The sequence below is a fragment of the Streptomyces sp. NPDC002588 genome (assembly GCF_040295925.1).
Taxonomy (GTDB): Bacteria; Actinomycetota; Actinomycetes; order Streptomycetales; family Streptomycetaceae; genus Streptomyces.
Genome location: NZ_JBEOWF010000029.1, coordinates 57,672 through 112,818 on the forward strand (window position 1 = coordinate 57,672; position 55,147 = coordinate 112,818).

Genomic DNA, 55,147 nt, shown 5'->3' on the forward strand with positions numbered 1-55,147 from the left:
CGTCGCCCACGTACGTGAACGCCCCGAGGTCGGGGTAGCGGTCGTGGTCGAAGTCTGCGACGGCGATGTTCTGCGTGGCGCCGAGGTCGAGACGGCGAATCCGCCGGGAGCGGCCGGAGTCGGAGAAGGGGCCCAGCCGCAGCTCGGCGACCTTGGGCGGGATCGGGTCGTCGCCGCCCTGCCTCCGGCCGGCCACGACGACGAGGTCGCTCCATCCGTCGCGGTCGAAGTCCGCCACGGCGGCTCGCACTTGGCTCTGGTGCTCCCCGGCGTGGTCGGCCAGGTCGCGTGGCCGGGACGTCGTCTCGTGGGCCGTGCCGACGCCGAAGGTGATGGCGAGGCCGGCTCCGTAACCCGAGGGGTCCGCGACTCGGTCGGGAAGCCCGTCGTCGTTCACGTCGGCGATCAGCTCGTCGTCGGCCGTCACACAGGCCGTGAGGGCGGACGGCCCGTCCGGCGGCGGGGGCGGCGCGCCCAGGGAGTCCTCGCACCCCGTGAACAACAGGAGTCCGGCCACGACGAGGACAGCGGCGTTCCTGCGCCTTCTTCCGCTCTCGGTCAGGTTCGGCAAGCCGTGGGCCACGGAAATCATGGCGCCCCACTATCGCACAGCGGTTCGGCGTCGCCCGGACGTCGGTCGGGAACGTCCCTGCAACCGCACTGGCCGAAAATGTGTCTCAGGAGCCGTGGCCCGCGTTCCGTGGCCATCGAGGCGCGGGGGCGTCGAGGCAGGGGGTTGGCGATGAGCACATGGGCCGTACCGGGGTACTCCGAGTCGCTCGAGCTCGGTTCGGGGGCCAGCGGTCGGGTGGTGCTGGCCGTGCACGAGCCGACCGGGCTGCCGGTGGCCGTGAAGTACCTCAGTGAGTCGCTGCGCACGCGGCCGGGGTTCGTGCGCGGTTTCCGGGCCGAGGCGGAGCTCCTGGGCGGACTGGAGAGTCCGCACGTGGCCGGTTTCTACGAGTACGTGGAGGCACCGGAGGGCGCCGCGATCGTCATGGAGCTGGTGGACGGCGTCTCCCTGCGGACCGTGCTGGTCCGGCAGAGCCCCCTGTCGCCGGAGTCCGCGCTGACCGTGCTGAAGGGCTCGCTGCTGGGGCTGTCCGACGCGCACCGGGCCGGGGTCGTGCACCGGGACTACAAGCCGGCCAACGTCCTGGTCACCCCGGACGGGGTGTCCAAGCTCGTCGACTTCGGCATCGCGGTGGACGCCGGGGTCAGGGCCGGGGTCGCGGGCACGCCCGCCTACATGGCCCCCGAGCAGTGGGCCGGCGCGCCGGCCTCGCCCGCGGGGGACGTGTACGCGGCGACCGCCACGTTCTTCGAGTGCCTCACCGGCCGCAAGCCCTACGCCGGGGAGAACCTGGCCCAGTTGGCACTGCAGCACACCACGGATCCGGTCCCCGTGGAGGAGGTCCCCGAAGCGGTGCGCGGGCTGGTCCGGCGGGGGCTGGCCAAGTCCGCGGCGGAGCGGCCCGCGGACGCGGCGGCCTTCGTGGCGGAACTGGAGCGGGTGGCCGTGGCGCACTACGGGGAGGACTGGGAGGAGCGCGGCCGGGGCCGGCTGGCCGCGCTGGTGGCGCTGCTGCTGTTCCTGCTCCCCTCCGGCCGTACCACGGACCCCGGTACGACGACCGACACGGCGCGCACCGTTCTCGGCGGCCGGGACGCGGCCGGGGGACGGCTGCACACGTGGCGGCCCACCTGGCCGGGGGTGGCCGTGGCGGCGGCCGCCGTGCTCGTCGCTCTCCTGCTGGGCCAGGGCATCGGGCAGGGCGCGGGGAGGAGCTCGGGGCAGGAGACGCAGGCCCTGGCCACCACCACTCCCACGCAGCCGACCGCTTCGAGCCCGCCCCCGTCGTCCGCGGCACCGCCCAGCCCGTCCGCCACCGGGAGTTCCCCGGCCCCCGGCGGCTCGCCCTCCGGCCACGGCCCGGACGACGCGGGGTCGCCGCCGGCCTCCGTCACCGATCCGCCTCCGTCGCCGGACGCCTCGGCGAGTCCCTCCCCGTCCGCGTCCCCCAGCACGTCCCCCAGCACGTCGACCAGCACCTCCCCCTCCCCGTCCGCCTCCACGGCCGTCAAGGAGGTCACGGTGTCCGACTTCCGGCAGACGGGCACCGACACGGCCACCACGACGGTCACGGTCACCACGGACGGCACCGGCCCCGTCTCCGTCACGCTCGCCTGGTTCTCGGGCGACGCGGCGGGGCAGGCGGGGAGCGCGGACGGCGCGGCCGTGTCGTACCGGCGCAGCGGCGCCACGCAGTACACGCTGACCGTCGACCACACCTTCCAGGGGACCGGCTGCTACTGGACCGTGCAGGCCACGACCAGTCCCGCGTCGGCGGACGGCGGGGCGTCCCAGCAGCTCCTGACGAGGCGGTGCGTGCTGCGATGAGCATCCCTCAGGACCGCCGGCCCGCACCGCCGGAACAGGACGACTACAGCGCCACCGTGCTCGACAGCCACTGGGTCGTGCGTCCCGGCGACGACACCACGGTGCCGGCCCCCGCGGGCGGCGGCACGCTCCATGGCGACGTCGCCGGGACCGTCCTGCGCTTCGGCCCCGGTGTCACCGCCACCCGGTCGTACGCCGTACCCACGACGCCCGTGCCCGCGGCGCCGCCCAGGCGTCCGCGCCGTCGGCTGCGGCGGCACACGCTGCCCGTGCTGGTGCTGCTGGCGGCCGTCCTGTTCCTGCTGTGGCGGCAGCCGCCCACGTCGGGCCTCTCGGTGCGCGCGGTCGCGGTGACGGCCCCTCAGCGGGCCACCGGCTGCGACCGGACGGCGGACGTCGTCGGTGTCGTACGGACCGACGGCCGGCCCGGTGAGCTGGCCTACCGCTGGGTCCGCAGCGACGGCACGTCCTCCGGCGTCCTGCACGCGACCGTCGCCGAGGGGCGGCGTGAGGTGCTGCTGCATCTGCTGTGGACCTTCCGGGGGCGGGGGCGCTACGCCGCCTCGGCGGAACTGCGGGTGCTGTCCCCGGACGGAGGGGCGGCGCGGGCCGGGCTGCGCTACGACTGCCGCTGAGCCGCGGGCCGCGCCGCACACCTCCTCCGCCGTGCCGGGGCGCGGCGGACGGCGCAGTCGGCCGATGGTCGGTGGCGGGGCGCCGAAGGTGTGCGGCGCCGTCACCGAAGTCGGTGTGCGCCCGGGTGGCCGCCGTACGGCGGCGCCGGTGGTCCTGGACTACGCCCGCGCCGCACGCGCCCACCGCGCCACGGCGGGAACGCAGTCGGCGGCGAAGTGCTCGTAGTCCTCGGGGGTGTTGTAGACGTGGGCGGACAGCCGGAGGTAGCCGAGTCCGTCGAAGCTGGTGAACGCGGCTTCCACGCCGAGTTCGGCGGGCGCCCGGTCCCGCAGGGCGTCGGCGGCGAGGCGGCTCGTGCCCAGACCGTCGGGCAGGCGGACCAGGCGCATCCCCGGGACGGGCATCCCGACGTCGACGGGTTCCGGCGGGGCCCCGGCCGCCCGGGCGAAGGCCTCCGCGATGACGCGGGCACCGTACTCCGCCAGTTCGTCCATGTACCGGCGGGCCGTGTCCCAGCCCCAGGTGTCGTCGACGAACCGGAGGGCGGTGGACGCGGCCAGGCAGCCGGTGACGTCCAGGGTGCCCTGGTGGTCGAAGCGGTCCGGGAAGGGCTCGGCCGCGCCCCACGAGTCGATCAGCGGGTACAGCTCGTCCCGCAGGGGGCCGCGGGCGACGAGCACCGCCGAACCGCGGGGGGCGCAGCCCCACTTGTGCAGGTTGCCGACCCAGGCGTCGCAGTCCAGGCCCGCCAGGGGCGCGGCGAGGAGGCCGGGAGCGTGCGCGCCGTCGACGAGGAGCGTGATGCCGCGCCGTGCGGCCTCGGCGCCGACGCGGTCGACGGGGAGGCGTCGGGCCGTGGCCGAGGTGATCTGGTCCAGGACGATCAGCGCGACCTCGTCGTCCACCTCCGCGAGTACGGCCCGGCAGGCCTCGTCGGCATCGGCCGCCAGGGGCACCCGGGCCGTGCGCACCCGGCTCCCCCAGCGGCGGGCGAGCCGCTCGGCGCCCATCGTGACGGCACCGTAGCCGTGGTCGGTGACCACGATGTCCCCGCCGGGCCGGGCGGCCAGCGCGGCGAACACGACGCTGGCGCCGGCGCTGGCGTTCGGGACGAGGGCCAGGTCCTTCGCGTCGGTCCGCAGCCGGCCCGCGATCTCGGTCCGGGCCTCGGCGAGCCGCTCGGGCAGCGTCGAGAACCAGACCACCGGGGCGCGCTCCATCTCCGCTCGCAGCGCGTTCTGCCGCTCCTGGGCGACCGCCGGCACTCCGCCGAACGAACCGTGGTTGAGGTGGCGCAGGCCTGGGTCGAGGGTCCAGGCGTGCAGCGCGGGCCGCCCGTCGGGCAGCGCGGGCGGCCTGGGCGCGGTGACGAGGTCGCCCTCGCTCATGGGGGTCTCTCCTGGGCCGGGACGTCGTCGGTCGTCAGGTCGTCAGATCTTCAGGTCGTCAGGAGAAGAACCCTCGGGGGGCGGGCAGGCCGGGGGTGAGCGAGGGGCCGCCCGCCATGACCCGGTCCAGGTCGCGCTTGATGCGCTCGGCCTCGCCGCGCACCTGAGCGGGCACGTCACCGCGTTCGGTGACCAGGCGTTGGTAGATCGGTGTGTCGTCGAAGACGGAGAACACGGAGCTCTGCTTTCGTGGACGGTGGGGCGGGCCGAGGGACGTGGAACGGCTCCGCTGTCGACGACATCATCGCACTGCCCCCGGACGGGCTAGGGGCCGATGTCCGACTGTGACCGCCTGGGGTCCGGTCCTGGTCCATCGGTGCCGTGACCATGCGCTAGCCTTGAGCCAGAGCTGAAGGACGGAACTCCCGTCTCTCGGTGACGCGTCGGTGGTCCAAGGAAAGACGTCCCGCTTCCCGCGGGGAAATGCAGGTGCAAGGCCTGCCCGGCGCTCGGACACGGACCCCGCACCACCTCCTCGGTGGGGCGGGGTCCGTCCGTTGTCTCAGACCTCCAGTTCCGCTTCCAGCGCCTTCAGCCGGTGGCGGGCGAGGGCGAGGTTGCTGCGGCTGCGGTCGAGGGCGACGTACAGGAACAGCGCGCCGCGCGACCGGGCCAAGGGCCGGATCAGGTGGTACTGCTGACCGAGTGTGATCAGGATGTCCTCGATCTCCTCCTGCAGCCCGAGCGACTTCAGCGTGCGCTGCTTCGCCCGCACGACCTCCGTGTTGCCGGCGGCGGCCAGCTCCAGGTCCAGGTGGGGGCCTCCGCCCAACACACCCAGGGACATTCCGCTTTCGTAGTCGACGAGGGCCACACCCAGTGCACCCTCGATGCTCATCGCTTCCTTGAGCGTGCTCTCAATGTTCAACCTGGTGCCCTCATTTCCTTACCGGACGACCGCGTCTGATCGTCCGTTACGGCAATCAGCCTCATTGTGAGGCTGTTGAGTTCGAACGAGCTCATCTTTATTCAGTCTTGCGATAGTTAGCAAATAAAGTACTGTGCTCGACAGAGCAACCGAAGGGGCAAACCAATGGCTCTACTCGACTCCGCCCTCACCCGCGTTCTGCAGACGCCCGGCATCGCCGGAGCAGCACTCGTGGACTCCGTGACGGGTCTCTCCTACGCATCGCTGGGAGAAGTGGACGGGAGCCGGGACGCCCACGACATCGTCGGCATCGCCGACACCGGGCTGCGCCAGGCGGGCTGCACGGACGGGCTGGAGAGCATCGTCGTCAGCACCCCCAGCACCCACCACGTGACCCTGAGCGTGGGCAACGACGGCGATCCCGTCCTGCTGTGCGCCACCGTGGACCGGGAGCGGACGAACCTCGCCTGGGTGCTCCAGGACCTCACCCGGCACGCGGACGCACTGCTGGCATGAGCCTGAACGACATCGCCCAGCCGTCCACCGCCCGCAACCTCCCCTCCCTCCTGGCCGACCTGCACGCCCGGAACAGTTCCTGCACGATCGCCGTCTCCGGTACACCCGGCGGCACCATCCATGTCCGCGACGGTCTCGTGGTCGCCATGGAGACGCCGGGCGCTCCCGGTGTCGAGGCGATCCTGCTCAAGTCCCGGCGGCTCACCGAGGAGGCGTGGACCTCCGTCCGCGCCACCGACACGACGCACGAGCACCTGGCGAGGGAACTCGTCGCCCAGGGCCTGCTCGGCGCCGGGGAGTTGGAGGTGGTCAGCCTCGGCGCGCTCTTCGACGCGGCGTTCGCGCTGTCCCTCAACCGGCAGACCGGCTGGGAGGTCACCGACCCCGTGCCCGTGCTGTACGCCGGAACCGGGGTGCCGCCGGAGCGGCTGGTCACCGAGACCACACGCCGCTTCGGCATGCTGACCAAGGAGCCCGGCTCGATCGCGCGCGACGCCCGGGACCGGGTGCACCCGACGTATCCCGCCGACCCGCCGGAGTCCGCCGCCAGACTGTCCCCGCGCCACCGGGACCTGCTGGCCGCGACCGACGGACGACGCACGCCCCGGGACCTCGCTTTCACCCTGGGCCGCGGTCTCTTCGCCGTGCTGCTCGACCTCCGCCACCTGCTCGAACTGCGGCTGGTCCGGTATGCGGCTCCCGCGGGGACCGCACGCCCGAGCACCGCGCCGCGCACACCGGGCACCGACGCACCGGCCCCCCGGTCCGCCCCCGCGACCGCCGAACTCCCCCGGCGGCTGCCGCGCCGCACCGGTCAGCAGGCCGCCTCGGACTCCCCCGAGCACACCTCCTGACCACGTCGGTGTCCCACCGTCGCTCCCCCGCCGTCCCCGCCCGCAGACCGCTCACCAGGAAGAAGACATCATGAGCGACCCCGTGAACGACATCCTCCTCTCCTTGCGGGACAAGGTGATGGGTGTCACCGAAAGCACGCTCGCGACCGTGGACGGGCTGGTGGTCTCCAGCGACGCCAGCAAGACGCATCCGGAGTCCATGGCCGCCGTCGCCGCGGCCACGCTGTCCCTCGGGAACCGCCTGGCCGACCAGGCGGCCACCGGGAGCCTGCGGGAGATGAGCGCCCAGTGCAGTGGCGGGCATGTGATCGTCACGGCGGTCGGTGACCGTGCCCTGCTCGCCGTCGTCACCGACGAGGGGCTGGACCTGGCCGCCTTCCGCCGGGAGATGCCGGCCCTCGTGGCCGAGCTCGGCAACATCCTCGACACGGACACCCCGGCCTGAACCCGCGGCCTCCTCACCAGCGGTGACCAGGTCGTCGTGCCCCCGGAACGCCGGCCCGGGCAGAGGACCGGCTCAGGGCCGGTCGCCGTCGTCCGCCGCCTCGGGCTCGTCGGGGAGCGCCTCCAGGAGCGCGGCGGGCCGCCGCACCACCAGGCTCTGGACCTGGAACGACATCTCGGTGACGCGCGGAGCCGGCGGCGGGTGGTAACGGCCCGCGCACACCGACAGGTTGACGATGAGGTACGCGTGCCAGCGACGCCCCACGCCCTGCCGGTCGGCGAACACCCGGCTGCCGTTCACCCACCAGACCACGGACCGCGGGCCGAACTCGACGCGCAGGTCGATCCACGCGCCGGGGCGGATCGCGGGGTCGCGGTAGTAGAGGTTGCCGCCTCGGACGTGGTTGGTCAGCTCCAGGAGGTCGGGGTTGTCGGGGTGGTACTCGAAGACGTCGATCTCCTGGTCGCCGTCCCGCCAGGTCCAGATGGCCGGCCAGGCCCCCGCCTCGTACGGCAGTCTGACCCGCGCTTCGAGCACGTCGCCCGCGCGGACGGTGAAGCCCTCCTCGCTCCCCTCCGTGGTGAGCAGACCCGTGTCCCACCGCCCGTCCTTGCGGCGGGTGGCACGGAAGGTGCCGGAGCGACTGTAGGCGGGGTCCGCCGTCAGGTAATCGAGTTTGTTGTCTCCGGGATTGACAGGACCGCCGTTCGGATACGCCCACGAACGACCTGCCACCCATTGGTACGTGGATGCGAAGTCCGCGGTGAAAACGATCTCAGGTCCGGACCAATTTCCCTCGCTCGACGGTGGACCGTCGAATGCAGGATTCTCCATGCGCGGATGCTGCTCCGCATATGACTTCGGCATGCAATTGACAGCGAATCCACGGAAAGGACAACCCGGACGAGTGAGCCGACGTTGACAAATCTCGAAATTCCGTCCGCTCAGGCGATTCCCCCGTTCGCATAGAGGATCTGCCCGTTGACCCACCGCCCCGGGCCGGCGAGGAAGGCGACGGCCTCGGCGATGTCCTCGGGGGTGCCGAGCCGCTCCAGCGGGGGCTGCGCGGCGAGGCGGGCGATCGCCTCCTCGTCCTTGCCCTCGAGGAAGAGCCGGGTGGCGGTGGGGCCGGGGGCCACCGCGTTCACCGTGATGTCGCGGCCGCGCAGTTCGCGGGCCAGCACCATCGTCATCGCCTCGACGGCGCCCTTGCTCGCCGCGTAGGCGGCGTAGCCGGGGAAGGACAGCCGGGTCACCGACGTGGAGAAGGTGACGACGGCGCCGCCGGCCCGGACACGGCGGGCCGCCTGCTGGGCCACCACGAAGGTGCCGCGCAGATTGGTGCGGGTCAGCCGGTCGAAGGCGTCCAGGTCGAAGTCGGCGACCGGCCCCAGAACCATGACCCCCGCCGTGTGGACCACAACGTCGATCCCGCCGAAGGCCTGCTCCACCGCGTCGAAGACCTCCGCCGTCGCATGCTCGTCGGCGACGTCGCCGGTCACCGTGATCCCCCGGCCGCCACTCGCCTCGATCGCGGCGAGCGTCTCCTCCGCCGCCGTCCTGTTGCCCGCGTAGTGCACGGCGACGGCCGTTCCGTCGGCCGCGAGCCGCCGGGCCACCGCCCGGCCGATGCCCCCGGAAGCGCCGGTGACGAGTGCGACGCGCGGGGTCTCGGTGGTCTGTGCCGTCTCAGTCATGATGCCGCCCTCCAGTCGTTTATGAACGCAGCGTCCATATAAGCATGTTGTGGACGCTGCGTCCATATGTGAGGGTGGGGTCGGCGGGAAAACACACGGGAGGCGGGGCATGCCGCGACAGGCGGAACCGGGGGCGACCCCGCGGGCCCGGCGGGGCCGCGGGCGGCGTCCGGCGGACGAGGTACGGGCCGACGCACTCGACGCCGCCGGCGCTCTGCTGCTCGACGAGGGCATGGGCGCGTTCACCATCGAGGCCGTCGCCGAGCGGGCGGGCGTCAGCAAGACCACGATCTACAAGTGGTGGCCGTCGAAGGGGGCGCTCGCACTGGACGGCTACTTCCACGCCGTCGAGTCCGCACTGGCCTTCCCCGACAGCGGCGACCTTGAGGCGGACCTGACGGCACAGCTACGCTCCTTCGTCCACGTGCTCACCGCCACCCCGGCCGGCCGGGTGATCGCCGAGCTCATCGGACAGGCGCAGACCGACCCCGATCTGGCCGCCGCCCTGCTCCAGCGCTACTCCGGCCCACGGCGGGAGCTGGCGGTGCGGCGGATGCGGCACGCGCAGGAGCAGGGGGAACTGCGCGCCGACGTCGATCCCGAGATCCTTGTGGACCAGCTCTGGGGCTCCCAGCCCTGAGGGCTGTCCCGTAATCCCCGGTGGATCAGCGCGCGGCGTCAGATGCGGTGCATCGCAAGGCGGAGGGGTGTCCGCATACTGGATGTATGCGGACGTTCCGACAACGCGGCGAGGTGCCGTGGCTGTCGTCGCGCGCCCGCCGGGGATTACGGGACAGCCCTTAGCGTCCCAGGCGCAGCGTCCGGCGCTCGGCGGCCGTCATCGCGCCCCACACCCCGTCGCTCTCGCCGTGCCGTACGGCCCAGGCGCCGCAGGCCCTCATCACCGGGCACCGGTGGCAGACCGCCCGCGCCTGCTCGATCTGTCTCAGGGACAGACCGTCCTCCCCCAGGGGGAAGAAGAGCTCGGGGTCCTCGAAGCGGCAGGCAGCCGCCTCCCGCCAGTTCGTCGAGGCCAGGGACATCATGGGCACCTCCGGGCGACTCAGCAGAGGTACAAAGAAATATAGGCACTGTCCACCGTTTCGGCCATGGCCGGGAACGAGCGGAGAGGACGGCACTCATGGGACGCACCGGAGAAGGCGGCGGCCCCAGGGCACGCCTGGCCGAGGGCCTCTTCGCCCGGGTCGCGGGGCCGGACGGCCCCCGTCACCGCGCCCGTATCCACGACACGCCCGGACCGCGCTGGTTCGGACCGGAGCGCCCGGTGCGCCGGGTGCACGGGGACGCGTCGATGTTCGCCGGCGGGCTGTCCGCCCTGCTCCTCCAGTCGCTGCACCCGCTCGCCATGGCGGCCGTGGCCGCGCACTCCGGTTTCCGGGGCGATCCCTGGGGCCGGCTGCAGCGCACGAGCACCTTCCTGGCCACGACGACGTACGGCACCGCGGAACACGCGCGAGAGGCGTGCGCCCGGGTACGGGCGGTGCATGGGCAGGTGCGGGGTCTGACCGAGCGCGGTGAACCGTACGACGCCTCGGATCCCCATCTGCTGTGCTGGGTGCACATCGCCGAGACCGACAGCTTCCTGCGCGCCCATCAGCGCTTCGGGGCGCGCCCGCTCTCGGCGGCGGAGTGCGACGGCTATGTCGAGGACATGGCGCGTGTCGCCGTCGAGCTGGGCATTCCCGATCCGCCCCGCAGCCGGGGCGGGCTCGCCGAGCGGCTGACCGCCTACCGGCCGGAGCTGAGAGCCACCGCGCAGGCTCGGGAGACCGCGCGCTTCCTGCTGCTGCACCCGCCCGTGCCGCTGGTCGCCCGCCTCCCCTACGAACTGCTCGCGGCGGGCGCCGTGGCGCTCCTGCCCCGGTGGGCCGCCGTTGAACTCGGGCTGTCCAGATGGCCGTCGGCCGAGGAGGCCTGCCTGCTGCCGCTCGGCCGCGCGGCCACGGCGACCATCCGGTGGGCGATGGCGCCCGCCCGGGAGACACAGCGCTGACGACGGCCCCCGCGGCGTCCGTCAGGCGGTCCAGCGCGGTACGGCGAAGGCCAGCCGTGCCGCCGGCGGCAGCGGCGCGTGCTCCTCCGAGACCCGGAAGGCCTGGATGGCGAGTGCCGCGAAGCGCCGGGAGGCCGCGACCCGGGCGGCCGCCGACGCGGTGTGGATGCCCCGGTGGGCCAGGACCATGAGGATCAGGTCCTCCAGAACGAAGTCCGGACGCAGCCGGCCCGCCTCCTTGGCGCGACGGGCCAGTTCCGCGACCGCGCTCAGCGTGTGGGCACGGCCGGCGGCGAAGTCCATCGCGTCGGGGAAGGCCGACATGAGGGCTTCCGTGAAGCCTCGGTCGTGCGCGTACAGCTCGCAGGTCCGCTCGATCACGCGGCAGAAGCCGCGCCACGGGTCCGGATCGGCGAGTCCCTCCTCGACGATGGTGTGGCAGGCGCGCAGCTGCTCGGCGAACGCCTCGGAGACCAGCGCCTGCTTGGTCGGGAACCGGCGGTACAGGGTGGCGGGGCCGACCCCGGCGCGCCGGGCGATCTCCCGCATCGGCACGTTCATCCCCTCGGCGGCGAACAGCGTGCGGGCGGAGTCGAGGATGCGTTCGCGGTTGTCCAGGGCGTCGGAACGCAGGGTGTGAGGCAAACGGTCGGTCACGCTCTCACTTTAGCCAAGTGGACGGGGGCGTCCGCTAACGTCCGAAGGCATGGGGCTTTCGCCCCTCCCGATCATTCCCAGTCTCAAGGAGACGGCATTGAAGGCAGTTGCGATCCAGGCGTTCGGCGATCCCGAGGGGCTGACGGTCGTCGACCTCCCCGCCCCGGCTCCCGCAGCCGGACAGGTGCTGATCGCCAACGAGGCGATCGGTGTCGGCGGTGTCGATGTCGTGATCCGGAACGGGCTCCTCGGTGAACACGGCTTCAGGGAAGGCCACGTTCTCGGCAGCGAGGTGGCGGGGACCGTGACCGCGGTCGGCGAGGGCGTCGACGCGTCCTGGGTCGGCCGGCGGGTATGGGCGTTCACCGGCCTCGGCGGCGGCTACGCCGAGCGGGCGGTCGCCCCGGTCGAGGAGATCCTTCCGCTGCCCGAGAAGTTGTCCGCCGACGACGCCGTGACGCTCGGGAGCTCGGGCGTGGTGGCCCACTTCGCCCTGGCCCACGCCCACTTCGCGCCCGGCGAGTCCGTGCTGGTGCGCGGCGCCGCCGGCAGCATCGGGATCACGGCCGTGCAACTGGCGGCCCAGGGCGGCGCCGGCGCGGTCGCGGTGACGACCTCGTCGGCCGAACGCGGCGACCGGCTGCGTGAACTGGGCGCGACCCATGTGCTGGACCGATCGGGCGAGGGCGGTGGGGACGCGCCCGCGGGCTACGACGTCCTCATCGACATCGTCGCCGGGGCGGACCTGCCGTCCTTCTTCGACAGGCTCAACCCCAACGGGCGCATGGTGACCGTCGGCGCGGTCGGCGGGTGGCCGCCGGCGGACTTCGGCATGAAGATGATCGCCGCGTTCCAGAAGTCGTTGTCGTTCGCCGTCTTCAGCGCCGACAGCGTGACCGGGCCCGATCGACGTGCCGTGCGGGCCGAGCAGTTCGCCGCCGCGAACCGCGGCGAGCTGCGGACGGTGGTGCACGAGGTGCTGCCGCTGGCGCAGGCCGGGTCGGCGCACCGGAAGATGGACGCGGGCGAGGTCTTCGGCAGGATCGTGCTGACGCCGTAGTCCGCGGGCTCGGGCCGCGACCGCCGACTCCCGCCGCGAAACCGCCTCTTCACGACTCTGGCGCCCCTGGCCTACCCGGCGGTATACAAACTCCGGCGCACAGTACGGCGGCCGTACCGGCCGCCGGTGTCGGCCGGGTGCAGGGGGAGGAGCGCGATGGGGCGCGACGTACGCAGGACAGCAGCACTGGCCGGAGGGCGCCGAAAGGGCGTCACCTTCCTTGCGGCGCTGGGAGGTTGTGCGCTCGTCGCCGCCTCCTCGGTACCGGCCGCGGCCCACGGCGGGGGCGGCGGACGGACGAGGGAGTACGTGGCGCTGGGTGACTCCTACACGTCCGGCCCTCTGATTCCCCGTCAGGTGGACGCCAACTGCGCCCGCTCCGACAACAATTACCCCTCGATCGTGGCCGCGCGGCTCGGGGCGAGCCCGTTCAAGGACGTCAGCTGCGCCGGGGCGACGACCGAGGAGATGTGGAAGTCGCAGGGAACCAACGGCCCCCAGCTGGACGCCCTGCGCCGGGACACCGACCTGGTGACCGTGCAGATCGGCGGCAACGACATGGGCTTCGGGACCATCATCGCCACCTGTGCGCAGCTGGCCGCGCAGGACCCGGCCGGCAACCCCTGTCAGCGGTACTACGGCACTTCCGGCGTCGACCGGTTGACCGTCGCCATCGCGCAGACCGCGCCCAAGGTCGCCCGGGTGCTGCGGGCCGTGCACGCCAGAGCACCGCACGCGCGTGTCCTCGTCGTCGGCTACCCCGACCTGCTGCCCGACGACGGCAGCGGCTGCGCCCCGTCGGTGCCGTTCGCGACGCGGGACTTCCCCTATCTCCGGGACACCGAGAAACTCCTCAACCTGATGCTCCGGGCGGTGGCGCGCCACAGCGGCGCGGACTATGCCGACACCTACGGTCCGACCGTCGGGCACGACATGTGCAAGCCGCCGGCGGACCGCTGGATCGAGCCCTTGCAGCCCGCCTCCCCCGCGGCTCCCGCGCACCCCAACGCCAAGGGCGAGGCGGCCATGGCCGAGGCGGTGCTGCGGCGGCTGCCCCGGGGCGGACACGGAGGGCACGGACGCTGATCCCGGGTCCGGCCGCCGCCTGCGGGTGGGTGCGATCGTCGCCCGCGGTCATTCCCCCGCCGGGCGGGCGTCCGGCCCCGCGCGCCCCTCGCGCAGGTCCGCCACCAACCGTGCGCCGGTCACCGTCTCGTCGTCCTTGTGGTGCTCCCAGCGGGCGAACGTCTCGGCGGCGGCCTCGGCGAAGGCGGCCGGCGCACCCACCTCGCGGCTCGCCCGGGCGATCTCCCGCATCTCCGGCTCCCACCGCCATGCCCTCGGTCCGGCGGAGGCGAGGCGCCCGGTTCCGGCGAGCGGGGTGCCGGGGAGCGCCTGGGCCGCGAGGTCCAGCAGGTCGTCCAGCACGCCGTGCCCGTCGGCCAGGGCGCAGGCGTGGGCGGCGAGAGCGTACGAGATCTTGTTGTACGCGGCGAAGGACAGTTTGAGGGCGGACGCCCGGCCGACCGGGCCCGGCAGCGGGAACGGGGTGAGCAGGGTGCCGTCGAAGAGGGCCGAGACGCGGGCGACGGCCGTCTCCTCGCCCGAGAGGTACAGCCGGGTGGAGCCGGCCTCGCGGGGTGGCGGGCCGGTGATACCGCCGTCCACCAGGGTCGTTCCGGTGCCCTCGAACACCTCGCCGATGTCGGCCATCCGCTCGGGGCTGACCGCGTTGGCGTCGACGTAGACGCCCCGGAAGCCCGCCGCCGCGACCTGTTCGGCGACGGAGAGGGCGGCGGCGGGCGGGCAGACGCTGAGGACGAGGTCGCAGGTCGCGGCGAGTTCCCCGACACTCGCGGCGGGTTTCAGCCCGAGCCGCTCGGCCCGCTGCCGGGTCGCGGCCCCGCGCCCCTGCGGCAGCCACCGCACCGAGGCCCCGGCCGCCACCGCCTGCGCCGCCACACCCGCGCCCATGGCGCCCGGGTGCAGGACTCCCACCTCACCGAACTCTCCGTGAACCATGAACGGACCCTAACCCGGCTCCTGTTCGCCCTGCGCACCGTCGCCGCGGCGACCCCGCGGTTCCTCCGGTGTCATACTCCCGGCGGTCCCGCACCGCCCTTGAGCCGTTCCAGGTCCGAGGCGCGGACCTGGATGACCACGACGGCGATCAGGGCGGCGATGACGGTGAAGATGGCCGCCATGACGAACGCGGCGGACACGCCGGAGGTGAGGACCTCGTTCGACCAGGGCGCGGGAAGCTCGCCGGTGCGCTGGAAGCGCAGGCGTTCGGCGGGGGTGGCCTGGGCGAGGAAGGCGGGGATCTGGTCCTCGGCCTCGTTGCGGCTGGCCGTGCCGTACATCGTGACCAGGATGGACAGGCCGAGCGAACCGCCCACCTGCTGGGTGGCGTTGAGGAGTCCGGAGGCCGCGCCGGTCTCCTCGGTGGACACGTTGGACAGCGCCATCAGGGTGAGCGACACGAACTCCATGCCCATGCCCAGGCTGAAGACGAGCATCGGCCCGAGGATGCTGCCGGCATAGGTGGAGTCGACGTCCGTCAGCGTCAGCCAGCCCAGGCCCGCCGCCGCGAGGATCGCGCCCACCACCATGAAGGGCTTCGGTCCGTACGTCGGCAGGAAGCGGGAGGCGAGGCCGGCGCCGACCGCGATCACGGCGCTCACCGGGAGGAAGGCGAACCCGGCGGCCAGCGGGCTGAATCCGAGCACGTTCTGGACGAAGAGGGTGAGGAAGAAGAACATGCCGAAGATCGCGGCGGCGAGGCACAGCATGATGCCGTAGGTGCCGGCGCGATTGCGGTCGGCGAACATGTGCAGGGGGGTGATCGGCTGCCGGGAGCGCCGCTCGATCAGGACGAACATCGTGAGCACCACCACGGCCGCGGCGAACGAGGCCAGGGTGAGGCCGTCCCGCCAGCCCTCCTGGGCGGCGCGGATGAAGCCGTACACGAGCAGCACCATGCCGATGGTCGACGTCAGTGCGCCGGCGAGGTCGAAGCGGCCGGGGTGGCGCTCGGACTCCTTGATGAAGCGGGGGGTGGCGAGCGCGATGAGCAGACCGATCGGGACGTTGACGAAGAGCACCCATCGCCAGTTCAGATACTCGACGAGGATGCCGCCGGCGAGCAGACCGATCGCGCCGCCGCCCGCCGAGACCGCGGCGAACACGCCGAAGGCGCGGTTGCGTTCGGGCCCCTCACGGAAGGTGGTGCTGATCAGGGCGAGAGCGGTCGGGGAGGCGATGGCGCCGCCGACGCCCTGCAGGGCGCGTGCGGACAGGAGTTGGGCCTCGTTCTGGGCCAGTCCGCCGAGCAGCGAGGCGAGCACGAACAGCAGGACGCCCACGATGAACACCCGCCGTCTGCCGAGGATGTCGCCCGTTCTGCCGCCGAGCAGCAGCAGTCCGCCGAAGGTCAGCGTGTAGGCGTTGACGACCCACGACAGGCTGGTGGTGGAGAAGTCCAGGGAGCGCTGGATGTCGGGCAGCGCGATGTTCACGATGGTGATGTCCAGCACCACCATCAACTGGCAGGACGCGATGACCAGCAGTGCGATCGCGTTTCCGCCGCCGCCCCGTTGCCGGGCGGCGGTCTCGGTGGAGGAGGTGGGCTGCGAGGCTCTGCTCATGACGTGTCGCCCGCTCGGGGGGCGGGCCCCTCGGATGTGACGGCGCACGGTGGCGTGCGGCGCCCTGTCCACCGTTCGACCGTACGCCGCCGGCCGGACCGTCACCACTCGATCAACGGACGGTGCTGACGGCGCGCCGGACCAGGACACCCCCGTGGTCCTGGCCCGGCGCGCGGCCGGTGCGTTCCGTGCCGCGGTGATCACCAGGATGCGGCAGAGGCGGGCGGTGTGTCGTTGGCGGACGGTCCACAACCGGTTGGCGCTGCGTCCACATGTCCTGCCCTCCCGTCCGGGATCAGTGCCCGCTCGCGCAGTTCGCTGGGCGGGGCGCCGTAGGCGGTGCGGAACGCGCGGGTGAACTCGGCGGGCCGGGGGAAGCCCCAGCGGGCGGCGACGGCGTGGATGGGCAGGTCGCGCAGGGCCGGGTCGGTGAGGTCGCGGCGGGCCCTGGCCAGCCGCTGATCGCGGATGTGGGCGGCGATACCGATGCCCTCCTGCTGGAAGAGGCGGTACAGGTAGCTGCGGGAGATGTGGTGGATGGCGGCGATCCTGGCGGGTGTGAGGTCCGGGTCGCCGAGGTGGCGGCGGACGTATGCCTTGATGTGCAGGACGAGGGTGCGGCTGCGGGTCTCCGGCGGCACGCTCCGGTCGGCGTCCACGGCGTGCGCGAAGGCGGCCGTGACCAGGTCGGCGACGACGGTGCCGAGCCGGGGGGCGTCGGCGGGACGGTAGGGGGCGGTGTCCGCGATCAGTTGGCGGAGGAACTGTGCCAGCAGCGCGCCGGTGCCCTCCCGGCCCGAGAGGAGGCCCCCCAGGACCCGGTCGACACGGTCCCCGGGGACGCACACGAGGGCGCGCGGGATCTCGACGCCGACGATCGTGACGGGGTCGGGGCCGGTGGCCACCTCCCACGACCTGGACGAGGAGTTGGTGTGGAAGTCGTTGATCCGGTAGATCGCCTGCTGTCTGCCCCAGACGGCCGCTCCCTCGCCCTTCAGCAGGAGGGACAGGTGGTACGTCTCGGGATCGGACTGCCGGACGAGTTTCGCCGTGCGGTGGAATGTCAGGGGGTCCATGGTCGCCGGCCACACGGTCACGTCGCCCAGCCCGATCACCCGTTGGTGGCCGCGGTAGTCCGCGGTGTGGTCGGTGCTGAGCCGCATGGGGGCATGGGTGCTCCCCATGCGTTGGACCCATGCGTCGAAGCGGTCGCGGGGCGGTATGTCCATCGTCCGGAAGACCGACTCTTGCAACATTCAAGCAGTCAACCACACCGCTCTTCCCGCCTGTCGGGACGGCGGAGCGCGGGCTCAGCCCAGGTGCGCGGTGTCGACGACCGCGGAATCCCCCTCCCAGGCGGTCAGGGTGATGTAGCCGGGGTCGCCGTTGCCGTCCAGGTAGCACACGACGGACTGGGTGCCGATGGTGATCTCGCGCCGCGGTGACTCCTTGACGGCGTTCCGGCAGCCGGCGGCCGTGGGCGGTTCGGACGGGCTCCAGTCCGCGAGCTTGCCGGCGGTCGACACCAGCGAGCTCTGATGGACGTAGATGGCGTCGGTGCCGCTGTCGGCGAGCACCGGCGGGGTGTGGGTGAAGTCGTAGCCGACGGGCGCCTCGCCGTACTTCGCCTTCATCACGAAGCCGCGCACCAGGGTGGTCGAGGGGGACGGATCGCCGTCCGGCAGGGCCGCGTTGACCGCGGCGCCGCCCGCGCCGAGCACGGCGACGGCGGTGATTCCGGCGATGGCGGGGTGGGCCCAGGCCAGGCTGAGGAGGGGGCCGACAAGCGGGACGTCGAACTTCAGATGGGTGTTCTTCTGGGTGATCCTGGCGTTGTCGCCCGCCGTCACCGACTGCGAGGTGGAGTGATGGCGCGCGTCCGGCTGGGGCGGCAGGTACGTGTTGTTCTGGACGTTGTGGTCGCCGGCTTGTGCGCCGCGCGTGCGATCGAAGGTCATCGCCGACTGCCTTCTGTGGCCGTGAGAGTGGGGTGCGGGGGTGTCAACGGAACATGTTGTGCTGGGTGTTGTGATCTCCGGTCTGCACCCCCTGCGCTCCCCGCAGGTCGACCTCACGGACCAGGCGGACGGCCTGGGGCGCGGTCTCCGGTGCGGCCTCGGGTAGGGCCTCGGTGATGTCGTCGGCCTGTGCGGGTGGTGTGTGCGTCTCCGGCCGGGTGGGATCCACCGGGTGCCTCCTGACTGTGCGTGACAGGAGGAGCACGCTAGCGACGCGGGAGGCGGCGATCCGCCGTTGTCGGAAACCGACTCCAAGAGATCGCTTGCCGATCGGTCGGGACAGATACAGGTGGCCCACAGGAACCCGCAGTCATATTACCGAACCGTAACCTGCCAGATGCTACCCGGGGTAACTCACCGGTAGGTACGGTCCTGACAGTTCGTCTAAGAACGGTACGGGGCAACGGTCGGGACGGCCGACGCGCCGTGCCGAGCGGTCCGCACCCCACCGGACCGCAGATCCACCCGAGCCGCAGACGAAGGCTCGGGCCTCCCCTTCTCCCCCGGAGGTCCGTCATGCCCACCCCCACCCGCCTGCTCGCCGCGACCATGACCGCGGCCGCCTGTCTGGCCGCGACCGCCGTCCCGGCCGTCGCGGCACCCGACACGGACGCCGTGGTCTCGCGCGGCGTCACCATCCCGACGTTCTACAACCCGCCCGCCGCCCTCCCGGCGGCAGACGGCGCCCTGGTGCGCAGCGAACCCCTCCCGCTGGCACTGAGCCTGCCGGGCCTCGACGGCCCGCTCCCCGGTACCGCGACCCGGCTGATGTACAAGTCCACGGACTCGGCGGGGCAGCCCGCCGCGGTGACCGGCGCCTACATCGAACCGACCGCGGCCTGGACCGGCGGCGGGGCGCGTCCGCTGATCGCGGTGGCGCCGGGCACCATGGGCCAGGGCGACCAGTGCGCCGCCTCCCTCGGTCTCGAGCGCCCGCTGCTGGTCAACGGGCAGACCCTGTCGGTCGGTTACGAGGACCTGGCGATCTACCGCATGCTGGCCCGGGGTATCGCGGTCGTGGTAACGGACTACGCCGGGCTGGGCGCCACGGACCGGCTGCACACCTACGTCAACCGGGTCGACGAGGCCCATGCCGTCCTGGACGCCGTCCGCGCCGCCCGCTCCCTGGGCGGTACGTCGCTCACGGCCGCCTCCCGGGTCGGACTGTTCGGCTACAGCCAGGGCGGCGGGGCCACGGCGGCCGCCGCCGAACTCCAGCCCTCCTACGCGCCCGACGTCACCCTGGCCGGGACCTACAGCGGGGCCCCGCCCGCGGACCTGGCCGCCGTCACCGAGGCCATCGACGGCAGCGACCTGGCGGGGGCGCTCGGCTGGTCGGTCAACGGCTTCATGCAGTCCGACCCCGAGCTGAAGCCGATCGCGGAGGCGCACCTGAACGCGGCCGGCAAGGCGGCCCTGCAAGACCTGTCGACCATGTGCGTGGGCGACGCCCTGCTGGCCTACAACTCGGCCCGCAGCACCGCCTGGACCACCGACGGACGGTCCATCAGCGACATCGTCCAGGCCGAACCGGCGCTCAAGGCGTTCCTGGCGGACCAGCGCATCGGCACGCTGGAGCCGGCCTCCCCGGTGCGCCTCGCCACGGGCACCGCCGACGACCTGGTACCGCACGCCCAGGCCCGGGCCCTCGCCGTCGCCTGGTGCGCGAAGGGAGCCGACGTCAGTTACAGGCCCGTGGTGCTGCCGAGCGTCGGCCGGGCGCTGCTCAACCACTTCGCTCCGCTCCTCACCGACCAGGGCGACGCGATCGCCTGGCTGGCCGACCGCCTCACCGGCCGCCCGGCGACGTCCAACTGCCCGGCGCTGCCTCTGCTGCCCTGAGCCGCCCGGCCGCCCGGCTCGCCCCGCGCACCCGGGATTCCGGTCGTCATTCCGGTCGTCCCAGGTCCGACAGGCCGAGCCGGGCGACGACCCGTTTGCCGACCGGCTCCGGGACGACGTCGAACGCGGACGCCACCGCACGCACGATCTCCAGACCGTGCTGGCCCACCCGGGTCGGATCGGGGGCGCGGGGCACCGGCAGCACCGGATGCGTGTCCCACACCGCGATCTCGACCGCGTCACCGGTGATGCGCAGCTGCAGGAGCACCGGGCCGGGCGCGTACCGGAGTGCGTTGGTGACCAGCTCGCTCACCACGAGCTGGGAGAGGTCCATGGTCCTGGCCGACACCGGCAGTCCCGGCCGGTGCCGGACACGCGTGAGGAAGTCGCCCGTCAGATGCCGCGCGCGGGCGATGCAACCGTCCTTGCCGTCCAGGGCCACTGTCGTCTCGAGCGGGATCCCACCACCGCCGGTGGGATCCTCGCCGGGCGGAACAGGTTCCATCCGGACCGCCTTCGCTGCCCCGTTCATATGGGCGCGGCTACCCCCGAACCCGACCTCTACGCCCCCGATGTGCTCAGGCGTACCGGAGCCACCGGGGGCGGGGGCGGCGGCTCAGCCGATGTGGTAGCTGTCGCCGTAGACCTTCCAGTCCAGCGGCGGGTCGAGGTCGAGGTTTCCCTTGCGCAGGAAGACCCGCTGGGCGGTGTCGACCCGGCTGGTGTCGCTGTGCGCCTCCTCCTGCTTCATGGCCCAGACGCGCGCGTCGAGGAAGGCGTTGAGGTACGTCGTCTCGTTGCCGCCCTGGGCCGGCGGCTGGGCCGTGCGCAGCGCCCGCTTGCGGATGTTGCGGAAGCTGGTGGGGTCGGTGCCGTCGCCGTGCATGACGATCGCGTCGTAGTAGATGAACTGGCCCAGGGTGCGCAGTCCGTCGGTCTTGCCCTGCTTGACCGCCGGATCGAAGTAGACACGGTCGCGCTCGTCGTTCTGCGCCTGCTGGAACGCCGTGTCCTGGGCGGCCTTGCGCCAGTCCTTGGGGTAGTCCGGGTCGAGTCCGGTGTGCGAGTCGCTGCCGTCGACCGAGCGCAGCGCCGGGAGGTACTTGGCGAGGACGTTGCCGGGCTTGCGGTCGGTGTAGAGCTCCACGAGATCGAGCATGTCGCCGGTGCCGGAGCAGAAGCCGATGATGCCGGCGGTGTAGCCGCGGCCGTCTCCGATGTCCTCGATGTACTTGTACTGGGCCTTCCAGTCGAGCGAGGAGTTCTCCGCGCTCGACACCAGTTTCATGGCGATCTCCTTCTTCGCCGGGTCGTCGAGGCCGGCCGCCGCGAGGGGCGTGCAGGCCGCGGCGGCCTGCTGGGAGGCCAGCAGGGGGGCGGCCGCGAGCGCGCCGGTGACGGCGAGGAAGGTACGGCGGGACGTGTGCACCACAGTGGCTCCAGAGGGGAGTGGGGGGTGGAATGTGACCGTGTGCAACTGACAGGAAAGTTTCCTATCAGGATGTTCCCGACGGCGTAACCCCTTCACGGCGATGTTCGTACGATCGAACAAAGGTGAATTCCAAACCCGCTTTCTATCCGAGAGTGCACGGCCTTTTGCCCGCCCGTGCACGGCGTCATTCACACCTCTCCCGGGAATTCTGGCGCGATCGCACCGCGTGTTCTCTCTCACCGTTGACCGACTGCGCGCACGGGGCTGTACTCGTTTCCGTTTCCGCACCGTTTTCCGCACCAGTTCCGTCGCAATGGAGGTATTCCATGAAGATGTTCGGGTCCCTGAAGAAGAAGCTCGTCGGGGAGAAGAGCCTCAAGGCCTACGCCTGGTACCTCTGGTACTGAGCCGCCGGTGAGTGATTGACGCAGGGCGGGCGCCGGGTGCGTCCCGGCGCCCGCCCTTTTCCTTTCCGTCGGTCCGATCGGGAGATTCCATGCCACCGACCCCCTCTCTCACACAGCCCCGTCGCCTGGATTTCGCCCCGCGGATCGGCGCATTGCTGGACGGCCATCTCGGCGATGCCGTTTTCCGGCTCGATTCCGAAACCGTGGGGGTCGCATCGGCCGAACTCATCGAAATGATCATGGCGAGTCGGCCGGCGAACGACTCGGAACGGCCGACCTTCAAGCCGCTGCTGGGGCGCGCGATTCCCCGGACCGAGGCGTCGGCCGTGATGCGGGCCGTCGGTCAGGACGTCCGCGCCGCCCTCGCGGAACCCGTGGACCTCACCACCGACCTCTCCGGCAGCTGGCCGCACGTGGCCCACAACCATCTGCGGGACACCGTCTTCGGCCGCGACCCGTACCGGCTGAAGGCACTGGTCGACCGGCGCCTCGAGTGGACGCCCAAGCTGACCTGGACGGTGATCGCGGCGGGCGCCGCCCTCCCGGTGCGCGGCGGGACACCGGCGCGGATGTCCGGGCTCGGTGCCCGCGTCGGCGAGGCCCCCACCTACGGTGAACGGCGGCACGCGATGGGGATGTACCGGCGAGCCGCCGCGCCGGTCTGCTTCACGGTGGCCGCGCTGGTCGCGAACGCGCTCTGGCTCGGGGCGCCCTTCGACCCCGGCATCCCGAACCGCCACATCCTCCACGAGTCACTGCGACTGCTGCCGGTCTCCTGGAACCTGCTGCGCGTGGCCTCCCCCGAGTTCGGCCGGCTCGACGCACGCATCGGCGCCGCGGACGACGTCCTGATGCTGCCGCTGCTGTCCCACCGCGACCCCGCCCTGTGGGACGACCCGGAGGTGTTCCGCCCCGAGCGGTGGGAGGACCTCGACCCCGACACGGCCCCCGGCTACCTCCCCTTCGGCCACTCGGGCGAGCGCTGCTGGGGCAGGCACATGGTCGTCCCACTGGCGGAACGCCTGCTGGACATCGCCCGCCACAACCGCCTCGCGCCCGACCCGCGGCAGACGACGGCGAGGGTTCCGCTGGCCGGGCTGATGAGCGTGGTGGACGTGCGGATGATCCGCACCTGATGCCTCAGGGCGTGGCGTGCCCTCCCGCCTGACGCCTCGGGGGCAGGTCCCCGCACGTGAGGCGTCAGGGCGCGCCGGGGGTGTCGCCCTGCCAGTCGAAGCGGCGGGGGTCGGCTGCGCGCCGGACGTAGAGGGCCCGGCCGCCGGGGCCGTAGCGGCCTATCTCCGTCGTCAGCGCCACCTCGCGCGGCGCGTCGTCGGACCGGTCGGTCACGTCGAGCAGCAGCCCGTCCAGCGGGCCGCCCACCAGCTGGGCGTACCTACGGTCCGGGCGGGGGGCCGCGTCCTCGTGGTCGGCGCCGTAGACCCTGCCTCGCAAGAACTCCGTCTCGTCCATGACCAGCAGGTTCGCATCCACCACTGACAACGGGCCCCGACGGCCGGAACCGGCCCTGCCGCAGACGGTCTTCGGCCAAGTCGACGGCGCGTGGGGGCGCACGGAGGCATGTGCCGAATCTGCCCGCTGTCGACGGGTATCCCTTAGCGCACATCGAGGTAGACGGGCTGGGGGGCCGAACCTGATGGCAGTCGGACGGGAGCACACATCGCAGGACGGGTCGGCGCGGGCCCGCCGCCGTCGAACCGTGCGCGAGCTGCGCGCGGCGGGCCGCGACGGCCCCCGGCTGCGGGAGGTGCTGCCCGCTCTCGCGCTGCTGGTCCTGGTGGGGTGCTCGGCCGCCGTGGGACTCGTGTACTTCTCCCGAGTCTTCGGCGGCTGGGCCGCTGTCGCCGTTCTCGGAGCGCTCGCCGCCGTCGTCGCGGTGGCGCTGCGCAGGTCCCGTCCGTTCGCCCGTCGGCGCGGCGGCTACTACACGGCCGAGGAGCTGGCGGAGCTGGACATGCCGGCGCTGGTGGTGGCGGTGGCCCGTATCCTGCGCCGGGACGGCTGGCGGGTGCTGCCGCCGCCCCGGCACGACACCCTGCATCTCGCCGCCCGGGACTCCCGGGGCCGGCTGCTCGACGTGGCGTTCCGCCCGGTGGCCGAGCCGCTGCCCGACGAGGAGACGGCCTGCTCCTGCCGGGCCCGGACCCGCAGGCGGGGCGGACCGGCCCTGCGTCTGGTCGTGCACCGGGGCACCTTCACGCACCGCGACGAGGCCTGGGCGGCCCGCCAGGGCCACACCTACCTGATCGACGGTCCCCGGCTGCGATTATGGGCGCGCGGGACACCCCTGACCCAGCTCGCGGGATCCGACGCCGCACTCCCGCCCGCCCCGCCCCGCACCTGACGCGCACCGCCGCCCGGACCCCTGCGGGCCCGGGCGGCGGTGTACCGCGGTGCAATCACTCGGATCAGGGCGTCAGCTGCCAGCCGGCGATGTAGCCCACGTCGATCGACGCGTGGTCCTGGACGCGCAGTTTCCAGGTTCCGTTGACGGGCTGGGCGGAGGCGTTGACCGTGAAGGTCTGGTCGACGTTGTCGGCGGAGGAGCCGCTGCGGTTGAGCAGGGAGTAGACGGTGCCGTCGGGGCCGACGAGGTCGACGGTCAGGTCACCGCGGTAGGTGTGGACGATGTTGACGTAGACCGCGGTGGTGGCGGAGGCGTTGCCGTCGCGGCCGGTGATGGTGACCGGTGACTCCACCGCGGCGCCGTTGTCGGGGATGTCCACACGGGTGGCGCTGGCGTAGATGTACGCGATCCGCCAGGTGAAGGTGTCCGTGACGGACGCGCCCGTGCTGTCGGTGACCTTGACGGTGACGTCGCTGCTGCCGAGGGTGGTCGGCGTCCCGGAGATCAGACCGCTCGGGCTGATGCTGAGGCCGTCGGGCAGTCCGGTCGCCTCGTAGGTCAGGCCGGCCCCGGTGTTGGTGGTGTACGCGTCCACCTGGAGGCCGACCGCCTGGCCGATGCCGCTGGTCTGGTCGGCGAGCGGGGCGACGTTGACGCCGAGGGCTATCCGGCTGCCGACGTTGATGCCGGCCCAGGCGTCGGCCACGGCGAGGTAGGTCGGGCTGTAGGCGCCGAAGAGGTCGGCCGCGGCCGACAGGGTGGCGGTGCGGGCGCCGGCGTAGTTCGTCGACGAGGTCATGTACGTCGTCAGCGCGCGGTACCAGATCGCGGCCGCGTTCTCGATGCCGATGCCGGTGACGGCCTGGCCGTCGGCGGTCGGGCTGTCGTAGGAGACACCGTTGACCGTCTTGGCGCCGCTGCCCTCGGAGAGCAGGTAGAAGAAGTGGTTCGCGGGGCCCGAGGAGTAGTGGACGTCGATGTTGCCCAGGGTGGAGCTCCAGCTGTCGCGGGAGGCGCCGTCCTTGGAGGGCTTGTCCATGTAGCGAAGCGGGGTGCCGTTGCCGTTGATGTCGATCTTCTCGCCGACGAGGTAGTCGCCGGGGTCGGCCGGGAGGTTCTCGTAGAACTCGACGGCGGCGGCGAAGATGTCGGAGGTCGCCTCGTTGAGGCCGCCGGACTCGCCGGAGTAGGTGAGGCCGGCGGTGGCGGCGGTGACGCCGTGGCTCATCTCGTGGGCGGCCACGTCGAGGGCGGTCAGCGGGTGGGTGTTGCCGGAGCCGTCGCCGTAGGTCATGCAGAAGCAGCTGTCCTGCCAGAAGGCGTTGACGTAGCTGCTGCCGTAGTGGGCGCGGCTGTACGCGGCGACCCCGTCGTTGCGGATGCCGTTGCGGCCGTACACGTTCTTGTAGTAGTCCCAGGTGGCCGCGGCGCCGAAGGCCACGTCGACACCGGCGGTCTGGCGGTTGGACGAGGTGCCGTCGCCCCAGACATCGTTGTCGTCCGTGAAGAGGGTGCCGGTGCCCGACGTGCCCTGGTTCAGGTCGTACGTCTTGTGCCCGGCGCGCTCGCCGTCGGTGAGCTGGTACGTCGATCCCGACTGGGTCGTGCCGAGCGGGACCGTGCCGCTGTACTGGCCGGTGCCGGTGCCGGTCTCCACCTTCTGGGCGGCGAGGATCTGCTTGCCGGTGGTCGCGTCGGTGACGACCTGGAGCTCGCTGGGCGTGCCGTCCTGCTGGACACCCTTGACGACGGTCTCCCAGGCCAGGACGGGCCTGCCCGTGCCGGCCCACACGACGAGCCGGGGCGCGCCCGCCGTCTCGGAGCCCTTGACCTCGGCCTTCTTCGCGGCCGTGAGGGCCTTGCCGGAAGCGTTCGAAGCGGAGAGCTTCGGGGTGAGGGAGGGCACCTTCAGCGTGGCCTGGCTGGCCTTCGTGACCGTGCTGCCGCCGCTCTTGTCGTGCACGACCAGGTCGCCGCCGAGGACGGGCAGTCCGGCGTAGGTGCGCTCGTAGCGGGTGTGCGTGGTGCCGTCGGCGTCCTGGATGACGTCCTTGACCAGGAGTTTCTCCTGGCTGCCGAGGCCGAGCCGCTGGGCCGTCGTACCGGCCGCGGTCTGCGCGCTCTTGATCAGCGCGGTGCGGCGGGCCGGGGACAGGGCGGCCGGCTCGGCGCCCGCGCGGGGGGTGGCGGAGATCCTGGCGGGGCCGGGGTCGGCGGGGGCCGCGGTGCCGGTACCGCTCTGGATCCCGAAGGTCAGCAGGGTGGCGGTGGCGGTGAGGGCAACGGCTGCGGCACGTCTGCGCCGGGGGGTGGGGAGGTGTCGCCGGGGCAAGGGGTTCTCCTTCGGTGCGACGGTCGGCCCGTGATGCGGGCCGAGGTGGGGGGCGGACCGACGCGGGGTGGGCCGGTCCGGAGCGCTGCACGGCATACGGGTGGGAAGGAGGTGGGGGGTGGGACGGGGTACGCCTCGCGTGGCGTATGTAAAGGAAAGGTGAACGTCCGGAGCAGCGTGGCACCGCGTCCACAGGTTTGTCATGGGAGCGTCAAAACAACGGCCAAAAATGACCAGCCCCGACTGGGGATTCGGCACCTCGGCGCAGGTTTTCGGCCGCTGGTCGGCGGGGCACGGAGGGCCGCCACCCGGCGCTCATCTGTTCGAGTGGTCCTGGCCCGCACATCGTCGTAGCGTCTAAGGCGCACCTCCCCGGGGCTCCCTGGGGCGAAGCACACGAACGGCCCCGGCACGGACGGGCGGGAGCGGACATGCGACACATCACGAAGACAGCGGTGATGATCTGCGCGGCGCTGGGACTCACCGCGGCGGTCGGTACCGCCTCCGCGGCGCCCGGCGCCCCGCCCTCCACCGCACGGAAGGCTCCTGCGCCCGTTCTGGTGGACTGCTTCTGGCACCCGAAGGTGCGACCGAACAACTTCGTGCTGGCCTGCGGCGACGGCAACAGCCGTCTCGTCTCCCTGCACTGGGCCCGCTGGGGTGCGAAGTCGGCCCGGGCCACCGGGGTCAACGTCGTCAACGACTGCGTACCGTACTGCGCGGCCGGCCGCTTCCACCGGTACGCCGTGGTCGTCAAGCTGGACCGGCCCGAAGCGTGGAAGAAGCACCCGCGGGTCCAGCACTACAGCCGGATGACCCTCACCTACCCCGGGGCCCGGCCGGCCCACTTCCCGCGCGTGGTGACCTACCCGCTCTGGAACTGAGACCCCGGGTCACTCCATGAGGCCCGCGGCCAGCGTGGCGCCCAGTTCCCAGCAGGCCTCGGTGTCCGCCCCGCCCGGTTCGCCGATGACCGTGACCGGGTCGGCCGCGCGCCGCCAGCCCAGCCCGGTGGTGATCGTCTCCATGCCGCGTACGGCACCGGTGACGTCGTTGCCGCCGTGCACGTAGTAGCCGAAGGGGCGGCCGCGGGTGGTGTCGAGGCAGGGGTAGTACACCTGGTCGAAGAAGTGCTTGAGGGCTCCGGACAGATAGCCGAGGTTGGCCGGGGTGCCGAGCAGGTAGGCGTCGGCGGCGAGCACGTCGGAGGCGGTGGCGGCGAGGGCCGCCCGCCGTACGACACGCACGCCCTCGATCTCCGGGGCGCAGGCGCCGGAGACGACCGCCTCGAAGAGCGTCTGGCAGTTGGGCGACGGGGTGTGATGGACGATCAGCAAGGTGGCCACACCACCGAACCCTGCCGGGTCGCCCGGGCCGGCCGCAAGCGACGGCGCCGCCCGCGAGGGGGCAGGCGCGGATTGCGGTGTGCTGCACGTTCAACTCTCGTACCGGCACGCTCAAAAAGCCGCATACGTCTTCGCGTTCCGAACGCACTTGGGCCAGTCCCGGACCATGCCGCGTCCTCGGCGTGCCCGCTCCGTACGTTCGGGGCATCAGCGGGGCCGGAGGAGCCCGGGCCCGTGCAACCGGCAGGAGGAGCCCGATGGCGAACGTGGAGATCTCGCTCAAGGAGATGATGACCGCGGTGGAGGGCGCGATGGGTGCCGCCGTGGTGGACTACACGAGCGGGATGGCCCTGGGCACGATGGGCGGCGGCAAGGACCTCGACCTGGCGGTCGCCGCCGCGGGCAACACCGATGTGATCCGGGCCAAGGTCCGCACCATGGAGCACCTGGGCCTCAAGGGCGAGATCGAGGACATCCTGATCACGCTGGGCAGCCAGTACCACCTGATCCGGCTCGTCCAGGGCCGGACGGGCAGCGGGCTGTTCATCTACCTCGTCCTGGACCGCGGCCGTTCCAACCTGGCGATGGCACGCCACCAGTTGAAGCGGATCGAGAACGAACTCGAGGTGTAGCCACCCGGACCGTCCCGGGATTCGTACGCCCTCGAGTTGCAGATTTCTTCATCTCGAGACATCGAGACATCCAGATCAACGCATCACACGGGTGTACGGAGTCCGCAGCCAGGAGGATCGGGACGCAGGACCTCGCGCGCGGCGGCTGACGCCAGGCGGGCCGCCGCGCCACCGGGAACCATCCAGCGAACGCGGCAGGAGCGAGCGATCACCATGCAGGTCCCCCTCTACCAGGCCAAGGCCGAGTTCTTCCGCATGCTCGGGCACCCGGTGCGCATCCGAGTCCTCGAACTGCTACAGGGCGGCCCCGTCCCCGTGCGGGACCTGCTCACCGAGATCGAGATCGAGCCCTCCAGCCTGTCCCAGCAGCTCGCCGTGCTGCGCCGGTCCGGGATCGTGGTGTCGATCCGGGAAGGCTCGACCGTCAGCTACGCCCTGGCCGGCGGCGACGTCGCCGAGCTGCTGCGGGCGGCCCGTCGCATCCTCACCGAACTCCTCGCGGGACAGAACGAGTTGCTGGCCGAGCTGCGTCAGGCCGACCCTCCGCTGCCGGTACCGCAGGGCAGCACCCGGCGGGCCTGACGGGCAGCGGGCGGCCGTCCTCGGGTTCGCTTCAGACAGGCCCTGAAGCCTCGGGCGTCTGCACGGACACCGGCCTCGTACCCCCGAAGCCGAGCGCAGCCGCCCGCCGTCAACGGTCGGGCGGACATCGCGGTGGGACACGAAGACCTCCGCGTGGTGCGGTCCCAGTGCCCCGGCAGGCAACGTTCGTGATCAATACACCTGGACGCAAACGACGACCGGACGAGCGTCCGTCCCGAACGGCAGCGCGACAGTCGAACGAAACCGACCGAAACGCCAGGGTTCGCCACCCCTTCCGTCATGTAGAAATATCTACCAGCATGCCTCTGCCGAGGTCGGCAGAGGCGACCTGCGGCTCTTTCCCGGCGTCGCGTCGACTCGCGCCGCCGGGCCCTGGGGACAGCAATCGGAGCCGGACGATGAGCGATGCGATGTGGGAACGCGGCGTGGAGTGGCTTTCCGCCGCCGCGACCGACCCGCGGGTCTGCAAGCGGGAGTGGGACCAGGGACAGGGCATCTCCCTGCTGGAGGCCGGCCGCTACTGGGACGTGCTCAGCGTCCCGGACCGGCTGGGCCTGCTCACGCTCGACCTGCTGTGGCAGCCCGCACTGCCCGTGCCGGGACCGACGCTGGTGGACACCGCCGCCCACCGGGTGGGCTTCTTCCTGCCCCCCGATCCCGGCAGCCGGTGGATCGGGGCCGGGCTGCGGCACGCCCGCCGGGGATCCTGGGTCGCGGTGCCACCGCCGTACCGGCCCGCCCGGTTCCTGGAGTGGCTGGTGCCCCCGGACGGTACGGGCTCGCTGCACGCGCCCGTGACGCTGGAGCTGGCACTGCGTCAGGCCAACGGCACGCTGACGGTACTGGCACCGCAGGGCGCCGGATAACGCGCTCAACTCCGCGGCCGCGCATGGCATTTCCGACAGTCCACGCAGAAGCGAACAGATACCGGGCACTTTCGAAGCGAAGTCTCGCTCAACCGTGCGGGATCGATCGATGACGGTGTGTACTGTGCTGCACGTACCCCACGCGACGACGCCCGACCCCCCTGGAACCCGAACCGATGATCGAATTACCGGACCTGTTGGCCGGTGGCCTGACCGCCGGCACACTGTCCGCGCTCGCCCTGGGCGGTGGGCTGCTGCGCTCCCGTCGGCGGCAGCGGCGGCAACTGGCCGAACTCGCCACGCTGCGGACCCAGCTCGACGGGACCGTGCGGGCGTTCACCGCGGAGATCGACCATCTGGCCGCGCAGCGCGTGCCCGCGGCCGCACGGCAGGTCGCCCATCCCCATCTCGACGTTCCAGGGCCGCTCCAGCCGTTGACGGTCGGCACACCCCTCGGGATCTCCCTGGAGAACGTGCTGCTCGCGCTCCAGTCCGAGGTGGTCGCCCAGCGCACCCGGGTCGACTCCGCCGCGCAGGCCGGAATGCGCGGCGCCACCCGGGAGATCCAGGCGGCCCTGTACCGCCTCCAGGACGCCCTGCGCGGTCTGCAACAGCAGTACGACGACCCGGAGCTGGCTCAGACCCTGTTCCGGCTCGACCACGAGAACGAGCAGTCGCTGCGCCGCGCGCAGGTCGCCGCGGTGGTGTGCGGGGCGTGGGTGGGGCTCGCGCGCGAGGAGTCGCACGTGGTCGACGCGGTCACCGGCGGTCAGGCCCGGCTCGCGGGCTACCAGCGGGTCCAGGTCCACAACCATCTGGAGCCCGGCACCGCGCTGGTCTCGCACGCCGTCGAGCCCGTCGCCATCATCGTCGCCGAACTGCTCGACAACGCGCTGCGGCACTCCTCCCCGGACACCGACGTCGTGGTCGGTCTTGAGCACGTCCACCACGGTGTGTGCGTCACCATCGACGACGCCGGCCTCGGCATGACCCGCGACGAACGCGACCGCGCCCAGGGGCTGGTGGCCGGCGACGCGCCGATCCTGCTCACCGAGCTGGGCGATCCGCCCCGCATGGGGCTGGCCGCGATCGGCCGCCTCACCCGCCAGTTCGACCTGGGCGTCGACGTGTCCTCGACCTCCCCGTACGGCGGGGTGCGCGCGGTACTGCGGGTCGACAGCCATCTGCTCAGCCGGCTCGACCCCGAGCAGCGGCCCCCGGCGCCCAGCGCGCCCCGCACGACCCGCAAGGCGGCCCCCGAGCGGTCCGGGTCCACGCACGCGTACGGCACCGAGACCCCGCTTCCCCGGGCCGCCGGGCACGAGTCCCCGACGGACACCGACGGCCTCCCGCAGCGGCGCCGCCGTAGTCGGGCGGCCGCGGCCGGAGGGCCCGCCCCGGCCCGTCCGGCCCCCCGCCCGGAGCAGGCCGCGGCCGCGCTCGGCGCGCTGCAGAGCGGCACCGAGGCCGCCCGGTCCGGGCCGGCCGGTCCCGCCGGCTCCGCACCGCACACCCAGGCGACCACCGCACGGAACGACACGGCAGCCGCGCCGAACGACGACGCGGCGGACCGCACATCCGCCCGAGCGGCTGCCGCGGCGGCCGAGGACACCGACCAGACCGACCACGTAGAAGGGGGAGCGGCCAGATGACCAGCCGCGACACGGGCATCGCCGCATGGGTGCTGGAGCCGATCCTGCAGGTGCCGCACGTGGTGGCCGCCGTCATGCTGACCCGCGACGGACTCGTGACGGGGTACACCGACGCGCTGTCGCAGCCGTCGGCCGAGCGGGTGGCCGCCATCACCAGCACCGTGCAGGGCGCGTGCCGTACGGCCGCCGCCGCGTTCGCGGACCGGGACGGCGCCGAGGTGCGGCAGATCGTCATCGAGTCGGACCTCGGGTACGTGCTGATCGTGCCGACGGACCACGGCACCTGCGTCGCCGCCTACGGCGACGGCGAGGTGCGGCTCGACATGCTGGCGCACCGGGTGCACTCGCAGGTGGCGCGGCTGGGCGAGAAGGCCATGGCGGCGGCGCCCCGAGCGGCCGACGACAACGCGTCGGCATGACCGCCAGGCCGGCCGGACGTCCCCTGGTCCCCGCGTATCTGTCGACGGGAGGGGTGGCCCGGCCCAGCCGCCCCCACCTGGAACGGCTGACGGTGCTCGCGCTGAGCGGCGAGCCGCTGCCCGAGGGACCGCTCGAGGACCTGCCCGCCGCCGGACTCTGCCTGCTGGAAGCCCTGGAGAGCGGATCGCTCGCGCTGGTGGAGGCGGCGGCGCTGCTTCGGCTGCCGGTGTCCGCGGTACGGGTGCTGGCGGCCGACCTCGCCGACCGGAAGCTGGTCCACGCCCGTCCGCCGATCCCGCCCGCCGGGCGGTTCGACCCCGATCTGCTGAAGAGAGTGGCCGATGGCCTCCGCGCCCTCAAGCTCGACTAGCGCCGCCCGTACCCCGCATCGCGTCCATCGTCCCGACACCGCCCGCGAGCTGGTGAAGATCCTCGTCACCGGCCCGTTCGGGGTGGGCAAGACGACCCTGATCGACTCGGTGTCGGAGATCCGGCCGCTGCACACCGAGGAGCACCTGAGCGAGGCGTCCGTGGACGTGGACGATCTGGCGGGGGTGCGGGAGAAGACGACGACCACCGTCGCCGTCGACTTCGGCCGGATCAGCCTGCCCGGCGACGTGGTGCTGTACCTGTTCGGCACGCCCGGGCAGGAGCGGTTCCGGAGCCTGTGGGACGACATCGCCCACGGGGCACTCGGCGCGCTCGTCCTGGTGGACAGCCGCCGGATCGACGCGTCGTTCGACGTGCTGGGGCTGGTGGAGGAGAGCGGGCTGCCGTACGCGGTCGCCCTGAACGTCTTTCCGGACGCGCCCCGGCGGCACGGCGAGGAGCCGCTGCGCCGGGCCCTGGACCTGGAGCCGGCCACCCCGATGGTGACCTGCGACGCGCGGGATCCGCGCTCCTCGGTCGACGCGCTGCTGGCGCTGGTCGACCATCTGATCGCCCGCGACACCGTGGAGGCCCGGTGACCACCCATCCCCCGGACCGGCTCGACTTCTCGCACTCGGCGCCGGTGCGGCTGTGGGAGGACGGCTTCGCGGCGGACCCGCACCGCTACTACGGTGCCCTGCGCGCCCAGGGCCCCGTCGGCTGGGCGGAGCTGGCGCCGGGGGTGCCGGCGTACCTCGTCACCGACCGGCGGGCCGCGCTGGACGTGCTGCACGACGACGAGACCTTCTCGCACGACCCGCGGGCCTGGGAGGAGACCGTTCCCGCCGACTCGCCGGTGCTCGGCATGATGCGCTGGCGGCCCAACGCGCTGTTCGCCGACGGCGCCGCGCACGTCCGCTACCGCTCCACCCTGATCGACGTGTTCGGTCTGGTGGAGCCGCACGATCTGCGTGCCCGGGTGCACCGGGCGGTGCGGCTGCTGGTCGGCCGGATCGGGCCGCGGGGCGAGGCCGACCTGGTCGGGGACTTCGCCGAGCCGCTGATGGCGCTGGTGTTCAACGACCTGTTCGGGCTGCCGGACAGCCAGAGCGACCGGCTGCACTCGAGCATCGGCAAGATGCTGGACGGCGGCGCCCAGGCGTCCGAGGGCGAGGCGGAGTACGCCCGGTACGTGCTCGACCTGATCGCCGCCAGGACCGAACGGCGCGGCGACGACCTGCCGAGCCGGCTCCTCGACCATCCGGCCGGGCTGACCCCCGAGGAAGTCACCTGGCAGGTGTTCCTCACCCTCGGCGCCGGCTACGGTCCGACCGCGAACCTGCTGTCCAACACGTTGTCGAGGATCCTGGGCAACCCGCTCTACTACTCCACGCTCACCAGCGGCGCCCGCCCCGTCATGGACGCGGTGGTGGAGGTGCTGCACCACGAGACGCCGCTCGCGAACTACGGCATCTACTACGTGCGCAGGCCGGTCGCCTTCCACGGGGTGTGGCTGCGGGAGGCGGTCCCGGTGGTGGTGTCGTACGGGGCTCTCGGGCTGTTCGCCGAGCGGGAGGTGACCGACGGCCGGCATCCGAACGACGCCTCGCATCTGTCCTGGGGCGCCGGCCCGCACGCCTGTCCGGTGAAGCAGCACACGCTGCTGATCGTCACCGAGGCGATCGAGCGGCTCACCCAGTGGCTGCCCGACCTCGACCCGGTCCTGCCCCGTGAGCGGCTCGCCTGGCGGCCGGGTCCGTTCAACCGCTCGTTGACCGCACTGCCCGTCCGTTTCAGCCCCCGCGGCGCCGACCGTCCAGGAGAACCGCAATGACCGTGACCGACCGCATCGTCCTCGACCCGTTCGGGTCCGACGTGCACGCCGAGAGTGCCCGGCTGCGCGCGCTCGGCCCGATCGTGCCCGTCGAGCTGCCCGGCGGTATCCCGGCCTGGGCGCCCACCGGACACGACACCCTCAAGGAGCTGATCCTCGACCCGCGGGTCAGCAAGGACCCGCGCAAGCACTGGCGGCTGTGGCCGGAGCTCGGCGAACACCCGTCCTGGGGCTGGGTGCTGGGCTGGATCGGTGTGGTCAACATGCTCTCCGCGTACGGCGCCGACCACGCCCGGCTGCGCAGGCTGGTGGCGCCGAGCTTCACGAACCGGCGCACCGAGGCGCTGCGCACCCGGGTGGAGGCGATCACCGCCGAACTGCTGGACGCGCTGGAGAAGAGCGAGGGCCCGGTCGACCTGAGGGAGTCCTTCGCCCTGCCGCTGCCGATGCAGATCGTCTGCGAGCTGTTCGGGGTGCCGGACGAGATGCGGGAGGCCAACGTGCGCCTCGTCGCGGCGATCATGGACACCACCGATCCGACGCCGGAGCACGCGGCGCGGGTGCAGGAGCAGATCGGCACGGTGCTGGGCGGTCTCATCGCGTACAAGCGCGAGCACCCCGGCGACGACATGACGACCGAGCTGATCCGGGTGCGCGCCGAGGAGGGCGACCGGCTCAGCGACGAGGAGCTGCTGTACACGCTGCTGCTGGTCATCGGGGCGGGTTTCGAGACGACGGTCAACCTCATCGGGAACGCGGCGGTGGCGCTGCTGCGCGACCCGGGCCAGCTCGCTGCGGTGCGCGGCGGGGAGATCGGCTGGGAGGCGGTCGTGGAGGAGACGCTGCGGCTGTATCCCTCGATCGCCACGCTGCCGCTGCGGTTCGCCGTCGAGGACCTGACGGTCGGTGACGTGACGATCCCGGCCGGGGACGCCATCGTCACGACGTACGCGGCGGCGGGGGTGGACCCGGAGCGCTACGGGGCGGACGCGGAGGTCTTCGACGCGGCGCGGCAGGCGGACGACCATCTGGCCTTCGGGATCGGTGTGCACCGGTGCATCGGCGCTCCGCTGGCCCGGATGGAGGCGCTGACCGCGCTGCCCGCGCTGTTCGACAGGTTCCCCGGTCTGCGGCTGGACCCGGACGCCGGGGAGCTGCGGCAGATGCCGTCGTTCATCGCGGTGGGCTGGCGGGAGATACCGGTCCTGCTGCGGGGATGACGGCGTACGCGGGGGTGCGACCAGTCCCCCGTTCCGGTCGCGCCCCCGCGGCTCCTCGAACCTACGTGCCTGGTGACCGCGTTGTGAATCGTGCCGGTGCCCGTTCCCGGGCGCCGGGGACTCACCTGTGCACAGGTGAGTCCGGATGGCCCGATTCCGGCCCCGGCCGGTGGTCTTGGTGCAGGTCGGGCTGGTCGAGCTCGCGGGTCGCGAGGTGTGCGAGGACGACTTCGTAGAGGTCGCTGCCGGCGGCGAGGAGCTGGCGTTCCAGGACGGGTTCGGCGCTGCGGACGTGCTCGCGGACGGTCTGCGCGTGCACGCCCAGCAGTTGGGCGGCGCGTTCGGCGTTGCCGCCGGCGGCGATCCAGGCGCGCAGCGTGCGCCGCAGGTCTCGGGCGTCGCTGTCCAGGCGGGCCAGCATGTCCCGCGCCCAGGTGTGCAGGGCGGGGCCGGTGAGCAGGTCGCCGAGCCTGGCGGGGGCCACCGGGTCGTGGCGGTGGTCCTCGGCGATGCCGACCTGGGTGTTGAGGGCCAGGTGGACGGTGGCGCGGACGGTGAGGTCGGAGAAGTCGGTGCCGAGCAGGTTCTCCACGCGTTCCATGCGGGCGCGGACGGTGTTGCGGCTGACGCCGAGGACCTTGGCGGCGTTGACGGCGGTGAACTCCAGGCCGAGGCGGGTGGTGGCGAGGAGTTCGGCGCGGGTGTGGTGCGGGAGGGTGTCGAGTGGGCCCAGCAGCCGGGTCGTCCAGGAGCGCAGGACCTCGGGGTCCATCAGGCGTTCGGGGTGGGTGCGTTCGGCGTAGACGGCCGTCTTGTCGGGGCGGAAGTGGGCGACGGCGAGGGCGCTGACGGCCTGTCCGTAGGCGGTGGCGGTACGGGCGAGGCTCTGCCGGGAGCTGCCGCCGAGGAAGGCGTGCGGGTGGCGGTCGCACAGGGCGCGCAGGCCGTCGGCGGCCGTGTCGCCGGGGATGACGACGATGACGTGGCCGTCCATGGCGGGGCAGCGGACGACGAGGGCCTCGTCGTGGGTGGCCGCCACGCAGTCCGCGGCGAGCCGGTCGCGGTCCTCGGGACTGCTCTCGACGACGTAGACGCAGGCGGTCTCGGTGTCGAGCAGGCCGGGCCAGAGGCCGGCGGCGACGCGCCGGGCGGACACGATGTCCTCGACCATGAGCAGTTGCAGGATGGCCAGGCGCAGGTCGGAGGTGGCGCGGGCGAGGCGGTCCGAGGTGGCCACGGTCCGCTGGGCGCGCAGCAGCAGTTCCAGCACGGTCGCGGTGTGCGTGAGGATGTCGGCGGCGCGCCGGTCGAAGGGGGCGGTGCGGCTCACGGCGAGCACGCCTGCCGAGCTCGGCCCCGGCAGTTCGACCCGGACGAGGCGCAGGTGGCGGCCGTCGCCCTCCCAGGCGGCGGAGGCGAGGCGCCCGCAGACGAGGTCGGCTGCCAGGTCCTCGTCCAGCGGCATCGGCTCTCCGGCGAGCGTGGTGCCGCGGGCGTCGCGCAGGCACACGGTCGCGTCGACTCTGGCGGCCAGCCAGCCGACGACCCTGCGGAGGCCGGACGCGGTGGGGCGCAGGTGTTCGAGGAGCTCCTGCGCCCAGATCGTCTCGGTGCCGTCCGTGGCTCCGGTGTGACGGTTGCCGTCGTCCTGGCCGGCCATCTCGGCGCACTCCTCGTCCCTCGCGGCCCGCACGGGCCGAACCAGTCATATCGGTCAGGGACGTTACCTCACACGGGCCGCCGGTCCCGAATAGGTATCCCGGCGCCCGTATGCCGAAACGGGCCGCTTGCGGGACCGGCGGCCCGAACAGCCCGGACGTACGATGTGACCGTGGCCCGTCTGCGCGCCTCCCAGAAGGAGATGACCCGTCGGCTGCTGCTGTCGACGGCGCTGGAGCTGTTCGAGACGCACGGCTACGCGGGGACGACGGTCGACGACATCGCCAGGGCCGCGGGCACCACCCGGGTCACGTTCTACGCGTACTTCCCCTCGCGTACGGCTCTGGTGAAGGCGCTCTTCGGTGAGCTCGAGGAGCTGGCGGCAGGGCACACCGACGCCCTGGTCGGCGTGGTACGCGACGGCGGGCGGAACGGGATCGGCGCCTGGCTGCGTGCCGCGGCGGACCGCTGGCCCCGGATCCGGCCGTACGTCCTGGCCGCGCACGACGCGGCGGCCGTGGACCCGGAGGTGCGCGAGCTCGTGGAGGGCCGGTTCGACGGGCTGGTCGCGGACGTCCAGGCGGCGCTCGACCGGGCCGGCCGGTTCGATCCGGCCTCCCGGCGCATGCGCGCCTTCCTGGCGCTCACCCAGCTCGACCAGCTGGCCCGGCACTGGATGCGGCACGGCTGGCAGAGCGCGCCGGAGACGGCGCTGGGACTGCTCACGGACAGCTGGGTGCAGCTGCTGGGCCGCCCCACGGCATAAGCTCGGCCAATGGCCAAGTACTACGACGTGCACCCCGAGAACCCCCAGCCGCGCACCATCGCTCAGGTCGCGCAGGCCATCCGGGCCGACGCGCTCATCGCCTACCCGACGGACTCCTGCTACGCGCTCGGCTGCCGGCTGGGCAGCAAGGACGGCATCGACCGGATCAGGGCCATCCGCAAGCTGGACGACCGGCACCATTTCACCCTGGTGTGCCAGGACTTCGCGCAGCTCGGCCAGTTCGTGCGGGTGGACAACGACGTGTTCCGCGCGATCAAGGCGTCGACGCCCGGCAGTTACACCTTCATCCTCCCGGCGACGAGGGAGGTGCCGCGCATGCTCCAGCACCCGAAGAAGAAGACGGTGGGCGTGCGCATCCCCGACCATGTCGTCACCCAGGCCCTGCTCGCCGAGCTCGGCGAACCCCTGCTGTCCAGCACGCTGTTGCTGCCCGGCGAGGAGGAACCGATGACCCAGGGCTGGGAGATCAAGGACCAGCTCGACCACGTGGTGGACGGGGTGCTCGACTCCGGGGACTGCGGCACCGAGCCGACGACGGTGATCGACTTCTCCGGGGGCGAGGCGGAGATCGTGCGGTACGGGGCGGGAGACACCTCCCGGTTCGAGTAGGTCCCCCGGTGCGGGGGCCTCGCGGGCGGTTCGGTGGCGCATGCAACGATGAGCCATGACCTCCGTACATGGAACCACCGTGGACATCCCCACCGAGGACGGCGTCGCCGACGCCTATCTGGCCCACTCCGCGGACGGGTCGCCCCGGCCGGGCGTACTGCTGTACCAGGACGCCTTCGGACTGCGCCCGCATCTGAAGGCGATGGCGGACCGTCTCGCCGGGGCGGGGTACACCGTGCTGGTGCCGAACGTGTTCTACCGGCACGGGCGCGCGCCGGTCGTGGAGATGCCCGAGTTCATCGACCCGGCCGCGCGCCCGGAGCTCTTCGGCAGTCTGATGCCGCTCCTGCAGTCGCTGACGAACGACCTGACCGAGCGGGACGCCGGTGCGTATCTGCGCTGGCTGGAGGAGAGCCCGCTGGTCGCGGACGGCCCGGTCGCGCTCACCGGGTACTGCATGGGCGCCCGGCTCTCCCTGCTGACCGCCGGCACCCACCCGGAGCGGGTCGCGGCGGCGGCCGGCTTCCATGGCGCACGGCTGGCCACCGACACGCCGGACAGCCCGCACCTGGTGGCCGGGCGGGTGACCGCCGAGCTGTACTTCGGGCACGCCGACAACGACGCCTCCCTGCCGCCCGAGCAGATCGAGCTGCTGGAGGACACGCTCACCGCGGCCGGAGTGCGCCACACCTGCGAGGTCTACGAGGGCGCCCCGCACGGCTTCACCCAGGCCGACACGGCCGCGTACGACGAGGCGGCCGCGGAGCGGCACTGGGCGGCGCTGCTCGACCTGCTGAAGCGGGCCTTCTGATCTAGGGGGGCGCCGCCACAGGCGCCCCCCTTCCCTCCAGCCCGTTGACATGGGCACACCCCGGTGCGAAGTTGAGAGCGCTCTCAGGAAAGGTATGGACCAACCCCCACAGGTCTGCCCGCACGGAGGTGGAGAGTGCTCGCAAGGATCACCACGACACTGCTCTCGGCGATCGCCCTCACCGGCGCGCTGCTCACCCTCGGCCCACCGGCCGAAGCCGCCGTCCCCGACACGATCCCGCTGACGATCACCAACAACTCGGGCCGTGGCGACGCCCTCTACGTCTACGACCTCGGCACCCTCCTGACGACGGGGCAGCAGGGGTGGGCGGACGCGAACGGATCCTTCCACGCGTGGCCCGCCGGAGGCACCCCGCCCACCCCGGCACCGGACGCCTCGATCCCCGGCCCGGCCGCCGGCCGGTCGACGACCATCCGGATCCCCAGGTTCTCCGGCCGGATCTACTTCTCCTACGGCCAGAAGCTGGTGTTCAAGCTGACGACCGGCGGTCTGGTGCAGCCCGCCGTGCAGAACCCGAGCGACCCCAACCACGACATCCTCTTCAACTGGTCGGAGTACACCCTGAACGACTCCGGGCTGTGGCTGAACAGCACCCAGGTCGACATGTTCTCCGCGCCGTACGCGGTCGGCGTGCAGCGCGCCGACGGCACCACGGTCAGCACCGGCCATCTCAAGGAGGGCGGCTACAACGGGGTCTTCACCGCCCTGCGCGGCCAGTCCGGCGGCTGGGCGAACCTGATCCAGACCCGCTCCGACGGCACCGTGCTGCGGGCGCTCTCCCCGCTGTACGGGGTGGAGACCGGGGCCCTTCCGGCGAACGTGATGGACGACTACGTCAACCACGTCTGGCAGAAGTACGCGACGGCCACGCTGACCGTGGCGCCGTTCGCCGACCAGCCGGGAACCAGGTACTACGGCCGGGTCTCGGGCGACGTCCTGAACTTCACGGACGCCTCCGGCGCGGTGGTCACCGGTTTCCAGAAGCCCGACGCGTCCAGTGTCTTCGGCTGCCACAAGCTCCTCGACGCGCCGAACGACGCCGTGCGCGGGCCGATCTCCCGCACTCTGTGCGCGGGCTTCAACCGCTCGACACTGCTGGTCGACCCAGACCAGCCGGACACCACGACGGCGGACTTCTACCAGGACGCGGTCACCAACCACTACGCCCGCGCGATCCACGCGCAGACGGCCGACGGGAAGGCGTACGCGTTCGCCTTCGACGACGTCGGTCAGCAGGAGTCGCTCGTCCAGGACGGCTCCCCGCGCGAGGCGTATCTGACGCTGGATCCGCTCGGCTGAACGCGCCGACGTCCCGCACGCGGGGAGGAACCCGCGCGCGGGACGTCGGTCAGGCGGAGCGGATCAGCCGGTCGTGACGGCGGTGTCGTCGATGACGAAGCTGGTCTGGAGCGAGGAGTCCTCGACGCCGCTGAACTTCAGGGCCACCGTGGAGCCCGCGTAGGACCCGAGGCTGAAGGACTTCTGGACGTACCCGGAGGCCGCGTTGAGGTTGGAGTACGTGGCCAGGGTGGTCGAACCGGCGGTGACCGTCAGCTTGTCGTACTGGGTGCTGGTGGAGGTCTCGGCCGTGTCGACGTGGAGGTAGAAGGTGAACGTGGTGTTGGTGCAGCCGCTCGGGATCGTCACCGACTGGGACAGCGTGTCGGTGTGGGTCGACCCGTAGCCGTCGAGCCAGGCCTTGTAGGAGCCGGTGCGGGCCGCCTCGTCGGTGTCGTTGGTGATGACACCGCTCGACGCCGTCCAGGTGGTGTTGCCGGACTCGAAGCCCGCGTTGCCCAGGAGCTGGGTCGACGTGCAGCTGCCGCCGCCTCCGGAGGAGCTGACCGTCCAGGTGAAGGACGCGGTGCCGGTGGCGCCGGTCGAGTCGGTCACCGTGACGGTGGTGCTGTAGGAGCCGGCCGTGGTCGGGGTACCGGAGATCACACCGGTGGAGCTGCTGATCGACAGGCCGGTGGGCAGCCCGGTCGCGGCGTAGGTCAGGGAGCCGCTGTTGGTGCTGCTCGCCGCGATCTGCAGGCTGACCGCGGTGCCGACGGTGGCGGACTGGCTGCCCGGGTTGGTGACCGTGACGCCGGTCGACGGGACCGTGATGTGGCTGCCGACGTTGATGCCGGCGAACGCGTTGCCCACCCCGGCGTACTGGGCGGAGCTGGAGCCGTACAGCGCGGCGGCCGCGCTGAGGGCGGCGGTGCGTGCGCCCGAGTAGCTGGTGCTGGACGTCATGTACGTCGTCAGCGCCTTGTACCAGATCTGCAGCGCGGCGGCCCGGCCGATACCGGCGACGGCGACACCGTCGGAGGTCGTGCTGGTGTAGGTGACGCCGTTGATCGTCTTGGTGCCGCTGCCCTCGGAGAGCAGGTAGAACATGTGGTTCGCCGGGCCCGAGGAGTAGTGCACGTCGAGGTTGCCGACGCCGGAGTACCAGCTGTCCGCGGACGAGCCGTCCTTGCTGGGCTTGTCCATGTAGCGCAGCGGGGTGCCGTCGCCGTTGATGTCGATCTTCTCGCCGATGAGGTAGTCACCGACGTCGGAGGAGTTGGCCGCGTAGAACTCCACACCGGTGCCGAAGATGTCGGAGGTGGCCTCGTTCAGACCGCCCGACTCACCGGTGTAGTTCAGGCCCGCGGTGTTGGAGGTGACGCCGTGGCTCATCTCGTGGCCCGCGACATCCAGCGAGGTGAGGGCGTGGGTGCTGCTCTCGCCGTCGCCGTAGGTCATGCAGAAGCAGTCGTCGTCCCAGAACGCGTTGACGTACGCGGTGCTGTAGTGCACGCGGGAGTAGGCGGCGACGCCGTCGTTCTTGATGCCGCTGCGGCCGAAGGTGTTCTTGTAGAAGTCCCAGGTCGTCTGGGCGCCGTAGGCGGCGTCCACGCCGGCGGTCTGGGTGTTGGAGCCGGAGCCGGTGCCCCACACGTCGTCCGTGTCGGTCATCAGGGTGCCGGTGCCGGAGGTGCCGTTGCTGAGGGTGTACGTCTTGTGGCCGCCGCGCGTGGTGTCGTACAGCTGGTACGTCGACCCCGACAGCGTGGTGGAGAGGTTGACGGTGCCGCTGTACTGGCTGTTGCCGGTGCTGGTCTCGACGCCCTGGTACCGGGAGAGCTCGGCACCGGTGTTGGCGTCGGTGATGACGTGCAGCTTGCTCGGCGTGCCGTCGTCCTGCAGACCGGTGACGACGGTCTCCCAGGCGAGCTTCGGAGTGCCCTCGCCGGCCCAGATCACCTTGCGGGGGCTCTTGGCGGCGGGGTCCTTCGCGTCGAGCGCCTTCGCGGCCTTCAGGGCCTTGGTCTCGGCAGCCGCCTTGCCGTACGTGGCGGTCGTGGACTTCACCGAGACGGTACGGCGGTTGTTGTTGAAGGTCGTGCTCACCGTGCCGGCGGCCAGCGAGGCCGGGGGCGTGTGCACGACGAGGTCGCCGCCCAGGACGGGCAGGCCCGCGTAGGTGCGCTCGTAGCGGGTGTGCACGGTGCCGTCGTTGTCCTTCACGACGTCCTTGACGACCAGTTTCTCCTGGGCGCCCAGGCCCAGGGACTCGGCCGTCTGCGTCGTCCTGGCCTCGGCGCCCTTGATCAGCGTCGTGCGCTGAGCGGGCGTCAGGTCGGCGGGCAGGCTGCCCGTGCGCAGGGGGCTGGGGTGGGGGGACGCGGGCAACGCGGTCGCCGGAACCGACTGGACGCCGAGGGCCAGAAGGGCGGCGGTGGAGAGCAGGGCCGCTCCGACCGCGGTCCGCTTGCGGGGGTTGGGTCTCACTCGTTCTCCTACTGCGGCGGCCGCGGGGTACGGCCGGTGACAGACCGGGCAGACGGGTGTGCTGTCCGGGACGAGCTGAGTCGTGCGGGGCCGTTTACAGGTGAAGGCAACGTGCCGCTGGCGTGCGGCAGTTGGGTGGGAGAATGACAGGCTTGACAATGACATGTCAGCCATAGGAGGGCACTTCAAGGGTTATCCCTCGGTGCCGGGGCCGGCACGAGCCGCCCCTTCCCCGGAAATGTGGACGACCTGTGCACGTGTGAAGGCACACGCCATCTCGGACGACGGTCCGGGAAGCTCTTGGATCATTGCTACGGTGCAGCCGTGTCTGACTCCTCACGTGATACCGCGCAGGGCGCCGGCTGGGGCGACAACGAACCGGGCGCCTACCGGAAGTTGATGCCGAGCCGGGTCGAGAAGATCTCCTGGCTCGATCCCCGGATGCTGTGGGCCGCCCGCAACGGCGTGCTGGCCTCCTGGTTCGGGGACCCCACGGGCCGTACCCGCAGCCGGTGGGTGGCCCAGCGGGAGGCGGCCGGCGCACCCGCCGACAAGGTGATCCGGCGAACCGACCCGGACACCTTCTCCTTCATGCTCATCGGCGACACCGGTGAGGGCGACGACCCCCAGTACGCCGTCCTGCCGGGCTTTCTGAAGGTCGGTCAGGGAACGTCCTTCGCCGTCCTGGCCAGCGACGTCATCTACCCGGTCGGCAGCACCGACGACTACGGCACCAAGTTCTTCCGGCCGTACCAGGACTACCCGGCCCCCATCTACGCGATACCCGGCAACCACGACTGGTACGAGGACCTCGGCGGCTTCATGCGGGTGTTCTGCGGCGACGCCCCGCCGCTGCCCGCCGAGCCCGCGCCCCGCCCGCTCACCCGCGCCTGGCTGCGCTCCCTGCTGTGGCACCGGCCGGGCCCGCGGGACGGCGGACGCCTCGCCGAGGCGAGGAAGTCCCGGGACGCGCCGGACCGGCAGGCCGTGCAGCCCGGGCCGTACTGGGCGGTCGACGCCGGACCGCTGCGGATCATCGGCATAGACACCGGCCTGCTGGGCACCCTCGACGCCGAACAGGGCGCCTGGCTGCGCGAGGTCTCCCGGGGCCCGCGGCCGAAGATCCTCGTCACCGGATCACCCCTCTACGTCGACGGCGAGCACCACCCGTGCCCCATCGACGGGGGCGGCACCGTCGACGACATAGTGACCGCGCCCGAGCACCACTACGTGGCGGCGATCGGCGGCGACATCCACAACTACCAGCGATATCCGGTGCGGTTGGCGGACGGCCGCACCCTGCAGTACGTCGTCTCGGGCGGCGGCGGCGCCTTCATGCACGCCACGCACACCATCCCGCGGGTCTCCGTCGCCGGCGTCACCGAGCGGGACTTCCGCTGCTACCCGCTGCGCGGCGACTCCCTCGCCTTCTACAGCAGGCTCTACGGCCGCCGGCTGCGGCTGCGCCGCTTCTTCGCCCTCAGCGAGGCGGAGGGCCAGGCGGTCGTCGCCGAGCGGCTCGGCATCCCGCCCACCCGTGTCCCGGGACCGGACGTCAAGGTCACCCGGCGGATCCGGCTGGTGGCCGGCCTGCTGGGCACGGGGCGCCGGCCCGAGCAGCGGAAACGTTTCCGGCTTCCGGTGCGCAAGATCTACACGCAGTTGTTCTCGCCCGGCTCCGCGACGTACAGCCCGCCGTTCTTCAAGTCCTTCCTGCGGCTGGACGTCACCCCGCAGGCCGTGCGCCTGCGCTGCTTCGCGGCCACCGGCAACCTCGCCCAGGAGCTGAACCCGCCGGTCGAGGACGAGGTCACGATCCCGCTGACCTGAGGCGGCCTGCCAAAATGGGCGAAGGACCGTCATCACGTGGAGGCATCGTGTCACCGACCGCACGCCCCTTGCGCAAACTGGGCTTCCTCACCATCGGGCTGTTCGACGGGGACGACCCGGCCCGGGGACACGAGACCACGCTGGAGATCATCGAGCTGGGCGAGCGGCTCGGCTTCGACAGCGCGTGGGTGCGCCACCGCCATCTGCAGTACGGCATCTCCTCCCCCGTGGCGGTCCTCGCGGCCGCCTCGCAGCGCACCCGCCGGATCGAGCTGGGCACCGCGGTGATCCCGCTGGGCTGGGAGAACCCGCTGCGGCTGGCGGAGGACCTGGCCACCGTCGACGTCCTGTCCGGCGGACGGCTCAACCCGGGGGTGAGTGTGGGCCCGCCGATGCACTACGACCAGGTCAGGGAGGCGCTGTACCCGGACACGGCCGACACCGAGGACTTCAGCTACGAGCGGGTACGACGCCTGCTGGACCTGGTGCGCGGCAAACCGGCCTCCGACTTCAGCGGGGCCGTGGGCTTCGAGGTGTTCTCCGACCGGGTGCAGCCGCACTCCCCCGGTCTGGGCCGCCGGCTCTGGTACGGCGGGGGCAGCCTGGGCTCGGCCCGGTGGGCGGGCGAGCACGGCATGAACTTCCTCAGCAGCAGTGTCGTCAAGGCCGAAGGCCCGGACGACACAAGGGACTTCGCCGAGATCCAGCTGTCCCACATCCGCGCCTTCCGCGCCGCCCACCCCGACGGCGAGGCCGCCCGCGTCTCGCAGGGGCTCGTCGTCATCCCCACCGACTCCGCCTCGCCCGAACAGCGCGCGAAGTACGAGGAGTTCGTCGCGAGGCGGCTCACCCGCACGACGTCCCCGCAGGGTCCGGCGCGGTTGCTGTTCGCGCCGGACCTGGTCGGCACGTCCGAGGAGATCGCCGGGCAGCTGTCCCGGCACGCCGCGTTCCGGGAGATCGACGAGGTCGCCTTCGCGCTGCCGTTCACCTTCGAGCACGGGGACTATGTGCAGATCCTCACCGACATGGCGGCGAAGCTGGGCCCCGCCCTGGGCTGGCGACCGGCCGTCGCCTGACGTCACCAGCGGCCGGGCTCGGTCCCCGTCACCGGCTCCGACGGCCTGCCGTCCACCCCGACGGGCACCTCGCCGGTGAGCATCACGCGGTGCATGGTGCGCGGGAAACCGAGGTGGGCGTTGTCGCTCGGGGCGAGGTGGATCGTGGCCCGGTTGTCCCAGAAGGCCACGCTGCCGGGCTCCCAGCGGAAGCGGACCGTGTACTCGGGGCGGGTCGCCTCCGCGAGGAGCATCTCCAGGATCGCCGCGCTCTCCGCGCGCGACAGATCGGTGATCTGCTCGACGTAGTAGCCGTTGACGTACAGCACCCGCTCACCCGTCTCGGGATGGACCCGCACGACAGGGTGCACGGAGGCGACCTGGTGGTCGAGGAGGTGGCGGACGTAGGCGTCGTCGCCGGGGCGGGGCTGGTAGCCGACCCCGAGCCGGTGCTCGGCGCGCAGTCCGTCGACGAAGCGCCGCAGGGGCGCGGACAGTCCGGCGTACGCGGCCGCCAGGTTGGACCAGGTCGTGTCGCCGCCGTACGGCGGGACGGTCTCGGCGCGCAGGACGGTCGCGGCCGGCGGGTCGACACGGGCGCCGTGGTCGCAGTGCCAGCCGCGCAGCAGGGTGTGCCGGCGACGCCGGAGCCACTCCTCGTGCTCCATGCCGAACTTCCCGCCCAGTTCCAGCCGGTCGGCAGTGGTCTCGATCTCCGGGAAGTCCGGCGGCGAGGCGCTCCCCCGCTTGCGGAGCACGACCGGCTCGCCGAACCGGCGGGCGAACGCCACATGTCCGGCGTGGTCGAGGCGCTGACCGCGGAAGAACACCACCTTCCAGCGGAGCACGGCGGCCCTGACCGCCGCGACCTGGGCGTCGTCGAGGCCCCCGGCCAGGTCGACGCCCCCGATCTCGGCGCCGATGTGCCCGGCGACCGGCCTCACCTCCACCCCCGCCTCCTCGGCCACCCGGCTCGCCTGGCTGTCGAAGTCCGTCGTCATGCCCGCTCCGCTCCGCTGCTCGTGGGTACGGCTGCACGAAGATCGTGTCATCGTGTCGGCGCCCTGGCGACAGCGCCTCGGAAGGCGGCGGGCCGACGGGGCTCGGCTTGATCGGTCCGCCTCCTGTCCCTGAGGCTGGAGGGACGAGACAGTCGAGGGAAGGTCGGACAGTGAGCAGCATCCCGGTCCACACGCTCAACGACGGCACACGGCTCCCGGGCCTCGGCCTGGGCACCTGGCCGATGGACGACGCACAGGCGGAGGAGGCGGTGGCCGGGGCGCTGGGCCTCGGCTACCGGCTGATCGACACGGCCACGAACTACCGCAACGAGAGCGGGGTCGGCCGCGGGGTGGCGCGCGGCGGGGTGCCCCGTGAGGAGATCGTGGTCACCACCAAGCTGCCCGGCCGCCACCACGGCTACGAGGAGACCCTCGCCTCCTTCGAGGAGTCCCGTGCGCGCCTCGGGCTCGACCACGTCGACCTGTACCTGATCCACTGGCCGCTCCCCCGGGTCGGCAGGTACGTGGACTCCTGGCGGGCGATGATCAAGCTCCGGGAGGAGGGACTGGTGCGCTCGATCGGCGTCTCGAACTTCACACCCGGGCACATCGAGCGGCTGGAGAAGGAGACCGGGGTCCTGCCGTCGGTCAACCAGATCGAGCTTCACCCGCTGTTCCCGCAGGACGAGCTGCGCGCCTTCCACGAGGCGAAGGGCATCGTCACGGAGAGCTGGAGCCCCCTGGGCCGCGGCTCCGCCCTGCTCCACGACCCGACGGTGGTCTCCGTCGCCGAGGCCCTCGGCGTCACCCCCGGCCAGGTCGTACTGCGCTGGCATCTGCAGCTCGGCGCGGTCCCCATCCCGAAGTCGTCCGACCCCGGCCGGCAGCGCGCCAACCTGGACGTCTTCGGTTTCGAGCTCGGCCCGGCGCAGATGGCGGCGATCGCCGACCGGGCGCACCAGCGGCTGGGCGGGGACCCGGAGGTCCACGAGGAGTTCTGAGCCACCCCGCGGTGAGCGGCGGCCGTGCGCCGCGGCGGCGACCCCGGAGTCCGGAAGGCGACCCCAACTGCCCTTGCGCGCCTCTATGTTCACAGGCGATACGTCGTCGTCTGCAGGAGGTTCCCGTATGCGTACGTCACTGCGGGCAGGTGTGGCCGGCGTGGTCGCGGTCGTGTGCGTCGGGCCGGCCGCCGCGCACGCCACCCCGGGCGGGCCCGGGGTCACCGCCCGGCTGATCGCCCAGAAGACCGTCGGGGACACCGACTACACCCTCCGGGAGATCACCGTCCCGCCCGGTCAGGCCACCGGCTGGCACTACCACGACGGGCCGGTGTACGCCGTCGTGAAGGAGGGCACGCTCACCCATTTCGACTCGACCTGCGCCTCCGACGGCGTCTATCGGAAGGGCGGCGTGATCCAGGAGCCGTACGGGCCGTCGTACGTGCACATCGGCCGCAACCTGGGCAGTACGCCGCTCGTCCTGGAGGCGCTGTACGTGCTGCCGCACGGCTCGCCCTTCGCGGAGGACGCCCCGAACCCGGGCTGCCCGTTCGAGTAGTTCACCACTGTGGCTCGAGGCTCTGCTCCGCCCAGATCGTCTTGCCCCGGTCCGTCTGCCGACTGCCCCAGCGCTGGGTGAGCTGCGCGACGAGCAGCAGGCCGCGCCCGCCCTCGTCGAAGGCATGGGCGCGGCGCAGGTGCGGAGAGGTGGAACTGCCGTCGGAGACCTCGCAGATCAGGGTGCGGTCGCGGATCAGCCGGAGCCGGATGGGGGGTTCGCCGTAGCGGATGGCGTTGGTGACCAGTTCGCTGACGACGAGTTCGGTGACGAAGGCCGCCTCCTCGAGCCCCCACACGGTGAGTTGCTCGGAGGCGGCCTGGCGGGTGGCGGCCACCCGGGCGGGGTCCGGATCGACGTCCCAGGCGGCGACGCGGTCCGCGCCGAGCGCGCGGGTGCGGGCGAGCAGGAGGGCGACGTCGTCGCCGGGCTCCTCCGGCAGCACGGCTTTGAGCACGCTGTCGCACAGGGCGTCCAGGCTGGTGGCCGGGGCGGTCAGGGCGCTGCACAGTTCGCTGGTCGAACGGTCGACGTCCCGGTCGCGGTCCTCGATCAGACCGTCGGTGTAGAGCGCGACGACCGCGCCCTCGGGCAGTTCCAGCTCGACCGCCTCGAAGGGCAGTCCGCCGACGCCGAGCGGCGGTCCGGGGGCCATGCTGACCAGTTCCGCGCGGCCGTCGGGCAGGACGACGGCGGGCGCGGGATGGCCGGCCGCGGCGAGGGTGAGATGCCGGCTGACCGGGTCGTAGACCGCGTACAGACAGGTCGCGCCGAGCTCCGCGACCTCGTCGGCGCCGTCGTCGTAGGCCGCCAGATGGGTGACGAGGTCGTCGAGGTGGGTGAGGAGTTCGTCGGGCGGCAGGTCCACGTCGGCGAGGGTGCGCACGGCCATGCACAGGCGCCCCATGGTCGCCGAGGACGGGATGCCGTGCCCGACGACGTCTCCCACGACGAGGGCGACACGGCTGCCGGAGAGCGGGATCACGTCGAACCAGTCGCCGCCGATACCGGCCGTGGAGCCGCTGGGCAGATAGCGGTGGGCGATCTCGACGGCGGCCTGTCCGGGCAGGCCGCGCGGCAGGAGGCTGTGCTGCAGGGCGAGCGCGGTGGTGCGTTCGCGGGCGAAGCGGCGGGCGTTGTCGATGCAGACGGCGGCCCGGCTGGCGAGTTCCTCGGCGAAGACGGCGTCGTCGCCCTCGTAGTCGTCGGGGTGGGCGATGCGGACGCCGACCAGGACGCCGAGGGTGGTGCCCCGGGCGCGCAGCGGCACCGAGATCATCGAGTGGACGCCGCGCCGGTAGCGGCGGCCTTCGGGAGCGCGGGCGTTGCGCTCGGCGAGCCAGCGCATGAAGTCGGGCTCGCCGGCCTGGCTGAGGACGGCCCTGCTCTGGTGCAGGGCGCGCGCGGGCGCGCTGTACGGCGGATGGGTGTCGGTGTCGCCCAGGCGGACGGCCGCCTCGGGGGTGCCCTCGTGGGCCGAGCCGTGGGCGACGCGGCGCAGCACGATCTCGCCGTCGGGCACCGGGGGCGGCTCGTCCGGGCCGAGAACCCATTCGAGGAGGTCCACGCTGACGAAGTCGGCGAAGTGCGGCACCAGCAGTTCGACGACCTCCTCGGCGGTGCGCACCACGTCGAGGGTGGTACCGATGGAGGCCGCCGCCTCGTTGAGCAGGGCCAGGCGCTGGCGGGCCAGGTACTGCGCGGTGCTGTCGAAGGCCGCCAGGGCGACTCCGCCCACTTCGCCGGAGTCCTCCCGCACGGGCCACATCTCGATGCTCCAGGCGTGCTCCCGGTTGAGGGAGGGGGCGCCGGTCCAGCTCTCGTAGCGGACCGGGCGGCCGGTCTCGGCGACCTGGCGCAGGTGCCGGTTGAAGCCCCGGCTGTGCTCGGCGTCCTCGACGGTCTGGGGGAAGTGGCGGCCGAGCAGGACGTCCTCGGAGACACCCATGACCTTGCAGGCGACGTCGTTCAGCCGCAGATAGCGCTGGCGGGGGTCGAAGACGGACATCGACATGGACGCCTGCTGGAAGGCGCGCCCGGCGAGGGTCGGTTCCGGGGTGGGGGGCCGCTGCGCGGTGAGGGTCCAGCCCGTGGTTTCCCCGTCGGCGCCGAGCACCGGGCAGGCGGTGACGGCGAGGGTGACGGGGTGGCCGTCGCGATGGCGTACGACGACGGGGCGGGCCCACGCTCCGGCGGGCAGCGGCGAGAGGTCCTCGACGAGCAGTTCGGCCGCCTCCCGCCCCACGGCCTCGTCCGCCGGATGGCCCGTCAGCAGACGGGCACCCTCGCTCCAGCCCGTCACGATGCCCCGGGCATCGATGACCGCCGCAGCGACGACATGCTCCATGTCGTCCAGAATGGTCCCTTTGGCCCGGTGCATCAACCGCGGTGGGCCGGTCGTGGAGCGAGGGGCGCCGCGGTGCTCAGGCGCGGTGGGCGCGCAGTGCCTCCAGGGCGCGGTCGGCGTGAGTGTTCATGCGCAGCTCGCTGCGGACGACCTCCAGGACCGTGCGGTCCTGGGCGATGACGAAGGTGGCGCGTTTGGTGGGCATCAGGGAGACGCCCCGCTTGACGCCGAATCGTTCCCGCACGGTGCCGTCGGTGTCGGAGAGCAGGGTCATGCCGAGGGTGTGGCGTCCGGCGAACTCCTGCTGGCGGTCGACGGAGTCCCCGCTGATGCCGACGGGCCGGGCCCCGGCCGCGGCGAACTCGGCGGCGAGGTCGCGGAAGTGGCAGGCCTCGGCGGTGCAGCCGGGGCTGAGCGCTGCGGGGTAGAAGAAGAGGACGACGGGGCCGTCGGCGAGCAGTTCCGTCAGGCTGCGCTGCGTGCCGGTCTCGTCCGGGAGCGAGAAGTCCTCGACCTTGTCGCCGGTCTCCAGCGTCTTCGTCATGACCGTCCTTCCGTGCCGTTCGCGACACTGCGGGCCCACAGCACGAGGGGTACCTGCAGGGGCAGCCGGCCGAACGCGGCGGCCTTGAGGGGGGTGGGACGGTCACGCCGGTCCAGCGCCATCTTGACGTTGGCGGGGAAGACGCCGGCGAAGAACACGGCGGTGGCCAGCGCCGCCGCCTTCCGGGTCCGGGGATGCGCGACGCCGGCCGCGAGCACCAGCTCGGCGACGCCGCTGCCGTACGTCCAGGCCCTGGGGGAGCCGGGCAGGGCGCGCGGGATGGTCGCGTCGTAGGGGCGCGGGACGGCGAAGTGGGTCACTCCCGCGGCGGCCAGCAGGCCGGCCAGCAGCAGGGGTGAGCGCTCGGACCGGGACAAGGTTCCTCCTCTGATGTCCTGGCACCCGAGATTACTGGACGGTAGCCGGACGTCCGGAGGCGGGGTCGGCGTCCCGGCACCCGCCCGACTCCCCCGCCCGCGGGGGTGACTCAGGCGGTGACGCTCGGCTGCTCGGTCTCCTCGTCGACGGCGTGGGAGAGGAAGTCGTCGACCATGCGGTGGAACAGCGTGGCGAGCTGGCCCAGCTCCTCGGGGGCCCAGCCGGACAGGGCGAGCTGCATACCGCGGGCGCCCGCGTCCCTGACCCGGTCGATGGCCGCGCGGCCGGCGTCGGTGAGCTGGATGCGCTGGGCGCGGCCGTCCTCGGGGTCGGGAACCCGGGTGACGTAGCCGGACTTCTGCAGCTGCTGCACGGTCCGGGTCACATGGGAGGCCTCCACGCCCAGCCGCTGGGCCAACTCCCCCGGCCGGAGCGGTTCGGAGTCGGCGACCTGGCGCAGCAGCGCCACGGCGGCGCGGTCGAGGGGTACGCCGGCCATCGCCATCAGCCGGTCGTGCTGACGGGCGCGGGTGCTCAGATAGGTGATGCGGGTGAGCGCGCGCTCGATCTCGATCACTTCCGGGGAGGCGGTGGCGGGCAGAGGGAGCGGTTCGGTGGACATGCGACCCACTTTACCATCTTGTTGCGTAACTCAAGTAATTTACTGCGTGTGTTTACCGCAACTCCTGCCCGGAGACGATGCCCGGCAGCCGCTCCTGCGGTACGGGGCTGCTACGCCGCCGCCCATACCCGCTCATGTGCCCGACACGGCGAGAGGGGCCCCGGCAGGCTCGCACCGCCCGCCGGGACCCCTCCCCCCCTTCACCCCCCTTCGCCCCGCCCTATGCCGGGACGCCGACGCTCTCGCCCCAGGCCGCGCCGGCCGCGATCGCCTGCCGCCACAGCCGGATCGCCTTCGGCGGCATCCCGACCGCGAGGGCACCGCTCACCCGGTCTCCGGCGCGGTACGCGGCCACGAACCGGCGTTCGGCGAGCGCACCCTCGACGACGGCCACCTCGTCATGGCCGCGCAGGAACCCGTACGCCTGGATCTTCATGTCGTACTGGTCCGACCAGAAATACGGCACCGGCGCGAACGGCTTGCGCGCCTCGGGGGCCGCAAGCAGGTTGCGCGCGGCGGCCATACCCTGCTCGGCCGCGTTGGTACGGTGCTCGATCCGCATCGCCGTGCCGAACAGCGGGTTGTACCAGCGGGCCACGTCCCCGGCGGCGTACACGCCCCGCGCGGCCTCCAGGTACTCGTCGCAGACCACGCCGTCGCCGGTCATCAGTCCGCTGCCGGCCAGCCAGTCGGTGTTGGGCACCGAACCGACCGCGACGAGCACCTCGTCCGCCTCGACGACCTCACCGTCCGCGAGCCGTACGCCGTCCTCGGTCACCTCGGTGACGGAGACCCCGCAGCGCAGGTTCACCCCCCGGTCCCGGTGGGCCTCGGACAGCACCCGTCCGACGTCCTCGCCGACGGCGTGGGCCAGCGGTACGGCCGCCGGCTCCAGAAGGGTGACCCTGGCGCCCAGCCGCCAGGCCACGGCCGCCGCCTCCGCGCCCAGGAAGCCCGCGCCGACGACGACCAGATGCCGGCCCGGCTCCAGCCGTTCGCGCAGGGTGAGGGCGTCCTCCAGGGTGCGCAGCACGTGCGCCCCCTCGCCCGGCAGCCGGCGCGGGCGCACCCCGGTGGCCAGCACCAGCCCGTCGTACGGCACCTCGGAGCCGTCGGCCAGCCGCACCCGGCGCCCCGCCACGTCCAGGCCGGACGCGGCGGCGCCGAGCCGCAGGTCCAGACCGAGGGCGGTGAGGTCCTCGGTGCGGCGCAGCCACAGCCGGTCCTCGTCCCACTCGGCGGCGAGGAACTGCTTGGACAGCGGCGGTCGGTCGTAGGGCAGGTGCGGTTCGTCGCCCACGAGGGTGAGAGTGCCGTCGTAGCCCTCGCGGCGGAGGGTCTCGGCCGCCGCGAGTCCGGCGGCCGAGGCCCCGACGACCACGATCCGGTTCACTGCTCGACCAGTCGGATCGCGGCGGCCGGACAGACTGCGACGGCCTCGCGTACGTCGTCGAGGTGTTCGGGCGCGGGGTGCTCCTCGAGCAGGACCGCGATGCCGTCGTCGTCCTGGTCGAAGACCTGCATGGCGGCGACCACGCACTGTCCCGAGGCGACGCACTTGTCGGCTTCCAGCTCCACCTTGGGAGAGGTCATGGAATTCTCCTTCTTCACATTCACCAGGTCACGGGCAGGGAGTGGACGCCGTAGATGAAGGCGTCGTGCTTGAAACGGACGTCCTCGAACGCGCCGGCCAGCCTCAGGTCCGGAATCCGCCTGTAGAGAGTTCCGTAGACCACTTGCAGTTCCATGCGGGCCAGCGGCTGGCCGAGGCACTGGTGGACGCCGAAGCTGAACGCGACATGGCGACGGGCGTCACGGGTGAGGTCGAGCCGGTCGGGATCGGGGAAGACCTCGGGGTCGCGGTTGGCGATCTCGTTGGCCATGATCACGCCGTCGCCCGCCTTGAGCACCTGTCCAGCGATCTCGATGTCCTCGGTGACCGCGCGGCGCCGTCCGAGGTGGGTGATGTTCAGGTAGCGCAGCAGCTCCTCGACGGCGGACACGACGAGCCCGGGGTCGTCGGTGTCCCGCAGGAGAGCCAGCTGGTCGGGGTTCCGCAGCAGGGCGAGCGTGCCCAGCGCGATCATGTTCGCGGTGGTCTCGTGACCGGCGAAGAGCAGCAGCAGCGCCATCTCGGTCGCCTGCTGGTGGTCGATCTCACCGGCGCGGACCCGTCCGGCGATGCTCGACAGCAGGTCGTCCTGCGGATCGGCGAGCCGCTTGCCGATGAGCCCGCCGAGGTAGACGGCGATCTCCCGGGACGCCGCCGCGCGCTGCTCGGGGGTGGCGTCCCGGTGGACCATCGTCCTGGTGTTGTCCTGGAAGAACGCGTGGTCGTCGTAGGGCACGCCGAGCAGTTCGCAGATCACCAGGGAGGGGATGGGGAGCGCGAACGCCTCCACCAGATCCACCGGCTTGGGGCCGGCCAGCAGATCGTCGACGAGGCCGTCCACGATCTTCTGCACGGTGGGGCGCAGGGCCTCCACCTTCTTGATGGCGAAGGGCGCCGTCACCATCCGGCGCAGCCGGGCGTGCTCCGGGTCGTCCAGCATGATGAAGCCGAACTTG

Annotated in this window: 59 protein-coding genes (2 of these 59 only partly in view); 31 read left to right on the top strand and 28 right to left on the bottom strand. The window is 72.3% G+C overall.

Translation table 11 applies throughout. The features are described from left to right. On the bottom strand, positions 1-592 hold the 5' portion of the coding sequence (locus ABT057_RS29845) for a VCBS repeat-containing protein (protein ID WP_352346714.1). 179 nt of this gene lie to the left of the window's left edge; only the first 592 of its 771 coding nucleotides appear in the window; the start codon lies at positions 590-592; the stop codon falls past the left edge of the window. 150 nt (positions 593-742) lie between these two features. Here ABT057_RS29845 and ABT057_RS29850 point away from each other — a divergent pair, with 150 nt between their 5' ends. Both ABT057_RS29850 and ABT057_RS29855 read left to right on the top strand, forming a co-directional pair. Continuing rightward, positions 743-2,401, top strand: coding sequence for a serine/threonine-protein kinase (locus ABT057_RS29850; RefSeq protein ID WP_352346715.1), 1,659 nt, complete (start codon positions 743-745; stop codon positions 2,399-2,401). After that, a complete protein-coding gene (locus ABT057_RS29855) occupies positions 2,398-3,036 on the top strand; it encodes a hypothetical protein (RefSeq protein WP_352346716.1) in 639 nt (212 codons plus the stop codon). The genes ABT057_RS29850 and ABT057_RS29855 overlap by 4 nt, the downstream gene beginning before the upstream one ends. Positions 3,037-3,195: 159 nt before the next feature. Here the strand turns inward: ABT057_RS29855 and ABT057_RS29860 are convergent, their stop codons facing one another. The 3 genes from ABT057_RS29860 to ABT057_RS29870 all read right to left on the bottom strand — a co-directional run bounded on the left by ABT057_RS29860 (position 3,196) and on the right by ABT057_RS29870 (position 5,353). Beyond that, positions 3,196-4,425, bottom strand: coding sequence for an aminotransferase class V-fold PLP-dependent enzyme (locus ABT057_RS29860; RefSeq protein ID WP_352346717.1), 1,230 nt, complete (start codon positions 4,423-4,425; stop codon positions 3,196-3,198). A 58-nt stretch (positions 4,426-4,483) separates the two neighbouring features. Continuing rightward, positions 4,484-4,660 carry a hypothetical protein gene (locus ABT057_RS29865; protein ID WP_352346718.1) on the bottom strand — a complete coding sequence of 59 codons (177 nt, stop codon included), beginning with the start codon at positions 4,658-4,660 and terminating at the stop codon, positions 4,484-4,486. 327 nt (positions 4,661-4,987) lie between these two features. Beyond that, a complete protein-coding gene (locus tag ABT057_RS29870; protein WP_352346719.1) occupies positions 4,988-5,353 on the bottom strand; it encodes a hypothetical protein in 366 nt (121 codons plus the stop codon). A 165-nt stretch (positions 5,354-5,518) separates the two neighbouring features. On the opposite strand from ABT057_RS29870, the gene ABT057_RS29875 reads away from it, so the two are divergent. From ABT057_RS29875 to ABT057_RS29885, 3 genes are all read left to right on the top strand, one after another. After that, positions 5,519-5,869, top strand: coding sequence for a hypothetical protein (locus ABT057_RS29875; RefSeq protein WP_352346720.1), 351 nt, complete (start codon positions 5,519-5,521; stop codon positions 5,867-5,869). Further along, the gene (locus ABT057_RS29880) at positions 5,866-6,723 is read left to right on the top strand and encodes a hypothetical protein (RefSeq protein ID WP_352346721.1); all 858 of its coding nucleotides are present in this window, start codon (positions 5,866-5,868) and stop codon (positions 6,721-6,723) included. The genes ABT057_RS29875 and ABT057_RS29880 overlap by 4 nt, the downstream gene beginning before the upstream one ends. A gap of 70 nt (positions 6,724-6,793) precedes the next feature. Then, complete coding sequence (locus ABT057_RS29885; RefSeq protein WP_352346722.1) at positions 6,794-7,168, top strand: roadblock/LC7 domain-containing protein; 375 nt, start codon at positions 6,794-6,796, stop codon at positions 7,166-7,168. A gap of 72 nt (positions 7,169-7,240) precedes the next feature. Here the strand turns inward: ABT057_RS29885 and ABT057_RS29890 are convergent, their stop codons facing one another. Together ABT057_RS29890 and ABT057_RS29895 are read right to left on the bottom strand one after the other, a co-directional pair. Further along, entirely contained in the window at positions 7,241-8,002 is a 762-nt protein-coding gene (locus tag ABT057_RS29890; RefSeq protein WP_352346723.1) for a LamG domain-containing protein, read from the bottom strand. A 110-nt stretch (positions 8,003-8,112) separates the two neighbouring features. Next, a complete protein-coding gene (locus ABT057_RS29895) occupies positions 8,113-8,865 on the bottom strand; it encodes an SDR family oxidoreductase (RefSeq protein WP_352346724.1) in 753 nt (250 codons plus the stop codon). Positions 8,866-8,974: 109 nt separating this feature from the next. On the opposite strand from ABT057_RS29895, the gene ABT057_RS29900 reads away from it, so the two are divergent. Continuing rightward, the gene (locus tag ABT057_RS29900) at positions 8,975-9,505 is read left to right on the top strand and encodes a TetR/AcrR family transcriptional regulator (protein WP_352346725.1); all 531 of its coding nucleotides are present in this window, start codon (positions 8,975-8,977) and stop codon (positions 9,503-9,505) included. A gap of 160 nt (positions 9,506-9,665) precedes the next feature. On the opposite strand, the gene ABT057_RS29905 is transcribed toward ABT057_RS29900, so the two are convergent. Beyond that, positions 9,666-9,911, bottom strand: coding sequence for a WhiB family transcriptional regulator (locus ABT057_RS29905; RefSeq protein WP_352346726.1), 246 nt, complete (start codon positions 9,909-9,911; stop codon positions 9,666-9,668). A 95-nt stretch (positions 9,912-10,006) separates the two neighbouring features. Here ABT057_RS29905 and ABT057_RS29910 point away from each other — a divergent pair, with 95 nt between their 5' ends. Further along, positions 10,007-10,879, top strand: a complete 873-nt coding sequence (locus ABT057_RS29910) for an oxygenase MpaB family protein (RefSeq protein ID WP_352346727.1) — start codon at positions 10,007-10,009, stop codon at positions 10,877-10,879. Between the two features lie 21 nt (positions 10,880-10,900). On the opposite strand, the gene ABT057_RS29915 is transcribed toward ABT057_RS29910, so the two are convergent. Then, positions 10,901-11,536: a TetR/AcrR family transcriptional regulator gene (locus ABT057_RS29915; protein ID WP_352346728.1), complete on the bottom strand. Its 636-nt coding sequence runs from the start codon at positions 11,534-11,536 to the stop codon at positions 10,901-10,903. A gap of 97 nt (positions 11,537-11,633) precedes the next feature. Here ABT057_RS29915 and ABT057_RS29920 point away from each other — a divergent pair, with 97 nt between their 5' ends. Continuing rightward, positions 11,634-12,596, top strand: a complete 963-nt coding sequence (locus tag ABT057_RS29920) for a zinc-dependent alcohol dehydrogenase family protein (protein WP_352346729.1) — start codon at positions 11,634-11,636, stop codon at positions 12,594-12,596. Positions 12,597-12,752: 156 nt separating this feature from the next. Continuing rightward, a complete protein-coding gene (locus ABT057_RS29925; protein ID WP_352346730.1) occupies positions 12,753-13,682 on the top strand; it encodes an SGNH/GDSL hydrolase family protein in 930 nt (309 codons plus the stop codon). Positions 13,683-13,730: 48 nt separating this feature from the next. On the opposite strand, the gene ABT057_RS29930 is transcribed toward ABT057_RS29925, so the two are convergent. The 5 genes from ABT057_RS29930 to ABT057_RS29950 form a co-directional block, all read right to left on the bottom strand. Next, complete coding sequence (locus ABT057_RS29930; RefSeq protein ID WP_352346731.1) at positions 13,731-14,618, bottom strand: NAD(P)-dependent oxidoreductase; 888 nt, start codon at positions 14,616-14,618, stop codon at positions 13,731-13,733. A gap of 71 nt (positions 14,619-14,689) precedes the next feature. Beyond that, positions 14,690-16,171 carry an MFS transporter gene (locus tag ABT057_RS29935; protein WP_502973986.1) on the bottom strand — a complete coding sequence of 494 codons (1,482 nt, stop codon included), beginning with the start codon at positions 16,169-16,171 and terminating at the stop codon, positions 14,690-14,692. A gap of 272 nt (positions 16,172-16,443) precedes the next feature. Then, the gene (locus ABT057_RS29940; protein WP_352346733.1) at positions 16,444-17,499 is read right to left on the bottom strand and encodes an AraC family transcriptional regulator; all 1,056 of its coding nucleotides are present in this window, start codon (positions 17,497-17,499) and stop codon (positions 16,444-16,446) included. Positions 17,500-17,553: 54 nt separating this feature from the next. Further along, entirely contained in the window at positions 17,554-18,201 is a 648-nt protein-coding gene (locus ABT057_RS29945; RefSeq protein WP_352346734.1) for a hypothetical protein, read from the bottom strand. 43 nt (positions 18,202-18,244) lie between these two features. Beyond that, a complete protein-coding gene (locus tag ABT057_RS29950) occupies positions 18,245-18,430 on the bottom strand; it encodes a hypothetical protein (RefSeq protein ID WP_352346735.1) in 186 nt (61 codons plus the stop codon). Between the two features lie 347 nt (positions 18,431-18,777). Here ABT057_RS29950 and ABT057_RS29955 point away from each other — a divergent pair, with 347 nt between their 5' ends. Next, complete coding sequence (locus ABT057_RS29955) at positions 18,778-20,103, top strand: alpha/beta fold hydrolase (protein ID WP_352346736.1); 1,326 nt, start codon at positions 18,778-18,780, stop codon at positions 20,101-20,103. 46 nt (positions 20,104-20,149) lie between these two features. On the opposite strand, the gene ABT057_RS29960 is transcribed toward ABT057_RS29955, so the two are convergent. Both ABT057_RS29960 and ABT057_RS29965 read right to left on the bottom strand, forming a co-directional pair. Then, a complete protein-coding gene (locus tag ABT057_RS29960) occupies positions 20,150-20,608 on the bottom strand; it encodes an ATP-binding protein (RefSeq protein WP_352346737.1) in 459 nt (152 codons plus the stop codon). A gap of 111 nt (positions 20,609-20,719) precedes the next feature. Next, positions 20,720-21,535, bottom strand: coding sequence for a chitosanase (locus ABT057_RS29965; protein WP_352346738.1), 816 nt, complete (start codon positions 21,533-21,535; stop codon positions 20,720-20,722). Between the two features lie 332 nt (positions 21,536-21,867). On the opposite strand from ABT057_RS29965, the gene ABT057_RS29970 reads away from it, so the two are divergent. Continuing rightward, positions 21,868-21,942, top strand: coding sequence for a tryptorubin family RiPP precursor (locus tag ABT057_RS29970; protein WP_352346799.1), 75 nt, complete (start codon positions 21,868-21,870; stop codon positions 21,940-21,942). Between the two features lie 89 nt (positions 21,943-22,031). Beyond that, positions 22,032-23,078: a cytochrome P450 gene (locus ABT057_RS29975; protein ID WP_352346739.1), complete on the top strand. Its 1,047-nt coding sequence runs from the start codon at positions 22,032-22,034 to the stop codon at positions 23,076-23,078. A gap of 64 nt (positions 23,079-23,142) precedes the next feature. Here the strand turns inward: ABT057_RS29975 and ABT057_RS29980 are convergent, their stop codons facing one another. Next, positions 23,143-23,415 (bottom strand): hypothetical protein, encoded by a 273-nt coding sequence (locus tag ABT057_RS29980; protein ID WP_352346740.1) that lies wholly within the window; start codon positions 23,413-23,415, stop codon positions 23,143-23,145. A gap of 247 nt (positions 23,416-23,662) precedes the next feature. On the opposite strand from ABT057_RS29980, the gene ABT057_RS29985 reads away from it, so the two are divergent. Further along, positions 23,663-24,307, top strand: a complete 645-nt coding sequence (locus tag ABT057_RS29985) for a hypothetical protein (protein ID WP_352346741.1) — start codon at positions 23,663-23,665, stop codon at positions 24,305-24,307. 64 nt (positions 24,308-24,371) lie between these two features. On the opposite strand, the gene ABT057_RS29990 is transcribed toward ABT057_RS29985, so the two are convergent. Next, the gene (locus ABT057_RS29990) at positions 24,372-26,642 is read right to left on the bottom strand and encodes a M4 family metallopeptidase (protein WP_352346742.1); all 2,271 of its coding nucleotides are present in this window, start codon (positions 26,640-26,642) and stop codon (positions 24,372-24,374) included. 431 nt (positions 26,643-27,073) lie between these two features. On the opposite strand from ABT057_RS29990, the gene ABT057_RS29995 reads away from it, so the two are divergent. Next, positions 27,074-27,526, top strand: a complete 453-nt coding sequence (locus tag ABT057_RS29995; RefSeq protein ID WP_352346743.1) for a hypothetical protein — start codon at positions 27,074-27,076, stop codon at positions 27,524-27,526. 9 nt (positions 27,527-27,535) lie between these two features. Here the strand turns inward: ABT057_RS29995 and ABT057_RS30000 are convergent, their stop codons facing one another. Further along, positions 27,536-27,988: a flavodoxin family protein gene (locus tag ABT057_RS30000; RefSeq protein ID WP_352346744.1), complete on the bottom strand. Its 453-nt coding sequence runs from the start codon at positions 27,986-27,988 to the stop codon at positions 27,536-27,538. A 257-nt stretch (positions 27,989-28,245) separates the two neighbouring features. Between ABT057_RS30000 and ABT057_RS30005 the strand changes: the two genes are divergently transcribed. From ABT057_RS30005 to ABT057_RS30045, 9 genes are all read left to right on the top strand, one after another. Further along, complete coding sequence (locus ABT057_RS30005) at positions 28,246-28,620, top strand: hypothetical protein (protein WP_352346745.1); 375 nt, start codon at positions 28,246-28,248, stop codon at positions 28,618-28,620. A 213-nt stretch (positions 28,621-28,833) separates the two neighbouring features. Further along, a complete protein-coding gene (locus tag ABT057_RS30010) occupies positions 28,834-29,202 on the top strand; it encodes an ArsR/SmtB family transcription factor (protein WP_352346746.1) in 369 nt (122 codons plus the stop codon). A 419-nt stretch (positions 29,203-29,621) separates the two neighbouring features. After that, positions 29,622-30,089 carry a hypothetical protein gene (locus tag ABT057_RS30015; protein WP_352346747.1) on the top strand — a complete coding sequence of 156 codons (468 nt, stop codon included), beginning with the start codon at positions 29,622-29,624 and terminating at the stop codon, positions 30,087-30,089. A gap of 176 nt (positions 30,090-30,265) precedes the next feature. After that, complete coding sequence (locus ABT057_RS30020; protein ID WP_352346748.1) at positions 30,266-31,741, top strand: ATP-binding protein; 1,476 nt, start codon at positions 30,266-30,268, stop codon at positions 31,739-31,741. Beyond that, the gene (locus ABT057_RS30025) at positions 31,738-32,160 is read left to right on the top strand and encodes a roadblock/LC7 domain-containing protein (protein WP_352346749.1); all 423 of its coding nucleotides are present in this window, start codon (positions 31,738-31,740) and stop codon (positions 32,158-32,160) included. The genes ABT057_RS30020 and ABT057_RS30025 overlap by 4 nt, the downstream gene beginning before the upstream one ends. Next, positions 32,157-32,531 carry a DUF742 domain-containing protein gene (locus ABT057_RS30030; RefSeq protein WP_352346750.1) on the top strand — a complete coding sequence of 125 codons (375 nt, stop codon included), beginning with the start codon at positions 32,157-32,159 and terminating at the stop codon, positions 32,529-32,531. Before ABT057_RS30025 ends, ABT057_RS30030 begins: the two co-directional genes overlap by 4 nt. Next, the gene (locus tag ABT057_RS30035) at positions 32,503-33,129 is read left to right on the top strand and encodes a GTP-binding protein (RefSeq protein WP_352346751.1); all 627 of its coding nucleotides are present in this window, start codon (positions 32,503-32,505) and stop codon (positions 33,127-33,129) included. The genes ABT057_RS30030 and ABT057_RS30035 overlap by 29 nt, the downstream gene beginning before the upstream one ends. Next, positions 33,126-34,364 carry a cytochrome P450 family protein gene (locus tag ABT057_RS30040; RefSeq protein ID WP_352346752.1) on the top strand — a complete coding sequence of 413 codons (1,239 nt, stop codon included), beginning with the start codon at positions 33,126-33,128 and terminating at the stop codon, positions 34,362-34,364. Before ABT057_RS30035 ends, ABT057_RS30040 begins: the two co-directional genes overlap by 4 nt. Then, the gene (locus tag ABT057_RS30045) at positions 34,361-35,584 is read left to right on the top strand and encodes a cytochrome P450 family protein (RefSeq protein ID WP_352346753.1); all 1,224 of its coding nucleotides are present in this window, start codon (positions 34,361-34,363) and stop codon (positions 35,582-35,584) included. The genes ABT057_RS30040 and ABT057_RS30045 overlap by 4 nt, the downstream gene beginning before the upstream one ends. 121 nt (positions 35,585-35,705) lie before the next feature. Here the strand turns inward: ABT057_RS30045 and ABT057_RS30050 are convergent, their stop codons facing one another. After that, positions 35,706-37,244, bottom strand: a complete 1,539-nt coding sequence (locus tag ABT057_RS30050) for a helix-turn-helix domain-containing protein (RefSeq protein ID WP_352346754.1) — start codon at positions 37,242-37,244, stop codon at positions 35,706-35,708. A gap of 171 nt (positions 37,245-37,415) precedes the next feature. On the opposite strand from ABT057_RS30050, the gene ABT057_RS30055 reads away from it, so the two are divergent. The 4 genes from ABT057_RS30055 (at position 37,416) to ABT057_RS30070 (ending at position 40,770) form a co-directional block, all read left to right on the top strand. Further along, complete coding sequence (locus ABT057_RS30055) at positions 37,416-38,009, top strand: TetR/AcrR family transcriptional regulator (RefSeq protein ID WP_352346755.1); 594 nt, start codon at positions 37,416-37,418, stop codon at positions 38,007-38,009. Positions 38,010-38,018: 9 nt separating this feature from the next. After that, positions 38,019-38,639 (top strand): L-threonylcarbamoyladenylate synthase, encoded by a 621-nt coding sequence (locus tag ABT057_RS30060; protein ID WP_352346756.1) that lies wholly within the window; start codon positions 38,019-38,021, stop codon positions 38,637-38,639. Between the two features lie 55 nt (positions 38,640-38,694). Continuing rightward, the gene (locus ABT057_RS30065) at positions 38,695-39,450 is read left to right on the top strand and encodes a dienelactone hydrolase family protein (protein ID WP_352346757.1); all 756 of its coding nucleotides are present in this window, start codon (positions 38,695-38,697) and stop codon (positions 39,448-39,450) included. A 135-nt stretch (positions 39,451-39,585) separates the two neighbouring features. Beyond that, the gene (locus ABT057_RS30070) at positions 39,586-40,770 is read left to right on the top strand and encodes a glycoside hydrolase family 64 protein (protein WP_352346758.1); all 1,185 of its coding nucleotides are present in this window, start codon (positions 39,586-39,588) and stop codon (positions 40,768-40,770) included. A 63-nt stretch (positions 40,771-40,833) separates the two neighbouring features. On the opposite strand, the gene ABT057_RS30075 is transcribed toward ABT057_RS30070, so the two are convergent. After that, entirely contained in the window at positions 40,834-43,239 is a 2,406-nt protein-coding gene (locus ABT057_RS30075) for a M4 family metallopeptidase (protein ID WP_352346759.1), read from the bottom strand. Between the two features lie 324 nt (positions 43,240-43,563). Between ABT057_RS30075 and ABT057_RS30080 the strand changes: the two genes are divergently transcribed. Together ABT057_RS30080 and ABT057_RS30085 are read left to right on the top strand one after the other, a co-directional pair. After that, a complete protein-coding gene (locus ABT057_RS30080; RefSeq protein WP_352346760.1) occupies positions 43,564-45,069 on the top strand; it encodes a metallophosphoesterase family protein in 1,506 nt (501 codons plus the stop codon). A 47-nt stretch (positions 45,070-45,116) separates the two neighbouring features. Beyond that, a complete protein-coding gene (locus ABT057_RS30085; RefSeq protein ID WP_352346761.1) occupies positions 45,117-46,148 on the top strand; it encodes an LLM class flavin-dependent oxidoreductase in 1,032 nt (343 codons plus the stop codon). A gap of 2 nt (positions 46,149-46,150) precedes the next feature. Here ABT057_RS30085 and ABT057_RS30090 read toward each other — a convergent pair whose 3' ends face one another. Beyond that, positions 46,151-47,128 carry a TauD/TfdA dioxygenase family protein gene (locus ABT057_RS30090; protein ID WP_352346762.1) on the bottom strand — a complete coding sequence of 326 codons (978 nt, stop codon included), beginning with the start codon at positions 47,126-47,128 and terminating at the stop codon, positions 46,151-46,153. 170 nt (positions 47,129-47,298) lie between these two features. Here ABT057_RS30090 and ABT057_RS30095 point away from each other — a divergent pair, with 170 nt between their 5' ends. Further along, positions 47,299-48,129, top strand: a complete 831-nt coding sequence (locus ABT057_RS30095; protein WP_352346763.1) for an aldo/keto reductase — start codon at positions 47,299-47,301, stop codon at positions 48,127-48,129. 127 nt (positions 48,130-48,256) lie between these two features. Next, positions 48,257-48,688 carry a cupin domain-containing protein gene (locus ABT057_RS30100; RefSeq protein WP_352346764.1) on the top strand — a complete coding sequence of 144 codons (432 nt, stop codon included), beginning with the start codon at positions 48,257-48,259 and terminating at the stop codon, positions 48,686-48,688. A gap of 1 nt (position 48,689) precedes the next feature. On the opposite strand, the gene ABT057_RS30105 is transcribed toward ABT057_RS30100, so the two are convergent. The 7 genes from ABT057_RS30105 to ABT057_RS30135 all read right to left on the bottom strand — a co-directional run. After that, positions 48,690-51,035 carry a SpoIIE family protein phosphatase gene (locus ABT057_RS30105; protein ID WP_352346765.1) on the bottom strand — a complete coding sequence of 782 codons (2,346 nt, stop codon included), beginning with the start codon at positions 51,033-51,035 and terminating at the stop codon, positions 48,690-48,692. A 76-nt stretch (positions 51,036-51,111) separates the two neighbouring features. Next, positions 51,112-51,579: a peroxiredoxin gene (locus ABT057_RS30110; RefSeq protein ID WP_352346766.1), complete on the bottom strand. Its 468-nt coding sequence runs from the start codon at positions 51,577-51,579 to the stop codon at positions 51,112-51,114. After that, positions 51,576-51,956, bottom strand: a complete 381-nt coding sequence (locus ABT057_RS30115) for a DoxX family protein (RefSeq protein ID WP_352346767.1) — start codon at positions 51,954-51,956, stop codon at positions 51,576-51,578. The genes ABT057_RS30110 and ABT057_RS30115 overlap by 4 nt, the downstream gene beginning before the upstream one ends. A gap of 110 nt (positions 51,957-52,066) precedes the next feature. Further along, the gene (locus ABT057_RS30120; protein WP_352346768.1) at positions 52,067-52,579 is read right to left on the bottom strand and encodes a MarR family winged helix-turn-helix transcriptional regulator; all 513 of its coding nucleotides are present in this window, start codon (positions 52,577-52,579) and stop codon (positions 52,067-52,069) included. Between the two features lie 220 nt (positions 52,580-52,799). After that, positions 52,800-53,972 carry an NAD(P)/FAD-dependent oxidoreductase gene (locus tag ABT057_RS30125; protein ID WP_352346769.1) on the bottom strand — a complete coding sequence of 391 codons (1,173 nt, stop codon included), beginning with the start codon at positions 53,970-53,972 and terminating at the stop codon, positions 52,800-52,802. Next, entirely contained in the window at positions 53,969-54,172 is a 204-nt protein-coding gene (locus tag ABT057_RS30130; protein WP_352346770.1) for a ferredoxin, read from the bottom strand. The genes ABT057_RS30125 and ABT057_RS30130 overlap by 4 nt, the downstream gene beginning before the upstream one ends. A 20-nt stretch (positions 54,173-54,192) precedes the next feature. Continuing rightward, positions 54,193-55,147: the 3' portion of a cytochrome P450 gene (locus tag ABT057_RS30135; protein WP_352346771.1), read on the bottom strand. Its footprint extends 278 nt past the window's final position; the window shows 955 of its 1,233 coding nt (coding positions 279-1,233); the start codon falls outside the window, past its right edge; it ends in the stop codon at positions 54,193-54,195.

Coding starts and splice junctions, on each gene's coding strand:
- ABT057_RS29850 (WP_352346715.1), top strand. CDS start 743: ATGAGCACATGGGCCGTACCGGGGTACTCCGAGTCGCTCGAGCTCGGT.
- ABT057_RS29855 (WP_352346716.1), top strand. CDS start 2,398: ATGAGCATCCCTCAGGACCGCCGGCCCGCACCGCCGGAACAGGACGAC.
- ABT057_RS29860 (WP_352346717.1), bottom strand. CDS start 4,425: ATGAGCGAGGGCGACCTCGTCACCGCGCCCAGGCCGCCCGCGCTGCCC.
- ABT057_RS29875 (WP_352346720.1), top strand. CDS start 5,519: ATGGCTCTACTCGACTCCGCCCTCACCCGCGTTCTGCAGACGCCCGGC.
- ABT057_RS29880 (WP_352346721.1), top strand. CDS start 5,866: ATGAGCCTGAACGACATCGCCCAGCCGTCCACCGCCCGCAACCTCCCC.
- ABT057_RS29885 (WP_352346722.1), top strand. CDS start 6,794: ATGAGCGACCCCGTGAACGACATCCTCCTCTCCTTGCGGGACAAGGTG.
- ABT057_RS29890 (WP_352346723.1), bottom strand. CDS start 8,002: ATGGAGAATCCTGCATTCGACGGTCCACCGTCGAGCGAGGGAAATTGG.
- ABT057_RS29895 (WP_352346724.1), bottom strand. CDS start 8,865: ATGACTGAGACGGCACAGACCACCGAGACCCCGCGCGTCGCACTCGTC.
- ABT057_RS29900 (WP_352346725.1), top strand. CDS start 8,975: ATGCCGCGACAGGCGGAACCGGGGGCGACCCCGCGGGCCCGGCGGGGC.
- ABT057_RS29905 (WP_352346726.1), bottom strand. CDS start 9,911: ATGATGTCCCTGGCCTCGACGAACTGGCGGGAGGCGGCTGCCTGCCGC.
- ABT057_RS29910 (WP_352346727.1), top strand. CDS start 10,007: ATGGGACGCACCGGAGAAGGCGGCGGCCCCAGGGCACGCCTGGCCGAG.
- ABT057_RS29925 (WP_352346730.1), top strand. CDS start 12,753: ATGGGGCGCGACGTACGCAGGACAGCAGCACTGGCCGGAGGGCGCCGA.
- ABT057_RS29930 (WP_352346731.1), bottom strand. CDS start 14,618: ATGGTTCACGGAGAGTTCGGTGAGGTGGGAGTCCTGCACCCGGGCGCC.
- ABT057_RS29940 (WP_352346733.1), bottom strand. CDS start 17,499: ATGTTGCAAGAGTCGGTCTTCCGGACGATGGACATACCGCCCCGCGAC.
- ABT057_RS29945 (WP_352346734.1), bottom strand. CDS start 18,201: ATGACCTTCGATCGCACGCGCGGCGCACAAGCCGGCGACCACAACGTC.
- ABT057_RS29955 (WP_352346736.1), top strand. CDS start 18,778: ATGCCCACCCCCACCCGCCTGCTCGCCGCGACCATGACCGCGGCCGCC.
- ABT057_RS29960 (WP_352346737.1), bottom strand. CDS start 20,608: ATGGAACCTGTTCCGCCCGGCGAGGATCCCACCGGCGGTGGTGGGATC.
- ABT057_RS29975 (WP_352346739.1), top strand. CDS start 22,032: ATGCCACCGACCCCCTCTCTCACACAGCCCCGTCGCCTGGATTTCGCC.
- ABT057_RS29980 (WP_352346740.1), bottom strand. CDS start 23,415: ATGGACGAGACGGAGTTCTTGCGAGGCAGGGTCTACGGCGCCGACCAC.
- ABT057_RS29995 (WP_352346743.1), top strand. CDS start 27,074: ATGCGACACATCACGAAGACAGCGGTGATGATCTGCGCGGCGCTGGGA.
- ABT057_RS30005 (WP_352346745.1), top strand. CDS start 28,246: ATGGCGAACGTGGAGATCTCGCTCAAGGAGATGATGACCGCGGTGGAG.
- ABT057_RS30010 (WP_352346746.1), top strand. CDS start 28,834: ATGCAGGTCCCCCTCTACCAGGCCAAGGCCGAGTTCTTCCGCATGCTC.
- ABT057_RS30015 (WP_352346747.1), top strand. CDS start 29,622: ATGAGCGATGCGATGTGGGAACGCGGCGTGGAGTGGCTTTCCGCCGCC.
- ABT057_RS30020 (WP_352346748.1), top strand. CDS start 30,266: ATGATCGAATTACCGGACCTGTTGGCCGGTGGCCTGACCGCCGGCACA.
- ABT057_RS30025 (WP_352346749.1), top strand. CDS start 31,738: ATGACCAGCCGCGACACGGGCATCGCCGCATGGGTGCTGGAGCCGATC.
- ABT057_RS30030 (WP_352346750.1), top strand. CDS start 32,157: ATGACCGCCAGGCCGGCCGGACGTCCCCTGGTCCCCGCGTATCTGTCG.
- ABT057_RS30035 (WP_352346751.1), top strand. CDS start 32,503: ATGGCCTCCGCGCCCTCAAGCTCGACTAGCGCCGCCCGTACCCCGCAT.
- ABT057_RS30045 (WP_352346753.1), top strand. CDS start 34,361: ATGACCGTGACCGACCGCATCGTCCTCGACCCGTTCGGGTCCGACGTG.
- ABT057_RS30050 (WP_352346754.1), bottom strand. CDS start 37,244: ATGGCCGGCCAGGACGACGGCAACCGTCACACCGGAGCCACGGACGGC.
- ABT057_RS30060 (WP_352346756.1), top strand. CDS start 38,019: ATGGCCAAGTACTACGACGTGCACCCCGAGAACCCCCAGCCGCGCACC.
- ABT057_RS30065 (WP_352346757.1), top strand. CDS start 38,695: ATGACCTCCGTACATGGAACCACCGTGGACATCCCCACCGAGGACGGC.
- ABT057_RS30090 (WP_352346762.1), bottom strand. CDS start 47,128: ATGACGACGGACTTCGACAGCCAGGCGAGCCGGGTGGCCGAGGAGGCG.
- ABT057_RS30100 (WP_352346764.1), top strand. CDS start 48,257: ATGCGTACGTCACTGCGGGCAGGTGTGGCCGGCGTGGTCGCGGTCGTG.
- ABT057_RS30105 (WP_352346765.1), bottom strand. CDS start 51,035: ATGGAGCATGTCGTCGCTGCGGCGGTCATCGATGCCCGGGGCATCGTG.
- ABT057_RS30110 (WP_352346766.1), bottom strand. CDS start 51,579: ATGACGAAGACGCTGGAGACCGGCGACAAGGTCGAGGACTTCTCGCTC.
- ABT057_RS30120 (WP_352346768.1), bottom strand. CDS start 52,579: ATGTCCACCGAACCGCTCCCTCTGCCCGCCACCGCCTCCCCGGAAGTG.
- ABT057_RS30130 (WP_352346770.1), bottom strand. CDS start 54,172: ATGACCTCTCCCAAGGTGGAGCTGGAAGCCGACAAGTGCGTCGCCTCG.